Origin of the sequence: Acidovorax sp. IB03, assembly GCF_016406015.1 — a bacterium.
GTDB lineage: Bacteria > Pseudomonadota > Gammaproteobacteria > Burkholderiales > Burkholderiaceae_C > Acidovorax > Acidovorax temperans.
This window is the reverse complement of sequence record NZ_JAEFCH010000011.1, coordinates 56037-112567: the sequence shown is the minus strand read 5'-3', so window position 1 is coordinate 112567 and position 56531 is coordinate 56037. Positions and strand designations below refer to the sequence as shown.

Here is a 56531-nt window from a genome sequence, read left to right as displayed (position 1 = left end):
CAGGTGCGCGTACAGCACGCGAGAGCCTTCGGGGAATTCGCCACGGCGCACCCTATCGATCATGCCGTGCATGGACTTGCCTTCGTACACCGGGTCCGTGAGCATGCCCTCTTGCCGCGCGCACAGGCGAATGGCTTCGAGCGTTCCTTCATTGGGCAGGCCGTACTCGGGGCCGCCGTAGCGCGTGTCCAGCACCACGTCTTCGGCGGTGATCTCCTGTCCCAGTTCCACCAGCTTGGCGGTGTTCTGGGCAATGCGCAGAATCTGCGCATGGGTTTTCTCGGGCTTGGCCGAGGCGTCGATACCAATCACCTTGCGCGCACGGCCGTCGGCCGCAAAGCCCACCACCATGCCCGCCTGCGTGCTGCCCGTGACCGAGCACACGACGATGTAGTCGAACTGGAAGCCCAGCTCTTTTTCCTGCTGGCGCACCTCCTCGGCAAAGCCCACAAAGCCCAGACCGCCGTAGGGGTGCTCAGAACAACCGGCGGGAATCGGGAAGGGCTTGCCGCCCGCCTTCTTCACGTCGTTCATGGCCTGTTCCCAGCTGGGGCGGATGCCAATGTCAAAGCCCGCAGCATCCAGGCGCACATCGGCGCCCATGATGCGGCTCATCTCGATGTTGCCCACGCGGTCGTACACCGCATCGGAGTAGTTCACCCAGTTCTCCTGCACCAGCACGCACTTCATGCCCAGGTGTGCGGCCACGGCGGCCACCTGGCGCGTCTGGTTGGACTGGATGCCGCCAATCGACACCAGCGTGTCGTAGCCGCCCGCGATGGCTTCGGGAATCAGGTACTCCATCTTGCGCGTCTTGTTGCCGCCAAAGGCCAGGCCGCTGTTGCAGTCCTCGCGCTTGGCGTACAGGTGCACCTTGCCGCCCAGGTGGGCCGACAGGCGCGGTAGCGGTGTGATGGGCGAGGGGCCGAACGTCAGCGGGTAGCGGGGAAATTTCTGCAGGTTCATGGCGTTTTCCAGTCGGTGAAGGCGGGTGGAAGAAGGGTGGAATGCAAGCGCGCTTGCAGTGCCTTCATCGTAGGAAAATGCGGGAATCAAATGGTTGTGAAAATCAATGCAATTTCGGATGTTTGGTTTTCATAAATGCAGATTAATCCATCAAAAGTTTGAAAAATGAACTATGTGTGCAACAAAAGTTCGTAGCAAGAATGCGCCGCCCGTCGATATGTCGGCAGAGCTGGACCGCACCGACAAAGCCATCCTGCGGCAGTTGCAGCGCGATGCCTCTCTGTCCAACGTCGCGCTGGCCGAAAAGGTCCATTTGAGCCCGCCCGCCTGCCTGCGGCGCGTGGAGCGACTCAAGCGGCTGGGGCTGATTGAAGGGGTGGTGGCGCTGCTCAACCCCCAGGCCGTGGGGGCGGGCATGCTGGTGATGATTGGCGTGGTGCTGGACCGTTCCACGCCCGAATCGTTCGCCGCCTTTGAGAAGGCCGCCGCCTAAGTCTCCGGCTGCATGGAATGCCATGTGGTGACAGGCGAGTTCGACTACTTCATGCTCATCCGCACCCGCGACAGCGAGAGCTTCAACCGCCTGCACGCAGAGCAGTTGCTCTATCTGCCGGGCGTGCGCCAGGTGCGCTCGTTCATGGTGCTGCGCAACGTGCTCTCCACCACCGAGCTGCCGCTGGCGCTGTAGTGCCTGCCGGACTTACCGGGCTGCGCGCAGCCGGCCCATCACGGCAGCCCACAGCGGGCCGCCGAACACGTTCACCACCAGCCCCGCCATCAAGAGCCCTGCGCCGGCAAAATGCACGGGCAGCAACTGCTCGCCGAACGCCACCCAGCCGGTGGTCAGACCCACCACGGGCACCAGCAGGGTGAAGGGTGCCACGCGGTTCACGGGGTAGCGCGACATGAGGTACGTCCACAGCCCAAAACCCAGCAGGGTTGAAATCCACGCAATGTAGGCCACGGCGGCCATGGATTTCAGCGACAGGTGCTGCACCGCAGCCCACACCGCAGCGGGGCCGTCGAGCAGCAGCGACAGCGCCACGAACGGCAGCGGCGCCACCACACTGGACCACACGATGAAGGCAAACTGGTTCATCGGCCCATGCCGTCCCACTGCGCGGGTCACCAGGTTGCCGCAGCCCCACATCGCAGCAGCGGCTACCGTGAGCGCGAAGCCGGCCAGTGGCATCGAGGCACCATGCGCGCTGCCAATCAGCACCAGCCCCACCCCTGCCAGCGCCAAGCCGGCCACCTGATTGCCCTGCCACTGCTCGCGCAGCACCACCACGGCCAGCAGCAGTGTGAAGAACGATTGCGATTGCAGCACCAGCGATGCCAAGCCCGAAGGCATGCCGATGTGGATGGCTGTGAACAGCAGCGCAAACTGGGCCACGGCCATCGTCATGCCGTACAGAAGGTACAGGCGCAAGGGGACCTTGGGCGGCTTGACGAACAGCAGCGCTGGAAACGCAGCCAAGAGGTAGCGCAGCGCGCCCAGCAGAAGGGGCGGCATATCGGCCACCCCGACCTTGATGACCGCAAAGTTCAGCCCCCACACCAGGATGACCAGAAGGGCCAGGGACAGATCGCGAGGGGTGAGTGGGGCGTTCATGAGCAGCAGGTGGTGTGGACCTGCATTGTGGGCTGCCGCACGGCATGTTGCCAATCCGGTACCCACGCGCAGAAGGCAAGCACCGACAAGGCTCGCGTTTGGCCTGCGTTCAGGCTTCGACTGCGAACGTCAGTCCCGCATTGGCCTGCAGTCGTGCGATCAGCTTGTCGCCCAGTGCAGGCGCCGTGGTCCAGATGCCACCGGGGGTGCTGGCAGCGTCCTGCAGCAGGCACACCGCCGCCTCGGCAATCATCTTGGAGGTGGAGCCGTAGCCGGGGTCGCGGTCGCCCTTCACGCTCACGCGCAGGCTGTGGCCTTCGGTGTCGGTGCCGAGGAACAGCACGTCGTAAAAGCCGTTCTCGCGCTCCTCGCGCGAGGGGCCTTCGCCGGGCTTGGGGCCTTTGTCGGAGCCGAGCGACTTGTCGCCCGCCACCGCGTTGGCGATGGCTTCACCCTTCTCGCCCGGGCCGGTGACCAGCATTTCGTCGTACACAAAGTCGGTGCCGTAGGCGTGCTTGAGCAGCAGGTTGGAGCGGTGCACGTTGCGCGTGTTGATGGCCGCCATCACAAACGGTGCCACCCACACCCCATCGCCCAGGGCTTCGTCCACCATGGGCTTGTGGCCCGAGGGCTGGCGCGGGCCTTCAAACCCGGGCGTGAGCGAGAAGGGGTTTTTCAGCAGATCGAGCACACCGGGCTGGCTGGCGGCTGCAGCCATGGTGGCTTTGAGGCTGGCGGCGGTGCCACCTGAGAAGGTGCCCTTCATCTTGCGCACGCGGCCGCGCACGCGGGGGGCGGCATGGCCAAAGCGCTGGGCAAATTCCTTTTGCAGCATGAATACGCCCAGGTCGAACGGGATGGAGTCAAACCCGCACGAGAACACGATGCGCGCGCCGCTGGCCTTCGCGGTGGCTTCGTGCGCGTCGATCATCTGGCGCATCCAGGCGGGCTCGCCACACAGGTCCACACAGTCCACACCGCTGGCGGCGCAGGCGGCCACCAGTTCGTTGCCATACAGCTGGTACGGGCCCACGGTGGTCAGCACCAGGCGCGTGGCGTTCATCAGCGCTTGCAGGCTGGCGGGGTTGGTGGTGTCGGTCACCACCAGGGGGGTGTCGGCTGGTGCGCCCAGCTCGTCGCGCACAGCGGCCAGCTTGTCGGCATTGCGCCCGCCCATGGCCCAGCGCAGGCCGCTGCCTGCGGGGTAGCGTTGCAGCAGGTATTCAACGACCAGGCGGCCGGTAAAGCCGGTGGCACCGTGGACGACCAGATCAAAAGGCTTGTTCATGCAGTTCAAACTCCAAAAAGCGCAGGGGTTGCCGGTGTGGTGCCAAGGGGGCCGCAGGCCCGGCAGGTGGGTGGCGCATTGTCTGGGCGGGCAGGGCGGTTGTCTGTCGCATACGTGCGGGGCGGTGGGGGCCAGTTTTTGCCGCGCTGTCGCTTGAAAAGTATCGAATAACGGTACTTTTTGGCTGATGCGTGAGAACTGTGCTGTTCTTTTTGCCTCGATGTTGGGCCACGGGCGGCACGATCCAGTCCGTGTTCAACCAAGGCCCCCTGCGGGCACCAACGCAATGTCTGCTTCTCCCATCGTTGTTCTTCGCGACACCCGTGCATGGCAAATGCAGGTCTGGATTTCCTTCGGCATCGCGGTGTTCCTGTGTGCCGTGGGGCTGGCCTGGCTGCCAGGCGCTGACCTGGAAAAAGTGTTCATGGTGATGGGCTACGTGTTCTGCCTTTCGGCCACGTTCATGCTGTCCAAGTTTGTGCGTGACAACCAGAGCGCCCGGCGCGGCGCGAGCGATACCCCGCTGTGGAAGCTGGTGGTGTGGGGCGGCTTTGCGGTGGCCATGGGCCTGACCGGCTGGGGCCTGGTGGGCATGGAGATCAACGTCACCTACAAGGCCTTCTTGGGTGTGAGCTGGCTGTACCTCATCACATCGGCTTTCACGCTGGCCAAGATGCTGCGCGACCGCTACGAGGTCGACCTGATGGAAGCCCGCCTGCAAGGCCGGCGCGAAGCGGCCCATGCCGCAGCCCAGAGCGCCGATTGAACGCCGGAGCCCAGCTTCCCTCCCTTTTGTTCTGATTGCTAAGGAGTCATTCATGCGTATTGCATTGTTGAAAAAAGCCGTGGCAGGCCTGTGTGTGGCTGCCGGTGTGTGGGGTTCGCTGGCCGCAGCGCCAGCCCATGCGCACAGCGAAGCCTCTGCCGTGCTGTCTTTGCTGCCGGTGGCTTCGGTGGTGGGTGTGGCGGGTGCGGGCTCGGCGGTGGCTGGTGCTGCCGTGGCCCTGCCGGTGGCGTTGTCGGCCACGGGTGCTGTTCTTTCGGTGAAGGCGGTGGAAGGCTCGGCCATCGGCACTGTCTACCTGCTGGAGCGCGCATCAGACGGCGCGCAGGTGAGTGTGGAGGTGGCCGGGCGCGGCGTGGGCGCATCCGTGCATGCCGTGGGCACGGTGGTGACCTGCAGTGTCATCGGCACCGGGGTGATTCTGTCGGTGGCGGGCGAGGCCTTGGCCTTTGTGCCCAATGCCCTGGGCCGTGCCTTGCTGCACAACGAACGTCTGTGATGATGAAGTACATCCCTCTGAGCCGCTGCGCGGCTTCTCCCTTCTCTCGCGCTGCGCGCGGGAAGGGAGACGATGCCCTTGCTGCGGGGCGGTGCGGCCGGCCTAGGCCCTTGCTTGGCATCCCTCACTTGGTTCGCGCCCCTTGGATGTGCTGCGGGTGTGCGACGCTGGCGGTCGCCGCAGTGTTGGTATCGGCCCCGGCCCACGCGGGTCGATCGTGCGAGGCGAAAAAGCCCACGCCCCAGGTGGTGGAGCGTGGCATGGCGCTGGCCGCGCAGACCTCGCAGGCGCTGGACGCCGAGCACGCGCGCAGCGGCGCCAAGGTGGTGCTGCTTGGCCGCGCCGGGCAAGACCTGGGCAAGTACGGCCTGCGCTATTCGCACCTGGGCTGGGCTTACAAAACGCCCGAAGGCCCGTGGCGCGTGACGCACAAGCTCAACGACTGCGGCACGGCCCTGGGTCATGTGTACCGGCAGGGCCTGGGCGAGTTTTTTCTGGACGACCTGTGGCGTTTTGAAGCCGTGGTGGCCGTGCCCAGCGCCGCCGTGCAGGCGCAGCTGTGGCCCGTGCTTACTGAGAACGCCCGCGCCAAGGCGCTGCACACGCCGCACTACAGCATGGTCAGCTATGTGTGGGGGCAGAAGTACCAGCAATCCAACCAGTGGGCGATTGAGACGCTGGCTGCGGCGATGGAGCCCACCACCATCCGCACCCGCGAGCAGGCCCAGGCCTGGCTGCGGTTCAAGGGTTACGAGCCCACCACCCTGCGGCTGGGGCCGCTGACCCGGCTGGGTGGGCGCGTGGGGTCTGCCAACATCGCGTTTGACGACCACCCCAGCGACAAGCGCTATTCGGACCGCATCGAGACCGTGACGGTGGATTCGGTGCTGGCCTGGATGCAGCGCACCCAGCTGGCGGCGGCCCCCTTCACGGTGCTGTATCAGAAGCAATGAGTAAAAATGGCTTATAGCGCTTGTCTGGTAAGCGCTGTAAGCTATAAAAAAAATAGCAACTATCAACGGGAGAAGCAACCATGAGCAAAGCCTTGCGTTTGTCAGAGAAGTGGTTTCGGCGTGGTCTGTGGCTGGTGGCGGTGGTGTTCGCCAGCTTTTTGATTGGCCTGGGCGGCACCATCGTGGGCGATCTGCCCAAGGTGGAACGCCCGCTGCAGGTCGATGATTTTCTCGACAAGGCCCAGGCCCGCGCGTTGCGCGACACCATCCGCGCCCAGCGCGACGCCGAGCAGGACGCGCAGACTGCGCTGGAACAGGCGCAACTGCAGCACCGCAAGGCTATGAGCGACAACCAGGCCGAGCGCGAAACCTTCAACAACTGGCTGGCCACCCGCCGCGTGACCGAGCGCGCCGACCACGACCCCGAGGTGCTGGAGCGCACGCGCAAGCTGGACCTGCTCAAGCAGGCCGAACGCCAGGCCCTGCGCGCCGTGGAGGCCCAGCAGCAGGCCGCGCTGGACGCCCGCCAGACGGCAGCTGCCACTCAAAGGCAGCTGAGCGATTTGGAGGCCGACGGCTACACGCGCCTGCAGCAAGAGCGCCGCAAGCTGGAGCTGCGCGTGTTCCTGTACCGCCTGGCGCTCACGCTGCCTTTGCTCGTGGCCGCAGGCTGGTTGTTTGCCAAAAAGCGCCACAGCACCTACTGGCCGTTTGTGTGGGGCTTCATCTTCTTTGCGCTGTTTGCCTTCTTCGTGGAGTTGGTGCCCTACCTGCCCAGCTACGGGGGCTATGTGCGCTATGTGGTGGGCATTGGCATCACGGTGCTGGTGGGGCGCTATGCCATCCTGGCCCTGAACCGCTACCTGGAGCGCCAGAAGCTGGCCGAAGCCATGCCCGATGCCCAGCGCCGCGAAGAACTCAGCTACGACGTGGCCCTGGCCCGCCTGGCCAAGAACGTGTGCCCCGGCTGCGAGCGCCCGGTCGACCTGAAGAACGAAACCATCGACTTCTGCCCCCACTGCGGCATTGGCCTGTTTGACCGGTGCGGCCAGTGCACCACCCGCAAGAGCGCCTTCGCCCACTTTTGCCACGCCTGTGGCACCAGCGCCAAGCTGCGCCTGGCCAGCGAGGCCTGACGAGGTGGTGGCGCACACCGTGCGAACCAGGGCTGGTTTGAGGGTGAAAAGCGATTTAAACCCAAGGGGAATAAGCGCTGCCAGCTATGAAAAATATAGTGATGGGCTGAGTGCTTTGCGCAGTGTGCGGCCGGAGCCTTCGCCATGAACATGGAATTTGCCACGGCAGCGCAGGTGCAGGAAGGCTTCGGCACGGGCTTGACCGCCATGGTGTTCGCCGTGTCGGCCATGGCCATCGCGGCCTACGCAGGGGGCCGCCATTTGGCCACGCCGCTGCGCTTGCGCTGGGTGGCTGTGGGGTACGCGCTGGCCCTGTGCCTGGCCGTGGGCACGGTGTATGTCAGCACCTGGGGCCGGTTCGTGCAATTGCAGGTGAATGGGGCAGGGCTGGAGCTGCGCTACGCTGGCTCGTGGCAACTGCCGGTGCGCGTGCCGCGAGACCAGGTGCAGACCGTGCTGGTGGGCTGGGGCAAGCCCGGCCGGCCTTGCTATCTGCGCGTGGTGCTGCGCGATGGCTCCAGCCACCGCAGTGCCGAACTGCCTGCGCCCGCGAGCCAGTGCCGCGTGCTGCAGGCCCAGGTGCTCGGAGCCCTCTGATACGGGTGTGCTGTTGCGTCGTCGGTTCGCCTGGTCTGCGGCTGCCCGCCCGGTGATCTGGCTGAATGCAAGCCCGCATGAACGCAGCGCGCAGGCAGTGTGCGTTTTTTTGATGAAAATAGCCTCTAGGGCAGGCGGGGTAAGCGCCAGAAGCTATGTTTTGCATAGCAATCCAGGGCCCATGTGCTACACCAGATCGCGCAGCGCCTGTTCCAGCGTGGGGTACTTGAAGGCAAAGCCCTGCTGCTGCAGCCGCGCAGGCACCACGTTTTGCCCGTCCACAAACAACTGGGCCATTTCGCCCATGGCCCAGCGCAGCGGCGTTGCGGGCACCGGCAGCCACACGGGGCGGCGCAGCAGCTTGCCTGCGGTGGCCACAAAGGTGGCCTGTGCAATGGTCTCGGGGGCGGTGGCGTTGTAGATGCCGTGCATCTGCGGGTCGCGCAGCGCTGCGTGAATGAGCGCCAGCACATCGTCGCGGTGGATCCAGCTCATCACCTGCTGACCGCTGCCCATGCGCCCGCCCACACCCAGGCGAATCGGCAGCAGCAGGGGCGGCAGTGCGCCGCCGGGGCCCAGCACCACGCCCAGGCGCAGCACCACCTGGCGCACGCCCAGCGCCTGGGCCTTGGCCGCAGCCGCTTCCCAGCGCACGCACAGTTCGGACATGAAGCCACCGCCTGCAGCACTGGTTTCGGTCAGCACTTCGTGCGGCGGGCGCACGCCATAAAAGCCGATGGCCGATGCCTGCACCCACACCGCCGGGCGGTGCGTGGCGCGTTGCAGCCAGGCCAGCAAGGATTCGGTCACGCCCACGCGGCTGTCCAGCAGCACCTGCCGCCGCCCCGCCGTCCACGGCGGGCCCACCACGGGGGCGCCTGCCAGGTTCACGATGGCGTCAAAGCGGGCGTCGGAAGGCAGGTCGTTGGCACTGCGCACGGCCTGCACGCGGCCCTGGAACAGGGCCTGGGCGCTGGCGGGCTTGCGGCTGAGCACCGTCACGCGGTGGCCGGTGGCCAGCAGCTGCTGGACCAGCGCGGAGCCGATGAAGCCGGTGCCGCCGGTGACCAGCACATGCATGGCGGGGGAGGCGGGAGGAACGGGAGAAACGGGAGAAGGCGAAACAGTCACAGCGGCGTGCTCCAGTGGGTGAACTCCAGCAGCCGCATTATGGTTTCGGGGGCTGGGCATTGCTGCCCAGGGGGGATTGGGGGCCCCAGGTTCCCGGGGCCGGGCTTACACGCCCCGGGCCCGGTCGGCCTTGAACTGGGCGCGGAACTGGCTGAAGGTGCCCGCGTCCAGCGCCTCGCGCACTTCGCGCATCAGGTTCAGGTAGTAGTGCAGGTTGTGGATGGTGGTGAGCATGGGGCCCAGCATTTCGCTGCAACGGTCCAGGTGGTGCAGGTAGGCACGCGAGAAACCGCCGCGCCCGCCCTGGTCCCACGCCACGCCGTCCTTGCCCGCGCAGGCGTGGCAGGTGCAGCTGGTATCGAGCGGCAGGTGGTCGGCCTTGTGGCGGGCGTTGCGGATCTTCAGGTCGCCGTAGCGGGTGAAGATGGTGCCGTTGCGTGCGTTGCGCGTGGGCATCACGCAGTCAAACATGTCCACACCTTCGGCCACGCCCTGCACCAGGTCTTCGGGCGTGCCCACGCCCATCAGGTAGCGCGGCTTGTGGGCAGGCAGGCGGTGGGGCGTGTGGGCCATGATGTCCAGCATCTCGTCCTTGGGCTCGCCCACGCTCACGCCGCCCACGGCGTAGCCGGGGAAGTCCATGGCCACCAGGGCTTCGAGCGATTCCTGGCGCAGGTTCTTGTACATGCCGCCCTGCACGATGCCGAACAACGCATTGGGGTTGCCCAGGCGCTCGAATTCGTCCTTGGATCGTTTGGCCCAGCGCAGGCTCATTTCCATGCTCTTGCGCGCTTCGGCCTCGGTGGTCAAGTGGCCCTTGGTTTCGTAGGGTGTGCACTCGTCGAGCTGCATCACGATGTCGGAGTTGAGCGTGGTCTGGATCTGCATGCTCACCTCGGGCGACATGAAGAGCTTGTCTCCGTTGACGGGGCTGGCAAAGTGCACGCCTTCTTCGGTGATCTTGCGCATGGCGCCCAGGCTCCACACCTGAAAGCCGCCCGAGTCGGTGAGGATGGGCTTGTCCCACTTCTCAAAGCCGTGCAGGCCGCCAAAGCTCTGCATCACGTCCAGGCCGGGGCGCATCCACAGGTGGAAGGTGTTGCCCAGAATGATCTGCGCGCCCATGTCGTGCAGGCTTTGCGGCATCACGCCCTTGACGGTGCCATAGGTGCCCACGGGCATGAAGATGGGGGTCTGCACCACGCCGTGGTTGAGCGTGAGCTTGCCGCGCCGCGCGTGGCTGGAGGGGTCTGTTTTGAGAAGGTCGAACTGAAGCATGGGCGGGATTGTCCCAGACACCGCCCCGGCCTGTTTTTGGAGGACCTTTGCGCAAGGTGCTGGTGCAGCCCGCAGGGGTGACTACACTGGTCTGGTCAGTAACCCGCAAGGAGAACAACATGCTCAAGATTCTGGTGGCCGTGGATGGTTCGGAGTTGTCGCTCGACGGTGTGCGGCACACGCTGCAATGGCTGCAGCAGGGGCTGCAGGCCACGGTGGTGCTGGCCCATGTGCAAGAGCCTGCATCGCTGTACGAGCTGGTGACCAGCCGGGACCCCGGCCTGATCGCTGCAGCCAGCGTGGAAGCCGGTGAGCACCTGCTGGCGCCCGCCCGGGCCTTGCTGGAGGCGGCTGGTGTGGCCTATGAAACCGACATTGGCCTGGGCGACCCCGCCCACACGCTGGTGGACATGGCCGAGCGCAATGGCGCAGACATGGTGGTCATCGGCGCCAAGGGCCATGGGGCGCTCAGCAGTGCGCTGCTGGGCTCTGTGTCGCAAGAGGTGGCGCGTGCCTGTGCGGTGCCGGTCACCATCGTCAAGCATCTGCAGGATGCGTTGGTGGACGGTGACGTGGAGGGCGATGACTGATTGCAAGTCAGCGCACCGCCAAAGAAAAAAGGCCGCGTTGCGGCCTTTTTGCATGGTGGGGGCGTTCGCCCCTTTCAATCCAGCGATATCTTCTGCTCGCGAATCAGTTGGTGCCATCGCTGCACTTCGGTGCGGATCAGCTCGGCATATTGCTGGGGCGTGCTGCCCACAGGCTCAATGCCGAAATCAATCAGCTTTTGGCGGATGGCCGGTTGCTGGATGGCCGTGGCCACCTGCTTTTGCAGGGCAGCGACGGTGTCGGCCGGCGTGTTGGCGGGCGCCACGATACCCACCTGGGCCGAGGCTTCCACGCCCTTGATGCCCAGTTCGGCAAAGGTGGGCACGTCAGGCAACTGGGGCAGGCGGGTGGGGTTGGCCACCGCCAGCGGGCGCACTTTGCCACCCTTGATGAAGCCTGCGCCAGCAGCCAAGTCCACCATCATGGCGGCTACTTGCCCGCCGGCCAGGTCGGTGAGGGCGGGAGCTGCGCCGCGGTAGGGGATGTGCACCATGTGCAGACCGCCTTGCACCTTGAGCAGTTCCATGGCCAGGTGGTGCGGGCTGCCCGCACCGGCCGAGCCGTAGCTGATCTTGCCGGGGGCGGCCTTGGCCTTGGCCACGAAGTCCTTGGCGTCCTTCACATCCGAGTTCGGGCCCACCACCAGGATCATGGGGAAGCGCCCCATCAGCGTGACGGGGGTCAGGTCTTTTTCGGGGTTGTAGGTGAGTTTGGAGTACAGCGCGGTGTTGAACACCATGGTGCCGTTGTCGGCCGATAAGATCGTGTAGCCGTCTGCCGCCGAGCGGGCCACTTCTGACGCCGCAATGGCGGTGTTTCCGCCGGGTTTGTTGTCCACCGTCACGGGCTGGCTGATCTGCTGCGATAGTTGCTGGCCGATGGTGCGCGCCAAAAAGTCCGAGCCACCGCCCGCAGGGTAGGGCACCACCCAGCGAATGGGCTTGGCGGGGTAGCTCTGGGCGTGGGCGGCCACGGTTCCCCCCAGCAGGGCGATGGCAGTGATCAGGCCGGTGGCGCAGCGGCGGTTCAGCATGTTGGCTCCTTGAATGGATTTATTGTTTGCAATGATATTACGCAATGCGTAATCATTCAGTCGTGATAACCCTGTGATCTGGATCATGGAAAACTCCTCCTCCCTCCCGTCAGACGGCGGCAAGCGCCGCCAACGCGTGCAGTCGGCCGAAACCGGCATGACCATCCTGAAAGCGCTGGCGCGGCTGGGGGGCGCGGCCAGCCTCACGGCCATTGCGGCCGAAGCGGGCGAAAACGCCGCCAAGGTGCACCGCTACCTGTCCAGCCTCACATCCGAGGGGCTGGTGGCGCAGCACCCCGCCACGCAGCACTACCACCTGGGGCCCGAGGCGGTGCGCATTGGCCTAGCAGCCCTGCGCCAGTGCGACCCGGTGCGCATGGGCGAAAGCGCCTTGCTGCGCCTGCGGGAATCGCTGCGGGTGACCTGTTTCATCGCTGTCATGGGCAACATGGGCCCCACAGTGATGCGCATGGAAGAGCCCTCGCTGCCCGTCACCGTCAACATCCGCCCCGGCTCGGTGCTACCGCTGCTGTGGTCTGCATCGGGGCAGGCGTTCCTGGCCTTTTCAGACGATGAAGCCTTGCAGGCCACGGCCCGGGCCGAGTACGAGGCCGCCACGCCCGAGCAACGCTCCCTGGTGGGCGGCAGCGACCCGGTGCAGGGGCTGCGCCAGCAGGTGCTTGGCCAGGGCTGCGCCATCGTGCGCGACACGCTGCTGGCAGGCATCAGTGCGGTGGCGGCCCCGGTGTTCGATGCCCGGGGCCATGTGAGCGCGGTGCTCACGGCGCTGGGTGCCAGCAACGGCTTTGACGCCCGCCCTGGCGGAAGCATCTGCCCCCGGGTGGTGGAAGAAGCGGCCGCCATCAGCGCCGCCATGGGGTACGCACCGCCTGCCTGAGCGGTTGAACTCCGCGCTGGCGGGCTGGATGGATGGAAATCGAAGGGAAATTACGCATTGCGTAAATTGATTTCGGTTAATACCATCCGCTCCATGAGTGCTCCGACCCCAGCCACCAACGCCATCCCTTCGGCCCCCGCCATGGGGCGCTGCCCCGTAGACCACCGCAGTTTTGCCCAGGCCGCCACGCCTGGTGGCTGCCCGGTCAGTGCCAACGCGGCGGCGTTCAATCCCTTCGAGCCCGCCTACATGCAGGCGCCTGCCGAGTACCTGCGCTGGGCGCGCGAGCAAGAACCCGTATTTTTCAGCCCGCAGCTGGGCTACTGGGTGGTGACGCGCTACGAAGACGTAAAGGCCGTGTTCCGCGACAACCTGCTGTTTTCGCCCTCCATCGCGCTCGAAAAGATCACCCCGGCCACGCCCGAGGTGATGTCCATCCTGCAGCGCTATGGCTTTGCCATGAACCGCACCATGGTCAACGAGGACGAGCCCGACCACATGGAGCGCCGCCGCCTGCTGATGGACGCCTTCCTGCCCGAGCGCCTCATCACCCTGGAACCCATGGTGCGCGACCTGGCGCGGCAGTACATGGACCGCTTCGTGAACCAGGGCCGGGCCGACCTGGTGGCCGAGATGTTCTACGAGATTCCACTGAACATCGCCCTGAAGTTTCTGGGTGTGCCCGACGAGGGGGCCGAGCAGTTGCGGCAGTTTGCTGTGGCGCACACGCTCAACACCTGGGGCCGGCCCACGCCGCAGGAGCAGCTGGAGATTGCCGAGAACGTGGGCCGCTTCTGGCAGACCGCGCAGCAGATTCTGGACACCATGCGCGCCCAGCCCGATGGCGAGGGCTGGATGTACGAAACCATTCGCCAGCACCTGAAGCACCCCGACGTGGTGCCCGAGTCGTACCTGCGCTCGATGATGATGGCCATCCTGGCGGCGGCGCACGAAACCACCTCCAACGCCACGGCCAATGCGTTCCTCACGCTGCTGTCGCACCGCAAGGCGTGGGAAGACATCTGCGCCAACCCGGCGCTCATCCCCAACGCAGTGGAAGAATGCCTGCGCGTGGCAGGCTCCATCATTGCGTGGCGGCGCCAGGCCACCGCCGATGCCGTGGTGGGCGGCGTGCCCATCCCCAAGGGCAGCAAGCTGCTGCTGGTGCAGGCCTCGGCCAACTTCGACCCGCGCCATTTTGAAAACCCCGACGAGGTCGATGTGTACCGCGAAGCAGCGGTGGAGCACCTGACCTTTGGCTACGGCGCGCACCAGTGCATGGGCAAGAACATTGGCCGCCTGCAGATGCGCGTGTTTCTGGAGGAGTTTGTGCGCCGCCTGCCGCACATGCGCCTGGTGGAGGGGCAGCCGCAGGAATACCTCTCCAACACCTCGTTCCGCGGCCCGGCGCGGCTGTGGGTGGAGTGGGACCCGGCCCGCAACCCCGAGCGTTTGCAAGCCTATTCAGCGCCTGAGCATGCGCCCGAGCCGGTGCCGTTCTACATCGGCCCGCCCGCCAAGGACTCGATCACCCGCACCGTGGTGCTGAAAGACAAGCAGCCCGAGGGCGACAGTGCCTTTCGCCTGGTGTTTGCCGACCCGCAGGGGGCCGCGCTGCCTGCCTGGTCTGCCGGCGCGCATGTGGATGTGGTGGCCGGCGGCTTTCGCCGCAAATATTCGCTGTGCGGCGCGGCAGACGACCGCCAGCACCTGCAGGTTGTGATCCAGCGCGAGGCCGAGGGGCGCGGGGGATCGCGCCACTTCTGCGACCAGTTGCAGCCCGGCGACACCGTGCAACTGGCAGGCCCCAAGAACCTGTTCCGGCTGGATGAAACGGCGGACCACTATGTGCTGATTGCCGCAGGCATCGGCATCACCCCCATGCTGGCCATGGCCGACCGGCTGCAGCGCCTGGGCAAGCCGTATGTGCTGCACTACGCAGGCCGCAGCCGCGCCCAGATGGCCCTGCTGCCGCGCGCGCTTCAGGGCCATGGCCCGGCCCTCATCCTGCATGTGAAGGACGAGGGCGGGCGCCTGCACCTGCCTACCGTGGTGGCGGGCGTGCAGGCCAATCACCGGGTGTACGCCTGCGGCCCCAACCGCCTGATTGACGAGCTGGAAGCCCTGGGCGCCGAGTGGCCCGAACAGGTGCTGCACTACGAGCACTTCAGTGGCGAAGGCTTGGGCCTGCAGCCCGACAAGGAGCACGCTTTTGTCGCCGTGCTGAAAGACTCTGGCCTGGAGGTGACGGTGCCGCCCGACCGCACCTTGCTGCAGGCACTGCAGGCGGCGGGGGTGGACGTGCCCTGCGACTGCGGCGAAGGCCTGTGCGGCACCTGCGAGGTGGCCGTGGTGTCTGGCGAGGTAGACCACCGCGACAAGGTGCTCACCAAGGCCGAGCGCGCCGCCAACACCCGTCTGCTGGCTTGCTGCTCGCGCGCGGCGGGGCAGAAGGTGGTGCTGGCGCTGTGAACGCCTGCACCGGGCACAAAAAAGGGAGCCGTCTGGCTCCCTTTTTTGATGGTGAATGTGGCCTCTTAATCAGGCGGCCTTGCGAAATGGCTCTGCCGGGCGCTGCAGCTTGCCGTGGGGCAGGGTGGCCAAGCGAGAAAACATGCGGCGCACGTAACCGCTGACCCACAGGCATTTGTTGAGCTCGTCTACCGGCAGCGGACCCGACACCACCACGATGTCATTGGCCTCTTGCTGGGCACCGGCGGCGCGCAGGCGGCGGCGGGTGTTGTTGGCCCACGACTGGATGCGGGTGGGGCTGCCGTGCTGGTGCACTTTGCCGGTGTGCACGTCAAAAGCAATGGCAACGGTGTCGGTTTTGAGCTTGAACCTGCGCTCACCCGTGACGGCGCTGGGCGCTTCACGCATGTCGTACAGGTAGTAGCTGCCTGCCTTGAGTTGGTATTGCATGTCCATGGGCTGTTTCCTCTTGTGTCGGCATTTTCGAGGGCATATGCACCAGGCAATCGGGGGTAAAACGGCCAAAAAGCCGCGCTTATCAGGCGCGTGGCACGCAGGTTTGCCGGCTGGGGTGCGCGCGCCATTGTGGCGGTGCCCCGGCGGCATTTTGTGAAACTTGAGGGCGAGGTTGTAACAATATGCGACGCCTTGATGCGCCTCAAGTTTCAGAGGGCCCGGTATTCCTGCGCTGGACCGGGCCCCGGCGTGAAAACCTGTTCAGATGCTCAGAAGTCCACCAGGCTGACGCCCAGGCTGAACACGGTGCGCTTGCGGTTGTAGTCGATCATGCTGTCGCCGTAGCCGCTGAACAGCGCGGTGTGCAGGCGCAGGTTGCTCTTGCCGCCCCACAGGCCGCTGCCCAGCGCCTGCATCCACTCCAGTCGCACAGAGCCGCGGTCGCTGCTGGCCAGCGAGCTGCGGAAGGTGGCGCCCAGGGTGTTGTCCTTGTTCACGTTCCAGCGCACGGCAAGTTCACCCCGGCCCACGTAGTCGCTGATGCCGGGGTTGTCGTCGCTGTCGGCGCTTTCAGACAGGCGCTTCCACAGCCGGCCGGTCACGGTCCAGCGGTTGTCCAGCTCCATGCCGGTCATCAGGTACACCCGGTTCCAGCTGCGCGACAGCGGGTTGCTCTGGCCGTTGGACTGGTGCACCAGGCCCACGCCGCTGTAGCGCCAGCGCCAGCCAAAGGGCAGCTGGGCGGTGGTGGGGTAGACGTACATGATTTCGGGTTCGTGGTCGGTGGACCGGAACGGGCGCGAGATCTGGGGCGTGAACAGCTGCCAGTACGACTGCTGCGAATAGCCAAACCACACCGAATCCTTGAGCGTGGGGTGCCCCTGGGTGAGCAGCCCCTGGGCCAGCTTGGTGCGCACCGACAGCTGGATGCGGCTCTCGGTGGTGCGGTAGGGGGTGCTTTCTGTGGCCGAGTGGCCAGCGGCGGCCGACGTGGGCTGGCGGTTGACCGAGTCTGACGCCACCACCGACACGGTGATGGGGCGGTAGCCACGGAAGCTGAAGGTGCCGCAGTCGCTGCCAGATTCCAGCTCCCAGAAGCGCGAGAGGTCGCTGTACTGCGGGTCGCGGCAACCTTCGGTGCGAGCCACGTCAATGATGCGGGTGGCGGGCAGCGTGGTGTCTACGGGCTTGGCTGGTGAACTGGCGTCTGCCGCTGGCGCGGTGGCGCTGCCGGGGGCTGCGCCTGCCACTGCTGAGGCAGCAGGAGCCTGCCAGGCCTGCTGACCGGCCCAGGCGTCAAAGCAGGCCAGGCGGGCCGTGTTGTCGCCCGACAAGGCGGCGCAGCGGCGCCAGGCGGCGTCCTGACTTCCTGCGGCTGGCGCGGCTGCCCCGCCAGATGTGGCTTGGGCCATGGCCGCTGCGGGGGCCAGCAGCAGTGCCAGGGCAGCGGGCCAGCCCATGCGCTGGGGCCGCGCCGGGCGGACGTCGCTCATTGCCAGCTGGCCTGCTTGCGCAGGACGAAGGGCTGGGGTGTGTCGGGAGAGGTGCTTTGGGTCCATGATCCGCGTATTTCCTTGCCGCAACTGCCATCCACCACCCGGCCTGTCCAGGTGGCGCTGATGTTGGTGCCGTTGATCGATTCTTCCAGAGTCAGGTCGCCGTCATCCACGTCGCCGCTGACCTGTGCCTTGGTGCCCCCGCGCTGCACGGTGCCGCGCACGCTGTGGGCCAGCTCCGGGTGGGGCCCCAGCTGCAGCGTGGCGGTGCTGGCTTGCAGCTCGGCGCGCCAGTGCCCTTGCAGGTGGAGGTGGCTCATCTCCACAGCCGCTGGGCAGGCTGCGCCGGATTTTGGGTCATTTTGGCTGCTGGCGCTTGTAGGATAAGCGCTGATTGCTATCAAAAACAAAGCGGGCAGCAGGGCTGCGGCGTGGCGGGGGAGATGGGTGCGCGAGCGTGCCATAAGGGGATGTGCCGTCGTGGGCTGCGCCTTTCAGCGCGGCGGGGTGCTGTCGGCCAAGGCTTTCTTGGCGGCAAATTCGGCGCGCAGGGCCTTGAGCTTTTCGCGCGGGTCTTCGCGGGCGGTGGTCTTGTCCAGGCCCATTTCGGCGATGAAGCGGCTGGGCTGGGCCGACACCATTTCGCGGCCCTTCTTGCGCTTCTTGGTCCAGCTCACGGCCAGGGTGCGCTGGGCGCGGGTAATGCCCACGTACATCAGGCGGCGCTCTTCCTGCAAGCGCTGCAGCGTGTCGTCGCTCACCTTCTGCTGGCGGCCTTCGTCGTCGTCCAGCTTGAAGGGCAGCATGCCTTCGGTCACGCCCACCAGCACCACGTGGGGCCACTCCAGCCCTTTGCTGGCGTGCAGGGTCGACAGGGTCACCATGTCCTGTTCCTGCTCGCGCTCGCTGATGGTGGAGAGCAGCGCAATGGTCTGCGACACCTCCAGCAAGCTCTTGGTCTCCTTGGCCACCACGGCGCCGGCCGTGTCGTCGATCTGCCCGCCCGCGCGCTGGGCCATCCAGTCGCAGAACTCCATCACGTTGCTCCAGCGGGCGGCGGCCACCTTTTCGCTGTCTTCGTTGTCGTACAGGTGCTGCTCGTAGCCGATTTCCTTGAGCCAGTCGTTCAGGAAGGCGCGAGCGTCTTCTGCACCGACCGTGCGGCGGGCGCTGTACTCCAGGTAGTTGATGTAGCGGCCAAACTCGTGCAGACCGTCCATGGCACGCTTGGGCACGGCGGCCGGCAGCATGCCGTTGAACAGCGCACCGAACATGCTCTGCTTGTGCTGCGTGGCAAACGCGCCCAGCGCCGCGAGCGTGGTGTGGCCAATGCCGCGCTTGGGCGTGGTGATGGCGCGCAAAAACGCCGGGTCGTCGTCGTTGTTGATCCACAGGCGAAACCAGGCGCACAGGTCCTTGATTTCCGCCCGGTCAAAAAAGCTGGTGCCGCCCGAGACCTTGTAGGGGATGTTGGCCTTGCGCAGCGCTTTTTCAAACGGCTTGGCCTGGTGGTTGGCGCGGTACAGGATGGCGAAGCTCTTCCAGTCCGGCGGCGGGTTGCTGGCGGCGCGCAGGCTCTGGATGCGGGCCACGGCGCGCTCGGCTTCGTGCTCCTCGTTGTCGGCATCGACCACCCGCACCGGCTCGCCTTCGCCCAGTTCGCTGAACAGCGTTTTGGGGAACAGCTTGGGGTTGGGCCCGATCACGTTGTTGGCCGCACGCAGGATGGCGCTGGTGGAGCGGTAGTTCTGCTCCAGCTTGATGACCTTGAGGTGGGGGTAGTCCACCGGCAACTTCTTGAGGTTGTCCAGCGTGGCGCCGCGCCAGCCGTAGATGGACTGGTCATCGTCGCCCACGGCCGTGAAGTGCCCCTTTTCGCCCACCAGCAGCTTGAGCAGCTCGTACTGCGTCGCGTTGGTGTCCTGGTATTCGTCCACCAGCACATGGCCCAGGGCGGCTTGCCACTTGGCTCGCACCTCAGGGAAGTCGCGCAGCAGGCGCAGCGGCATGCCGATCAGGTCGTCAAAGTCCACGCTCTGGTAGGCCGCCAGGCGCTCTTCATAGCGCGCCATCAGCGTGGCGATGATGCGTTCGTTGTCGTCCGCCGCCTGGGCCAGCGCCTGTTCGGAGGTCAGGCCCATGTTCTTCCACTTGCTGATCACCCACTGCCATTGGCGCGCAGTGGCCATGTCGGTGGTGCCGCCTGAGGCTTCCTTCAGGATGCCCGTGACGTCGTCGGCGTCGAGGATGCTGAACTGCGGCTTGAGGCCCAGCACATGGCCGTCTTCGCGCACCATGCGCACGCCCAGCGCGTGGAAGGTGCAGATCAGCACATCCTTGGCGCGTTTGCCAATCAGGTGCCCGGCGCGCTCGCGCATTTCCGACGCCGCCTTGTTCGTGAAGGTGATGGCCGCAATGCGCCTGGGGTCCATGCCCTTTTCGATCATGTGGGCGATCTTCATGGTGATCACCCGCGTCTTGCCCGATCCCGCACCGGCCAGGACGAGGCAGGCCCCGTCGGTGTAGTGAACGGCCTGGAGCTGGGCGAGATTGAGACCGGCAGACATGGAGGAGGAGGAACGTGCAGAAAGATGCGAAGGGAGACCCGGACAGGCGCGGGGCGGTGGACGCCACGGGCGTGGGGTGCATGCCGAGGGGGCGTGCAGCGCAAGGGCGCTATGATACCGGCGTACCCCCGCCAGGGTCGGGGCGAGGGCATCGGCCATCGCCTGAACACGCCCGGCGCCTGGCGGTCTGCTGACAGGGGCGCTCCGCTGCCCATGGGGCAGGCCCTGTGCTCCGGGAAACCCCGCTAGGGACTTTGTTTTCACCATTTGATACTGATGAGCAGATCCCCCCACGCTGGGGGAGTGTTGTGAACCGAGCACCGCCATGAACCCTGTGACCCCGCCTTCCATCGCTCTGACCGCCGCCACGCCCCCAGCGGGCCGCCTTAGGTTGGCCCTGCCTGCATGGACCGCCTGTGCCGCACTGGCGGCTGCCGGTGTGCTGGCGGGCGCGGCGCTGCTGCCACGGACGGCGCAGGCGCAGGTGGGGGCCAACGCTCCCGCGCGCATCGGCGTGGTGGGGCCTTTCACCGGGCCGTCGGCCGACTTTGGCGTACCCATGCTCAACGGCATCAAGCTGGCGGTGGACGAGATCAATGCCGGGGGCGGCTACCTCGGCCGCCCGCTGGAGCTGGTCATCAAGGACGACAGGGCCGACCCCGAACAGGGCCGCAAGGTGTCGCAGGAGCTGCTGGCAGAGAAGGTCGTTGCCACCATTGGCTTTTGCAACAGCGGCGTGGCGCTCAAGGCCATCGACCTGTTCCAGGACGCCAAAAGCCCGCTCATCGTGCCCTGCGCCACGGCCACTGCCATCACGGCCAAATACCCCGCGCCCGACAGCTACATCTTCCGCGTGCAAGGGCGCGACGCGATCCAGGCGCCGTTCATCGTGGACGACATCGTCAAACGCGGCTGGGACAAGGTCGCCATTTTTGCCGACAAGACCGGCTACGGCGAGGGCGGCTATAACGATATGGTGGCCGCCTTGGCGACCAAGAACCTCAAGCCAGTGTACGTAGGGCGCTTTGATCTGGGCGTCAAAGACCTCACGGCCGAGCTCACGGCCGCCCGCGCTGCGGGGGCCAACGTGATCCTCAGCTACACCGTGGGCCAGGAAAATGCGGTGATCGCCAACGGCAAGAAAGCGCTGAACTGGAAGGTGCCGCAGATGGGGCCATGGACGCTGTCCTTTCCGTACTTTCTGGAAGGCGCCAAGGACGCTGCCGAGGGCGCGCTCGTGGTGCAGACCTTCATTGCTGAACCCAGCAACGAGCGCCGGGCATCATTCCTGTCGGGCTACACCCGCAAGTACAAGGTCAAGTTGGCGGTGCCCATGGCGGCGGCCAACGCCTACGACGCCACCTATCTGCTGATGTATTCGTTCCTCGGCATCCGCGACGGCAACCTGAACGGCAAGGCCATCAAGGAGTCGCTGGAGGGCAAGATGAAGACCTACTACGGCGTGGTCACCACCTACGACAAGCCCTTCAGCGCGCAGGACAAGGACGCGATCACGCGCAACATGCTGGTCATGGGCGTGGTCAAGAACGGTGCCATCACCTTTGCCTACCCCGAAGACGCCAAACGCAACCTCATCGTGCAGCGCAAGCAATAACGAAAAGCGGGTGCCTGCGCTCGCCACCCGCGAGCCCACCCACCTGACTTTGCGCTGACCACCTCGGGCGCCGTCGGCCCGGGCCGACGGCGCAACAAGGACAATCGGGCCGTGCTGTCCGTCCTGCTCATCACCTTCCCCTTCTTCGCGCTGGTGCTCTGCGGCTACCTGGCCGCACGGCGCGGCGTGCTGCCCCAGCCGGCCATCCCGGGGCTCAATGCCTTCGTGCTTTACTTTGCGCTGCCCTGCATGCTGTACCGCTTTGGCGCCAGCACGCCCATTGGCAAGCTGCTGGACCCGGCCGTGGCTGGCGTGTATGTGCTGTGCGCCCTGGTCATGGTGGCGGGCACGGTAGCGCTCACGCGCAATGCCCGCATCGGCTGGAACGACGCTGCCTTCGGCGCCCTGGTCGCGGCTTTTCCCAACACCGGCTTCATGGGCGTGCCGCTGCTGGTGGCCTTGTTGGGGGCGCAAAGCGCCGGGCCCGCCATCTTCATCGTGCTGATCGACATGGTCTTCACCAGCTCGGTGTGCATTGCGCTGTCGCGGCTGGATGGTGCCGGTGCGCAGGGCGCAGGCGCGGCCGTGCGCAACGCGCTCAAGGGCATTGCCACCAACCCCATGCCGTGGTCGATTGCGCTGGGCGCGGTGGCCTCGGCTTTGCAGTTTCAGCTGCCGGGTCCGGTGGACAAGACCGTGGCCATGCTGGCCGATGCCGCATCGCCCGTGGCGCTGTTCACCATTGGTGCCGTGCTGGCCCGCTCGCAGATGAACCAGCACGAACAGGTGCTCGCGCGCGATTACGTACCCGTGGCACTGGCCAAGCTGCTGGTGCACCCGCTGCTGGTGTGGTGTGTGGGCACAGCCGCCATCGCCCTGGGCGTGCCGCTGGCGCCGTTTGCCCTCACGGTGCTGGTGCTGCTGGCCGCGCTGCCCAGTGCCAGCAATGTGTCGCTGCTGGCCGAAAAATTTGGCGCGCACAACGGGCGCATCGCCCGCATCATTTTGGTGTCCACCGCCCTGGCGTTTGTGAGCTTCTCGGCTGCGGTGGCACTCCTGACCTGAGCTCCGGCACTGCGCAGTTGAACCGGGTGTTTTCGAGCAACGGTAGTTGCGCCGTGTGCTTCACTTTTGATAGCTGCCAGCGCTTTATTCATAAGCGCTGGAGCCTCAAATATTCTAAATTCAGTGGGTCCGCAGGGTGCTTGCGCCCTTGTTCGTCAGCGCAAGCTCCGGCAGGCCATTGGGGGCATCAGAACGCCGGAATGATGGCGCCCTTGTACTTGTCCTGAATGAACTTCTTCACTTCCGGTGTGCGCAAGGCTTTCACCAGCTTCAGGATGCTGGGGTCGTTGGCCCGATCCTTGCGCGCTGCGATGAAGTTGGCGTAGTGCGAGCTGCCGGACTCCAGGAACAGCGAGTCTTTGGTGGGGTTGAGCTTGGCTTCGATGGCGTAGTTGGTGTTGATGAGGGCCAGGTCCACATCGTCCAGCGCCCGCGGCAGCAAGGCGGCTTCCAGTTCGCGGAACTTGAGATTTTTGGGGTTCTTCACGATGTCTACCGGCGTCGCCGTGATGTTCTTCGGGTCTTTGAGTTCGATCAGCCCCTGCTTTTGCAGCAGCAACAGCGCACGGCCCGTGTTGGCGGGGTCGTTGGGAATGGCGATGGTGGCGCCGTCTTTGAGTTCGCTGGCTGCCTTGATCTTGCGCGAATAGGCGCCGAAGGGCTCCACATGCACCGTGCCGTCTGCAACGCCCACGATGCTGCTCTTGCGATCCCGGTTGTAGCTGTCGAGGTAGGGCTGGTGCTGGAAGAAGTTGGCATCCAGCTGTTTGTCTTCCACTGCGGCGTTGGGCTGGATGTAGTCGCTGAATTCGCGCACCTGCAAATCCACACCCTGTGCCTTGAGCTGGGGTTTCACAAAGTTCAGGATCTCGGCGTGTGGCACGGCAGACGCGGCGACCTTGAGCACCACATCGGCGGCCTGTGCGCCCAGGGCCAGGGTGGCCAGGGCAATCGCGGAGATTGTTTTCTTCAACATGAAAAATGACTTTCTAAGGCAGTAACAAAGGTTCAACACCACCGTGGATGCCTTGTGCACCCCGGCGCTGGTTGTGAATGGTGAAGTCTAGGTAGCGCAAAAAATCAGTCCAACACTTTGTTCTCATATCGATATTGGGAACATGTCTATCGGCGTTGCCTTGCCCTGCGAAACCTGCAGGCAGAGGGGTTCGCACGGTTGATGCGCAGGGTGCAGAGGTGTTGTTTGCTCCGTGCCGCACAGGCTGGCTCGGGCTTTGAAAGCGCTGAGCGCTGGACGCCATTCGTGGGTTATTCGCCAACGGCCTGGCAGCGTTGTGAAGCCAGTGCAATGATGGCCGCGCCGCCAGCCCGTGTGCTTTGCCAGCCACGCGGCCCATGGGGGAGGTGATGCGGCACACAACTTGCTGCGTCAGTGCAGGCCGCCCGCGAATGAAGAACCTGTTCGAGGGGGCGGGCTGCCGAAGTTCATCCACAACAGGAGATACCAATGAAGAGAAAAACCTGGTTCTGGGCATTGACGCCCGTGGCCGTGGCCTTGTCGCTGTACGGTTGCGGCAATGGCTTAGATTCCGATCTGGCGGTGGACAACAACGCGCAAAGCTGTTCGGTCGTCTCGGGCACCGGCTCTGCGGTGGTGGTGGGTTCCGGCTTGCCGGGCGACCCTGCTGCGCCTGAAGCCGCATCGGGCTACCGCCTGGGCTACAAGGCCAAGCAGTCCAGCAACTACATGGTGGTGGCCAACACCCCGCTGGCCACCAAGGCCGGGTGCGATGTGCTCAAGGCCGGTGGCACGGCGGTGGATGCTGCCGTGGCCGTGCAGGCCGTGCTGGGCCTGGTCGAGCCGCAGTCCAGCACCATCGCTGGCAGCGCCTTCATGATGTATTACGACGCCGCCAACAAGAAGGTGGTGGCCTATGACGGCCGCGAAACCGCACCCGCCGCCGCCACCGGCTACTACCTGGCGCGGCAGGACCAAAGCAATGCCTCGTCTCCCGCCCCCGTGCCCAGCGCACGGCGCAGCGGCCGCTCCATCGGAGTGCCGGGCGTGATGCGCATGCTGGACATGGCCCACAAGGAGCATGGCAAGCTGGCCTGGGCGCCATTGTTTGACGAAGGCATTCGCCTGGCGTCATCGGGCTACAAGATCCCTGGCCGCATGGGCGACGCGATCCGCACCAACGCCGCCAACCTGCAGCTTGATGCCAACGCCGTGGCCGCCTACTTCAATGCAGACGGCACACCCAAGACCACGGGCACCGTGACCACCAACCTGCCTTACGCCCAGTCGCTGCGCACCCTGGCCACTGGCGGTGCCAACGCCATGTACTCCGGCCCCCTGGCCGAAGCCATCGTGGCCAAGGCCGCCCAATCGGTGGGCGACGATGCAGCCAAGACGCCCATCACCCCCAGCCTCATGACGGCGGCTGACCTCAAGAACTACCAGGCCAAAAAGCGCGAGCCGGTGTGCACCACCTACCGCAGCAGCTACTACATCTGCACCATGTCGCCACCGTCTTCGGGCGGCATCGCCATCGCGCAATCGCTGGGCATTCTGGAGAACTTCGACCTCTCCCAATACGGCCCCACCAACCCCAGCAACGAGGGCGGCGTGCCCAGCGTGATGGGCGTGCATTTGGTGTCCGAAGCCCAGCGTCTGGCCTATGCCGACCGCGACAAGTACGTGGCCGACACCGACTTCATCCCGCTGCCCGGTAACGGCGTGTCGTCGATGATCGACAAGGCCTACCTCAAGCAACGCGCATCGCTCATCAACCCCAATGGCAATTCCATGGGCACGGCCACTGCGGGTAATTTGGGCAACGTGCCGCTGGGCGTGGACAAGACCGTGGAGAAGGGCACCACCCACTTCTCCATCGTTGATGCCTATGGCAACGTGGTGTCGATGACCTCCACCGTCGAATCCAGCATGGGCTCGTACCACATGGTCGGCGGTTTCCTGCTCACCAACCAGCTCACCGACTTCTCGGTGCAACCCGCCGACGCTGCCGGCGTGCCCGTGGCCAACCGCGTCGCTCCCGGCAAGCGGCCCCGCAGCACCATGGCGCCCACCCTGGTCTTCAAGGGCACCGGCCCTGGCGATTTTGTGATGGCCACCGGCTCGCCCGGCGGCGGCACCATCATCCAGTACGTGCTCAAGACCGTGGTGGGCGCGCTGGACTGGGGGCTGGATGCACAGCAGGCCACCTCGCTGGTGAACTTCGGCGCCACCAACAGCCCCACCACCAACGTGGACGGTGCCAATACCTCGCTGGATCTGACCGGCCTGATCGACGGCCTCAAGGCCAAGGGCCACACCATCAACAACGCGGCGCAGTCCAGCGGTGTCTCCACCATCATGCGGGTCAACCGCAATGGCCAGACCAAGCTCGAAGGCGGCGTGGACCCACGCCGTGAGGGGATTGTGCTGGGTGACGGCGCCCTCTGATGGCAGCACAGGGCCATCGTTGGGGCACTGGCGCTGACTGAAGGCAGCCCTTGTGCTAAACGGCGCACTGCGTGAGTAGTGCGCCTTTTTTTTGGCATATGCCGTGCCTGGCCGTGGCAAACGCTTGCGCAGTCGTGGGGCTGTCGCCGGAGGCTTGTGGTGCTCACTCAGGTGCTGGCATAGTGCGGCGCGCGCCGGTGTGGTTCGCACACGGCTCTGGCTGCATTTGCTATTGAAGTTATAGCTGCTTGCGCTTGTTGGGTGGGCGCAAGAGTGCTTTTTGAGGGTGTCTTGCGAAAGACTGCTAGCCGCAACCAAGACGCACCCGCATCGGCCCTCAAATCGTCAGCGGATCCACATCCACCAGCCAGCGTATCAAGCCCTTGTGCTCGCGGTTGTGGCGGGTGGTTTGCAGGATGGGCTGCCACGCGGCCAGAAAGCGTTGCAGGGCCGCGCGGCTGGGGCTTTCCATGAGCATTTGTGCGCGTTCCACATTGGCCACGCGCTGGATGGTGAGCGGCACGGGCGGGAACAGCGTCACGGCCTCCAGCCCCGGCAGTGCAGCCGCGTGGGCGGCGGCGGTGGCAGCCTGCAAAAAGCCCTGTGCGGCCTCTTGCGTGCGGGCATCGGCGCGCACCAGGGCTTGGTAAGCGAACGGAGGCATGGCTGCCTCTTCGCGTTCCTTCAGTTGCTGCGCGGCGAAGGCTTCGTAGTCGTGCCTGCGCAGCGCTTCGTACACCGCGTGCTGGGGATGAAAGGTTTGCACCCACATTTCGCACGGCGTGCCCTGGGCCGCCATGTAGGCGGCGTCGCGCCCGGCGCGGCCAGCGGCCTGCATCAGCAGCGCGAACAGCCGTTCGGGCGCGCGGAAGTCACTGCTGAACAGCGCCCCATCGGGTTGCACCGCGGCCACGAGGGTGATGCGGCGGAAGTCGTGGCCCTTGGCGATCATTTGCGTGCCCACCAGCACGTCCACTTCGCCCGCGTGCACCTGGGCCAGTTGCGCTTCCAGCGCGCCTTTGGCCTTGGTGGTGTCGGCATCAATGCGCGCCACGCGGGCGGCATTGCCATCGGGGCGCTGCACGTTGCGCAGCAGGGCGGCCAGTTGTTCTTCGAGTTGTTCGGTGCCCCGGCCCATGGCGTGGATGTCAGGGCTGCCGCAGGTGGGGCAGTGGTGGGGCACGCGCACGGTGAAGCCGCAGTGGTGGCAGCGCAGGGTGCGGTCCGTCTTGTGGAAGACCTGGTGCGCGCTGCAGTGCGGGCAGTCGCTTTTCCAGCCGCAGTCCACGCAATGCAGCACGGGCGCGTAGCCCCGGCGGTTGAGCAGCACCATGCTTTGCTCGCCGCGCGCCACGCGTTCGGTGATGGCTTGCAGCAGCGGCGCGCTGAACACGGCGCGCCGCTGCTGCTGGTTCATGTCCACCCGGCGCACGCGGGCCAGGGCGCCCGCGCCAATGCGGCTGGGCATGTGCAGCCGCAGGTAGCGGCCGCCTTCGGGGTCTTCGGGTGTGGGCGGGCGGCTGGCGTGCCAGCTTTCCAGCGACGGCGTGGCCGAGCCCAGCAGCACCTTGGCGCCTTGCTCACGCCCGCGCCAGATGGCCAGGTCGCGCGCCGAGTAGCGGGCCCCTTCCTGCTGCTTGTAGCTGGGGTCGTGCTCCTCATCGACCACGATGAGCTTGAGCCCTGGCAGGCTGGCAAACACCGCCATGCGTGTGCCCAGCACGATGCGCGCCGTGCCGCTGTGCGCGGCCAGCCAGCTTTTGAGGCGCTGCGGGTTGGTCATGCCGCTGTGCAGCGACACCACCGCGCCTGCGCCAAAGCGCGGCGCGAAGCGGCTGACAAAGCGTTCTTCCAACTGGGGCGTGAGGTTGATCTCAGGCACCATCACCAGCGCTTGCGCGGTGGGGTCGGCTTCCAGCATCTCTTGCACGCAGCGCAGGTACACCTCGGTCTTGCCGCTACCGGTGCTGCCAAACAGCAGAAAGGGGCCAGGGTTTGAGGCAATTTGGGCTCTGGCGCTTTCCTGCTCAGCGGTAAGTGCTATGTTTTCAATAGCGCTTCCAGAATCATCTGCGGCCAGGGCCGGGCGGCGTAGGCGCCGTGCGAGCTGCTCGGGTTTCAGATCTCGCAGCTGGGGCGGCAAGGCAGCCAGTGCCACCTCGCCCAGGGCCCGCTGGTAATAGCGCGCCGTGAAGGCCACCAGGCGGCGCCACGGCAAATCCAGCGGCGCCACGCCTTCCAGCACCCCGCCGATGGCACGCAGGGTGGCGCCGTCGGGCAGCTCGCCGGTGGCGGCATCGCTGTCCCACACCACGCCCAGCACCTCGCGGTTTCCCAGGGGAACGCGCACCAGCGTGCCGGGCGGCAGGGGCCGGTCGCAGGCATAGCTCAGCAAATCACCCACGCCGCTGTGTGACGGTGTGTGCAGGGCTACCGGGGCGATGAAAGGGGAAGAAGCACTCAAGGCTCGGGCGTGAAAGGCAACGGGGGCTGTGATTGTCACCGCGCCGACGTGGTGCAATCCCAAAATTCTGTGGATAACTTTGTTGAAAGCCTGTAGCGACCAGCACCAAACCCGCGCCACTGCTGGCTTTGGACAGAATGCCCGGGAAATAGGCAGAGGGAAAAAATCCTTCTAAATCAAGCAGATGATGCGATTTTTGGCATTTTTTCTGTGGTATGCCGTACGCCATCTCCGCGTTGTCGGTGCAGCAGCGGCGCTGTGCATAAGTGGAACAGCCTGCGGCGTCAAGCCCCCGGCGTGGATGGCCTTCAGATTTGTGGCGGAGGTAAAACTTGCGCCATTGGTTGCAGAAGTGGCGCTAAGTTGTTGATTTTTCTGATGCTTTGCCTGTCATTCAGAAAATCTGTGGATAACTTTGTTGATATCGTCGGTATACCCGCTCCAAACCCTTGAAATGCTTGGGCTGGAGTACTTTGCCCGCCAAATCGGCACAGGGCAGGTGGCTATATGAATCAACCACTTAGCGCAGCGGCGGTGGCGATGCAAAAGAATTTCAATCGGCCTGAGGGCCAGATTTGAAATTTTGATGCCTGCACCGCCGCTGTGCACAACCGGCGTGGTTCAGCCGGCCTGGCGCTGCGAACGCGAGTAGCTGTGCACGGCCTCCACCAGCGCCGCCACATGCTCTGGCGGGGTGAACTGGCTGATGCCGTGGCCCAGGTTGAAGATGTGGGTGGGGCCGGTGGTGGTGCGGTCGGTATGTGGCTGGCCAAAGCTGTCCAGCACCTTGTGCACCTGCTGCACGATCTGCGCAGGGGGCGCAAACAGCACGTTGGGGTCGATGTTGCCTTGCAGGGCCTTGCCGGGGCCACCTGCCGTGCCACCCACAATGGCTCGGGCCTTGCCCAGATTGGCCGTCCAGTCCAGGCCCAGCACTTCGCAGTCGATGTCCTTCATGTCTTCGAGCCAGATGCCGCCGCCCTTGGTGAAGACGATGCGGGGCACGTCCGTGCCGTCCACCCCGGTGCGCTTGAGCTGCGCCAGCACCCGCCGGGTATAGGCCAGGCTGAATTCCTGGAAGGCGCCATCGGCCAGCACGCCGCCCCAGCTGTCGAAAATCATCACGGCCTGGGCGCCCGCATCGATCTGGGCGTTTAGGTAGGCGGCCACGCTGTCGGCGTTCACGGCCAGGATGCGGTGCATCAGGTCGGGGCGGCTGTACATCAGCGTCTTGACGAGGCGGTAGTCGTCGCTGCCCTTGCCTTCGACCATGTAGCAGGCCAGCGTCCAGGGGCTGCCCGAGAAGCCGATGAGCGGCACGCGGCCGTTGAGCGCCTTGCGGATGCTGGTCACGGCGTCAAACACGTAGCGCAGCTTGTCCATGTCGGGCACGGCCAACTCGGCCACGGCGGCTTCGTCGCGCACCACTTTCGCAAAGCGCGGGCCTTCGCCCTCGGCGAACGACAGGCCCAGGCCCATGGCGTCGGGCACGGTGAGGATGTCGCTGAACAGGATGGCCGCGTCCAGCGGGAAGCGCTCCAGCGGCTGCAGCGTCACCTCGGTGGCGTACTCCACGTTCGTGGCCAGGCCCATGAAGCTGCCGGCCTTGGCGCGCGTGGCCTTGTATTCGGGCAGGTAGCGGCCCGCCTGGCGCATGAGCCACAGGGGGGTGTAGTCGGTAGCCTGGCGGCGGCAGGCGCGCAGGAAGGTGTCGTTGGTGAGTGGGGCGTAGCTCATGGCCCCGATTGTCGCAGGCTGCGCGCCTTGCGCCGCATGGCCGCGTTTGCGCCAGCGCAGAAGATGGAGGGGCCGAGGGGCCTGGCCCTACCGCTCGGCAATGTAGTGCGACATGGTTGTGGTTTGCCCAGGCGCCAGGAAGGCGCGCACCTCGGTCTCCAGCGTCTGGTCGGCCACCGTGGCGCGGGCGCGCTGGTGCAGGTAGTCGGCCCACGATTCGACGATGAAGCGCTCCACATACCGCGAGGGTTGCCCCAAGTCTTTGTAGACCCGCCAGAAAGTGGCGCCATCGCGCCGACGCGGCGCCTTCAGGCGGCTGATGGATTCCAGAAACGCGGCATCGGTGCCCGGTGTGATGCGGTAGCCAATTTCTACGGCCACGGGGCCGGCCTCGGGCAGGGGTTCGGCTTCAATGAACAGTTCATCCCAGGGGGTGGCGGGGGTCACTTCGTGCAACGCGCCCATGCGCAGCGGCATGGTGCGCGCCAGCAGCAGGCCCACGCCCATGGCGGCAGCGGCAGCGCACAGGGTGGGCGCCAGCCCGGCCACGTCAGACGCCGCGCCCCAGAAGGCCGAGCCCAGCGCAAAAGCCCCCAGGGCTGCCACCATGTGCAGCGCCACCGCACGCGAACGCACCCAGGGCGGGGCGCTGGCTTGTGTGGCGGTATTGAAGGTGGACATCGCAGACATCCACGCCGCGCCGCCCAGCAGCATGGCCAGGTACACCAGGGGAGCGATTTTGGTCAGTGCCGCCACCACCATGGCCCCCGCAAAGACGAGGCCGCTGACCAGCACGATGGTGTCCAGGCTGAACCGTGCCCGAACCTTGCCCAGCACCAGCCCGGCGGTCACGGCCCCGGTGCCCAGGCAGCCCATGAGCAGGCCGAACCCCTGTGCGCCCGTGCCCAGCTGGCGCTGGGCAATCACCGGCAGCAGCGCCCACAGGGCCGAGCCCGCGGCGCCAAAGGCCATCACCCGCACCAGTTGCGCCAGGATCAGGTCGGAATGCCAGGCAAACCGCAAGCCGCTGAGCATGCCGCCCCACAAGCGCTCGGCCGGCAGGCGGGACGGTGGATGGGCCTTGGGGGGCCAGCGGCGAATGGACTCCCACATCACCAGGGTGGACAAGACGGAGATGGCAAACACCCACCCCGCCCCCCAATGCGCAAACACCAGCCCGGCCAGCGTGGGCCCCACGGCGCGGGCCGCGTTGTAGGCAATGCTCACGGCCGTGATGGCCTGCGGCCACTCATCGCGGGGCACCGGGTCGATTACCGAGGAATTCCACGCGGGCGTCAGCATGGCCGTGCAGCATCCGCCCACAAACACCAGCAGCAGCACCGTGGCGGGGCCTCCCCAACCCAGCAGCACCAGCAGCGTCAGCAGGGCAAAAGCGGCGGTTTGGGCGATCAGCGCCCCGGAGATGAGGCGTCGGCGGTCGTTGGTGTCGGCCAACACGCCGGCGGGCAGGGCCAGCAAAAACATGGGAAGAAAAACGGCCGTCTGCACCAGCGCCGCCAGGAAGGAAGAACCGGTCAGCTCCACCATCAGCCAGGCCGCTGCCATGGCCTGCATGCCATTGCCCACAAAGAACACCCCCCCGCACAGCCAAAGTCCCCGGAAAGCAGGTTGGCGCAGGGGGCTCCACAAGGAGGTAGAAGAAGACATGGCAGCAAGGTGGGGCAGGAAACCGCTGGGGCAGCAGTGGCAGCAGATAGGGCGGTGGAGGGCGTGCCCACCGAGCGTGACAGCATATCGCCGTGCGACCAAGCTTGCACGAACCCTGCGTGCTTAGAGCGGCTAACAAAACTCTTCTGGCGTCGTTGCCGCGTCTTGTCGTACTACGCGTACTGCCTGCGACGCGGCGCCTAGCCAGAACCGCTTCGCTGAGTTTTGTTAGCCGCTCTTAGCGTGACGGCACGAGGCTTCACACCCTGCAGTGGAAAAAGCGATTCAGAGTTTCTGTGGATAACTTTGTTGAAAGCCTGTCGGTACCCGCGCTAAACCCGCATGCCACAAGGCTTTGCACACATTGCCCACCAATTAAGCAATCCAAAAAAACGTTATGAATCAATCATCTGAGGCGGAAATGGTGCTTTTTTTGTGCTATCCATGGGGGCTATTTGCTTGATACCCTGCATACAAAAATGTGTGCATAAGTCAAGGGTCGAGCGACGGATGGGGTGCTGGATTTGCGCCGTCTTTTTCAAAAAAATATGCACAAAGCGACGCAAGTGGTTGATTCATCGGAGGTTTTGGGGGAAGTTCAGAATTTCTGTGGATAACTTTGTTGATATCACCCCTGCGTACGCTCCAAACCCGCGTAGATACGCGCTTTCATTGGTTTGCCTAGCAAAAAGGCATATCCAAACATCGTAAGTAAATCAATGACTTACAGGGCTTTTGCGAAATGCACAGGCCCACGCTCCCGCTTCTTCAGGAGCCGGGCAATCACCCTTGCTGAATGTGCGTAACCTGCGGGTTGAGATGGCGTTCGCGTAGCCCCACGCGGGGCCTTTGAATGGATTCTCTCGGCAGGTTCTTACACCTGCGGCTTTTCAAGCAGCCGCAGCAGCAGCGGGTGCATGACCTTGCGGGCGCTGTAGATCAGGTGAAAGTGCTCCTCGATCTCGGGGGTGGTGCCCACATGCTCCAGCCCGTGCGTCACCCGCAGGTGCTCGCCCAGAAACACGGGCGCCGGCATCACGCCCATGCCTGTGGCCGCAAAGGTGCTCAGCAAGGCGCTGTCCTCGAACTCGCCTGCAATGCGGGGACGAATGCGCTCCCGTTCAAACCAGTGGTCAATCCGCGCACGCATGGCCGCATGGTCGGTGGGCAGCAGAACAGGCACCACGGCCAGGCTTTTGGGGAAGGCCTGCCGCGCCGCGTCTGCCCACAAGGGGGGCGCATACCAGGCCACGGCGCTGGTGCTGAGCAACTGGCTGGTGGTTTTGAGGGCGGGGTTGGGCGGCGCCGGGCGGTCTGCCAGCACGGCATGGAGCTTGTGCATGGCCAGCTCACCTAGCAGCGGCTGGAACTCGCCCTCGTGGCACAGCAGGCGCAGGTGGGGCTCGTCCAGCACAGTGGTCAGCAGCCGGTGCACGGCCAGTTTCGCAATGCCGTCAGAGATGCCCAGGTTCAGCCGCAGGGTGGGCCCGGCGGCGGCTTCGCGCACCCGGTGCGGCAATTGCTCGCCCAGAGCGAAGATCTGATCGGCCTCGTGCATGGCCGCCACGCCGGCATCGGTCAGCACCAGGTTGCGGCCCTCGCTGCGCAGCAGGCTCACGCCCAGGGCTTTTTCCAGTTCGCGCACCTGGGCGCTGATGGTTTGCACCGCCATGTCCAGCCGCTCTGCCGCCCGGGCAATGCCGCCCTCTTTGGCCACCACCCAGAAGTAATACAGGTGGCGGTAATTGAAGCTTTGGCTCATGGCACACTCCGTGGGTTCGTGCAAAGCAGGAGGTCTGGTGTCATTTGGTTCGTAAAAACCGAACCAATAGTACCAAGATGACAGGTTTTTAGGAATGCCGAGTGTCCCTACAGTCCGGTGCTCCATCGCGCTGGCTGCGCGATGTGCCGAAACACCTTTGGAGAAGAAACATGGAAACAATAGGAACGTGGTGGATGTGGGCGGGATTCGCCGTGTTTGTGGTAGTGGCCATTGCCATCGACCTGCTGGTCATGGAGCGCCAGGGGGCGCACAAGGTGACCATGGGCGAGGCGCTGCGCTGGAGCATTCTGTGGTTCTCGCTCGCGTTTGTCTTTGTTGCCATCCTCTGGTGGTATCTCGATGGCACGCAGGGGCGCACCGTCGCCAACACGGTGTCGATGCAGTTCATCACCGGTTATCTGGTGGAGAAGAGCCTCTCGGTGGACAACATCTTCGTCTTCCTGATGCTGTTCAGCTACTTTGCCGTGCCACCCCAGTACCAAAAGCGCGCCCTCATCATCGGCATCATCGGTGCCATCGTGCTGCGCACGCTGCTCATTCTGGTCGGTGCATGGCTGCTGGCCACGTTCCACTGGCTGCTGTATGTGTTCGGTGCCTTCCTGGTCATCACAGGCGTGAAGATGTGGTTTGCAGCGGGCCAGGAGCCTGACATCACCACCAATCCGGTGCTCAAGCTGTTGAAGAAGCGCATTCGCATCACCAACCACTTTGACGGTGAGAAGCTCAGCACCATGGTCGATGGCGTCAAGCACTACACCCCGCTGTTTGCGGTGCTGGTGCTGATTGGCACCACCGACGTGATCTTTGCGGTGGACAGCATTCCTGCCATCTTCGCGATCACCAGCGACCCGTTCATCGTGCTCACGGCCAACATCTTCGCGATCCTGGGTCTGCGTGCGCTGTACTTCCTGCTGGCAGACCTGGCCAACCGCTTCCACCTGCTGGCGTATGGCCTGGCCCTGGTGCTGGTGTTCATCGGCGCCAAGATGCTGATGATCGACTTCTACAAGATCCCGATCGGCTACGCGCTGCTGGTGACTGCTTCGCTGATCGCAGGCTCCATCATCCTGTCGCTGCGCAGCTCGGGCGAAAGCGCCCACGGCAAGCCTGCTGCCTTGCCCCACAAAGACTGAGAGGCGCACACCGTGGTCCTGCTCGAATCAGTCATGTTGTGCATGTTGGTGGCCCTGCTGATCGCTACCGTGACGGCCCGCAGTGCGGGCAGCGAATTGCGTGACGTGGGGCTGCTGGCGGCACTGACCACCGTGTGGGGCGCTGGCACCGCCTCAGCGGTGCTGATGGGTTGAGGGGCCGGGCGCATGATGCAGACCTTGTGTACCTTGCGTCGCTGGCTTCGGGGGCTGGAGCCCCAGGTGCGTACCCGGCTGGAATGCAGCGCGCTGGCCCGCTTTCAGCCCTGGCTGGAACGGCGCGCGCTGTTTCGCTTCCAGCGCCAGCCCCTGGCGCGGGGCGTGGCGGCGGGCATGTTCTGTGGGCTCATCCCGGGGCCATTGCAGATTCCAGGCACCTTGCTGGTGTGTGCCTGGCTGCGCGGCAACATCGTGGCCGGGGGCGTGGCCACGTTCTATACCAACCCCCTCACTACCGTGCCGCTGTATGCGCTGGCTTTTTATCTGGGGGCCTTGGTCATGCCGGGTGAGCAGACCTTGCCTGCTTGGAGTTCGGTAGCCCCTGCGGGGGAGTTTTCAGTCCAGGCGCTGGCCACCTGGGTGCAGGCCCTGGGCACGCCGCTGCTGGTGGGCTTGCCCGCCTTGGCCGCCCTGATGGCCGTGCTGGGCTACGTTGCTGTGCAGCTGATGTGGTTAACTCCCGCCTTGCAGCGCAAGCGCCGCTGGGCGCGCGGGCGGTGAAGTGACCGGGGGCTTGTGATCCAGCCCCCGTTTCATTGAGGGGTGCCTGCTGGCAACAGCCCAGCACTGCGCAGGCGCTGGTGCTCCACCAGGGTGCAGCGGTCTTGCACCACCTCCAGCCCCGCCGCCTGGGCCTTGGCCAGGGCTTCGTCATGGCACACACCGATCTGCAGCCACAAGGCCTTTGCGCCGATGGCCATCGCTTCGTCGGCAATGGGTGGCACGGCAGCGCTGTCGCGAAACACATCTACCAGGTCAATGCGGTGGTGCTTTGCGGCCTCGGTCAATGAGGGCCAGCTGCGCTCGCCCAGAACCTCGGTGGCCGAAGGGTTGATGGGCACGATGCGGTACCCCTGCGCCTGCAGGTACTGCGCCACATGGTGGCTGTCGCGCTCGGGCTTGGGAGAGAGGCCGACGATGGCAATCGTCTTGGCGCTTTGCAGGATGGACAGGTAGGGTTGAAGGTCGTCTGTCTGCATGGTGGTTGCCGCGGTCAGGCGGGTGTGTGGAGGAAAGATGCCGCAGTCGCCCTAAGCGTCTTTGAGAACCTGTTCAAGAGCCTACAACTGCGCGATGGTGCTGCGCACTTCGTCCACGCTCAGCACTTCAGTCAGCACCACCGGGGGCTTGCCTGGGCGGTAGAACACATACACCGGCACCCCATTGCGGCCCAGCTGGGCCAGGGCGGCGGTGATGGCGGGGTCGCGGCGGGTCCAGTCGGCACGCAGCAGGGCGACGTTCTTGGCGTGCAGGTCGGCCAGCACCTCGCTGTTGGCGAGGGTGGTTTTCTTGTTGTACTGGCAGGTCACGCACCACGCGGCGGTGAAGTCCACAAACACCGGGCGTCCGCTGGCCACCAAGGCCTCTGCAGCGCCTGGGGCCCAAGGTTGCCAGCCTTGTGCGGCGGTGGCTGTGGCGTTGGCTGGAACCGTCGCCACCTCTGCCATGCGCGTGACATGGGGGCCAAAGGCCCACAGCAGCAGGGCCATGGCCACCGTGGCCACGCTGCCCAGCCAGCGCCGTGCGCGGCCTTGCAAGGCCAGCGACCAGGCCAGCAGGCCCAGGCCCACCAGCAAGATCAGCAGGGAGGCCGCGCCATCGATGCCGCTTTGCTGCCCCAGCACCCACACCAGCCACACCACGGTGGCGAACATGGGGAAGGCCAGGAAGCGGCGGAAGGTGTCCATCCACGCACCGGGGCGGGGCAGGGTGCGCGCCACGGCGGGCCACAGGCTGGCGGCCAGGTAGGGCAACGCCAAGCCCAGGCCCAGGGCGGCAAACACCGCCAGCGCCTGCGCGGCAGGCAGCGTGGCCGTGAGGCCCATGGAGGCGCCCATGAATGGCGCCGTGCAAGGCGATGCCACGGCCACGGCGAGCACGCCGGTCAAGAAGCTGTCGGCCACCGGGTGGCGCGCCTGCAGGCTGGCCACTGACGACGGCAGCATGTTTCCAAACTCAAACACCCCGGCCAGATTCAGCCCGATGAGGGTGAACAGCCCGGCCAGCGCAGCCACCACGGCGGGCGACTGCAACTGAAAGCCCCAGCCCACGGCCTCGCCCGCAGCCCGCAGGCCCAGCATGAGCGCACCCAGCGCGAGGAAAGAAAGCACCACCCCTGCGGTGTAGGCCAGGCCGCTGATGCGGTGGGCGCGCCGGTCTTGTGCGTGGCGGGTAAAGCCCACCACCTTGATGGCCAGCACCGGGAACACGCAGGGCATGAGGTTGAGGATGAGCCCGCCCAGCAAGGCGCCCAGCAGTGCGGCGGTGAGCGTGAGGCTGGATGCGCCTGAGGGTGCCGCAGGGGGCAGCCCACTGCCCGCCAGGGCCGCATTGGCCTTGAGCGCTGCTTCCAGTGCGGGCGACACGCTGGCCTTGGCGGCCACTGCCGGCCAGGGGCCCTGCACGGTCAGATCGGCCCGATAGCCGGGGCGGAGGGTGCTGCCTTGCACGCGCTCGGCCAGCACCACGGGCAGGGTGCTGGGGCTGTTGCTGCGTTGCTCGGCCAGCGGGATGCGGGCGGTCCATACGTCGCCCTCCCACCGCTGCGTACCTTCGGCTGCGTTGTGCAGCACTTCCGGCATTTCGGGGAACAGGTCCAGCGTTTTGCCGCGCAGCGCGGCGGGCAGGCCAGCCACGCGCACCTGCAACGCATCGCCATCGACCTGGGCTTGTTGCTGCGCGCTCGGCTTTGCCAGCGGCTGGGGTTGCGCCTTCTGGGCCGCATCAAAGGCGGCGCTGTGCAGCGCGGTGGTGCTCTGGATGGGCAATTGCAGGGTGAAGTTGCCTTCTTCGGGGATGCATTCCTTGCGGCACACCAGCCATGAGGCCTTGAGCTGCACGGTAACGTCCTTGGCCAATGGGCCGGGGGCGAAGGTCTGGGTCACGGTGACTGGCACGGGCAGCAGCACGGTGCCTTCGTAGCCATAGTTGGCCAGGGTGCCGATGGCGATTTTGTGCGGAACGGGCCAAGCGATGTCGCCCGCATCCAGCCCTGCGGGCAGTTGCCAGGTCAGCTCGGTGGGCAGGCCGGAGTCGCCGGGGTTCTTCCAGTAGGTGTGCCAGTCGGGCTGGTGGGTGATTTGCAAGCCCAGCCACAGCGGCTGGCCCGGGCGCACGCCCTGCGGCGCGTGGGCGACCAGCTCGGCCTGCACATGGGGGGTGGTGACGGTGCTGTTGCCTTGGCTGGTGGATTTGGAGCTAAATTGGGCGCTGGCGCCCGTCCATAAAGCGCTGGAAGCTATAAAAAAGAGAGTGACTGCAAGGCGGTGGAACAGGCGTGAAGGCATGGTGCAGTGTGGGAGCGGGTAGAACGGGTTTGGTTCCGGCCCCGCCATGGTTTCGATTCTCAATGCGCCATTGTGCTCGGAGCCCCCAAGCCCGTGGAAACTGGCGCGGCGCCAGTACCAGTGCCCCCGCGCAAGGGCCTACGCCGGCCGCGCCGTCCCGCCGCGCCGGGGGCGTCCCCCTCCCGCGCAGCGAGAGAGGGGGAAGGCGCCGCAGGCGACTCAGGGGGAGCTTCTCACTGCGTCGCCAGGCTCAACTCTGCCTGGGGTGCACCCTTGGGCACCTGGCTGCCAGTTTTGGGGGCGGCCAGGAAGAGGCGCTCGGCGGGCAGCTTTTGCGCGGCCAGATAGCTCTGGATGGCATGGCCGCGCTGGGCGGCCAGCTCGGCAGCCATGGCTTCGGTGGCGGGCTGGTTGGCCATCAGCAGGGCTTCCATCTCGGGCACCGTCAGGTCTTTGGCAATGCCCACCAGGTTGCGCGGTTTGGGGATGCTGGCGCGGCCATAGGCGGCCTTGAGCATGGCGGGGTACTCGTCGGCCGTGACGGGCTCGGTGCTGTCCGGCTGGGCGCGGCGCTTTTCCGCGCGCACCAGTTGCTGCAGGCGTTCGCGTTGCAGGCCTTCACGTTCCGCTTCCAGGTTGGCGGTGCCGGTCACGGTCAGTTTGAGGGCGGGGCGGTCCATCAGGGCCTTGGCCACCTTGCCCAGGTTTTGCTGCGCCTCGGGGCTGAGGGTGGCGCTGCCAGGGGCAAAGGCCACGCTGCTCATTTCCACACCCCCACCAAAGGCGCTGGCCAGCAGGCTGAAGGGGGAGGTGAGCGCCTTGCCGATGAGGTTGAGGATGATCTTGCCAATCACCGGGCCGATGCGGAACTGCGGGTCGTTCAGCGAGCCGCTGATGGGCAGGTCCAGGTCGATCACGCCGCGCCGGTCGGCCAGCAGCGCAGCCGCCAGGCGCACGGGCAGGCTGTTGGGCGCACCTGCCACGGGCTCGCCAAAGGTCAGCTGGTTCAGCACGATGCGGTTGCTGGCCGTCAGCTGCCCGTTGGGCAGCACCTTGTAGGTCACGTCCACGCTGAGCTTGCCGCGTTCAATGCCGTGGCCTGCGTACTTCACCGAATAGGGCGAAAGCGGCGGCAGGTCCAGGTCGCGCACCTTGCCTGCAATGTCCAGCGCCAGCGGCTGGGTCAGGGGGTTGAGTTGGCCCGTGACCTCCAGCGAGGCGGAGCCCTCGGCGCGGCCCAGTAGCTCCAGTGCGGCCAGCTGGGGCTCACTACCCGGCGCTTCGGACGAGAACGCCCCCAGCTTGCCTGTCAGCTCGGTCAGGTCGGCCGAGTAATTCGGTTTGATGAAAAAGTCGGAAAACAGCACCTTGCCGTTGACCAGGCTCATGGGGCCAAACTGCACCACGGGTGCCAGCGGGTCGCGCGCCGCGGTGTGCACGGGCTGCGTGGCTGAAGCAGCCGAGGCGCTTGGCACGGGAGCTGACGCCGCAGCCGTAGCTGCCGTTACCGGTGGGGTTTGCGGCTCGCCTTTGACGATGTCGCGCAGGTTGATGCGACCGGCTTCGTTGATGGTGATGCGCGCAAAAAAGTCCTGCAGGCTGGTCTCGCCCACCTGCACCTTGGGGGCGGTGCCAGGGGCGGTGGCCACGCTCAGGCCGCGCAGGTTCAGGCTCTTCCAGGCCAGCAGTTCCTCGCCCACCTGCGCTTCGGTCATGGGGGTGGATGCCGCGGTGCTGTTGGCCTTGAGGTCTTCAATGGCCGCGTCGCCCGCCAGCTTCAGGCTGGCGCCCTTGTCAGACTGCGCAAACGCCACCTGCCCCCGAAAGCCCACATCGGCGCGCAGCAGTTCAATGGCCAACTGCTGGGCCAGGTAGCCGTCCAGCCTATGCAAGGGCACGCGGGTAGCGTCCAGCTTGCCCTGGGTGGCGAGCGGCTGCAGGGCCAGCGTGCCCTGGTAGTCAATCTTGCCCGCCGCACTCTTGGCGTTGCCCTTGCCTGCCGCCGCGCGGGCGCTCAGCGAGAACGCGCCGGGCTTGCCACTGTCGGTGGCCAGATTCTTGGCGCTCACGTCCAGGGCCGATACCTCCAGCGCCACAGGGCGGGGCTGGGCGTTGTCGGCAAAGGCCACAGCGCCGCCTTGCAGGGCCAACTCACCCACGCGCACCACCCAGGGGGCGGCGGTCTGGCTCGTTGCTGTTGTCTCGCTCGGTGTGGACGGGGTTTTGGTCCAGCGCTCAAACATCCAGCGCCCGTCACTGCCGCGCTCCACGGCCAGTTTGGGGGTGTTCAGGCTCAGCGACTCCAACGTGACGGTGCGCTCGTCCAGCGGCACCTGCAGGCCCTTGACTTCCAGCTTGCTCAGGCTTGCCAGGTGGGTGTTGCCCTGGCGCAGGGCCAGTTGGTTCAGCGCCAGCGGGCCTGCGGTCACCGTCAGGCCTGTGGCGTTTTTGTCTGCGGGTGGGGCTTGCCATTGCACGCCCAGCGTGCCGGTGAGCTGGCCGGCCACCGTGGGCTCCAGGTACTGCGCCATATAGGGCGCCGCCAGTTGCAGCGCCAGCGCCTCGGTGGTGATTTGCACCTGGGCGTTTTGGGTAGTGGCTTCGCCTTCAAACGCCAGCTTGCCTTCAGGAGCCGCAGGTGTGTCTGCCTTCGCGGCCACCACTTTGGCTGCACCCGCCTTGGCTTTGCCTGTCTGCCGGGTGGGGGGCACGGCGGCGTTGGTTGCATTGGTATCGGGCAACACCAGGGCGCCCTTGAAGGCCACAGGCTTTTGCAGCGGCAGGGCCAGGCCAGTGAGTTCCAGGCCCAGGCTGCGTGCCTGCAAGGCTGCGGCGGGCTGGGTGGTCTGGTCAGCCCAGTGCACCGTGCCATCGCGCACGCTGGCGCGCGCCACGCTCACCGCCCAGGGCACGGCGGCTTTGGTGGATGACTTGGCGGGTTGCGAGGCGGCTTCCTTCGGGGGTGATGCAGGCGCTGGGCCACCGGCCAGTTGTGCCAGGTTCAGCCGCCCTGCGGCGTCGCGCTGGGCGTGCAGTACGGGCTTGAGCAGTTCTACCTGGGCCAGGTCCACCACTTGCTCCAGCGGGCGCACATCGGCCATGTCCACCGTCAGGCGATCAAAGGCCAACAGGTCCTGGCCTTCGCGGTCGGTCATCTTCACATCGCGGGTCTGCACTTGGCCCGAAAGCTTCACAGCCAAGCGCGGTGTCTGCTCAAAAGCCAGCTTCACGTCCACGTCCAGCGTGGCCGCCTTGAGCTGAATGGGCAGGCTGGCCGGCAGGTAGCCCAGGTAGGGCGCCAGGTCCAGGTCATCCCAGCGGATGTGGGCGTCGGCGTGCCGGGTTTGCGCAAACGGCGTGCTTTGGGCTGACGAGTCAAAACGGCTGCCCTCCAGCGTGAAGGCCAGCCGGGGCTCCACGCGCACTTCTTTCTTGTCGGACAGCGTGCTGATGAAGGGCACTGACAGCAGCAGGTCCTGCACCGAATGCGTCTTGCCCACGGTGTTGTCGGTGAAGTCCACGCGCCCGCCTTGCAGCAGCAGGTTGTACAGCGCCAGTCGCGCGGGCTCGGTTGACGGGGCTTTTTTTGTGTCGTCCTTGGGGGCCGTCAGCTTGGCAATCACATCGTCCACGTCATAACGGCCCTGGCCCAGGTGGGTGATGCGCAGCACGGGGTTTTCCACGGTGAAGGCATCCACCACCGGCGCCAGGCGCAGCAGCGACTGCAGTTCGGCGTCCACATACACGCGCCCGATGGTCAGTTGTGCTTGGCCCTCAGCGCCTTTGGCCTCGGCCACGGTAATGTCGCGCAACGTCAGTTCCAGCGACCAGGGCTTGAAGTCGAGTGAGCCCACAGTGACCGTGCGGCCCAGTTGCTCGCTGGCCAGGCGCTCCAGCGGCCCCTTGACCAGGGCAGGCACGGAAAGCCACGACAGGGCCCATACCCCCAGCAGTGCGGCCAGCGCCCGTGTGGCGGGCTTGAACCAACGGCTTTGCCGCAGGCGGGTGAGTTGGGGGTGGCCGAGCAGGGCGCGCAGGGGGGCTGGCATGGCAGGTCAGAACAAAAAAGTTGGCTGGGGCGTGGCACACCACCGTGGGTGCCGGCCCGTTGCTGGGTTCAACGCAGCAGGGTACTCAAAGGTAACAGGGGCTGGCCTGGCCTCAGGCTTTCAAGGTATCCAGATGTGGATCGTGCTCAGCGGGCAAAGCCCAGCACCACCCTGCGGGTGGTGGCGGACATGGTGCAGCTTTTGGTGTGCCCCCACCGGCGCTGCGCGCCAATGAGTGCACCCCAAAGAAAAGCGCTGTTCGCTGCGCTCATGGGACAAAGCCCAACACCACCCTGCGGGTGGTGGCGCTTTTCTTTTCAATCTTGGTTACCACGATGGCGCCAATCTCAGCCGTGTTGGCCACATGCGTGCCACCGCAGGGCTGCAGGTCGATCAATGGCGCATCGCCTTCGCCGCCGATCCGAATGGTGCGGATGCGCCCCGTGCCCCGGGGCGGCTGCACGCTCATGCTCTTGACCAGGCTGGGGTTGGCATCCAGCTCCTCATCGCTGATCGACGCCACCGTGAGCGGATGGGCCGCCGCCACCAGTGTGGCAATGGCGGCGGTGAGTTGCTCTTTGTCCAGCGGGTCGGTCATCGCAAAGTCCAGCCGGGCGTAGTCGGGCGTGATGGAGCAGCCATTGACCAGCTGGGGCACCACATGGCACAGCAGGTGGCTGGTGGTGTGCAGCCGCATCATGCGGTGGCGGCGTTCCCAATCGATGCGGGCGGTGACGGTGGTGCCAGGTGTCAGCGTGGCCAGCAGGGCTTCTTGCCCCGGTGCTGGCACATGCACGATGCCATTGGTGGGCTGGCCCTCGGCGTTCTTGCCCTTGCGCGTGTCGGCAATGGCGATTTCGGTGCCATTGGCCAGCACCAGCACCCCGCTGTCGCCCGCCTGGCCGCCGCCCAGCGGGTAGAACACCGTCCGGTCCAGCACGATGCCCGCTTCGGTCACGGCGGTGATGTGGGCGCTGCATTCGCGCAGGTAGGCGTCTTGGCGGAAGAGGTCTTGGGTCATGAATGAATACCGTGCGAATAAGATCGTTGCTCAACACAAATGTGTTTGGGAGATGGTTAATGCAGATTACACGCCTGAAGCTTAAGAACTGGCGCAATTTCCGTGAAGCTGACGTGCCTCTGGCTGCGCGTACGCACGTCCTTGGTGCCAATGCGTCCGGCAAGTCCAATCTGCTGGAAGTGTTTCGATTCCTGCGCACCGTGGCCCAAACCGATGGCGGTGGGGTACAGAAAGCGGTCAAGGACAGAGATGGCCTGGCCAAGTTGCGAAGCTTGCACGCACGCCGTGATCCTGAAGTGCGTATCGAGGTAGAGCTGGTGGATGGCAGCGGTGTGCAGTCAACGCAGTGGCGTTACGTATTAGGTTTGAAATCCGAGGGCAAGGGACAACAGCGTGTGTTGATTTCAGAGGAGCGGGTAGAGAAGGACGGCCAGATCTTGCTCAGCCGCCCGGATGCAGGCGACCAATCAGATCCCGAGCGTTTGACCCAAACCCATTTGGAGCAAATTGGCAGCAACCTGTCTTTCCGGCCGTTGGCAGAGTTCTTTGCAGCCTCCACCTATTTGCATCTTGTCCCCCAGTTGTTAAAGCACGGTGACGAGATAGGCGCGCGCATTGCAGAGAGCGACCCGTTTGGGCAAGGGCTGATGCAGCGTATTGCGCAAACACCCAAGAAGACCCGCGATGCGCGCCTGAGGCGGATTCAGAAGGCCTTGGCCAGTGCAGTGCCGCTGTTTTCGGAGCTACGCTTTGAGCAAGACCCCCTGTCTGGCCTTTGGCACTTAGAGGCAAACTTCACCCATTGGCGCGTCCACGGTTCATGGCAGCGCGAGAACCAGCTATCTGACGGGACTCTGCGGTTGATCGGCCTTTTGTGGGCTCTGCAGGAGTCTGGAGGGCTTCTGCTTCTGGAGGAGCCTGAGCAGTCTCTGAACGACGCCATCATTGCGCACATTCCCTTGTTGATTGATCGCGTTTTGCGTGATCGCAAACGACGGGGCTCTGCAAGACAAGTATTGATCAGCACCCACAGTGACATTCTTCTGCAGAACGTGGATGGTGACAGCCAATCCCTGCTCATCGTCCCCGGAGAGAATGGCTCGACGATTCGCCCCCCTGACTCTGGTGAACAGGAACAAATGCAGCATGGGCTGACCCCTGCAGAAGTCTTGCTGCCGAAGACGCGGCCACAAGGAGTCGACCAGCTGGGGTTGTGGACGTGAAGCGTATTTTGGTGGTGGGTGAGGATGCTCTTTGCTGCGCCCTAGGTGAAAAATTGGTGGCCGCAGCCCTTCCGGGTTGGTCTTTGGCGGGGCCTGCCATTGATACCAAAGGCGTGACAAAGCTGATTCCTGCTTTGCCGCGGTATTCGGAACAAGCGCAATTTGTTCAGCCAGTGCTGTGTATTGCAGATACTGACGGGCAGTGCGTGAAGCAGTGGCTCCAAAAGAATGTCCCGGCACGTAGTCACAAAAACATGCTTGTACGGCTGGCCGTCAACGAAGCAGAGAGCTGGCTCATGGCAGATCAGGAAGGCTTTGCGCTAGGGCTACAGGTCGATAAACGCAGGTTGCCTCGATCGCCTGATGATGTCTTGGATGCTAAGGCTGCCGTATTGGTGGCGTTATCTAAATCCAGGCAGCGGTACATAAGGGAGGAGGCTGTCTCGCGTAGCAATCCTTTTCGGCAAGGCTCGGGATACAACATTCACCTATGCGCATTTGTGAAAAGCCACTGGAGTGTGGAGCGTGCGCGATCTTCCTCCCCAAGTTTGGAGCGCGCAGTCAAACATTTGCAGCGTATGGCAAACGATCATGACTGAATTGCACCACTTTCCGTCCCGCTTCTGGGCCGACCTTTCCACCCGCGACTTTGCCGCGCTGCAAAGCACCGGCCAGGCCGCACAGGTGGTGGCAGTGCTGCCGGTGGCGGCGGTGGAGCAGCACGGCCCGCACCTGCCGCTGTCGGTGGACGCCACGCTGCTGCAGGGCGTGATCGACGCGGCCTTGCCCCACCTGAGGGCCGATGTGCCTGCGCTGTTCTTGCCGCCGCAAAACATCGGCCTGAGCACCGAGCATGAAAACTTCCCCGGCACGCTCACGCTCTCGCCTGCCACCGTGATCGCCTTGTGGACCGAGCTTGGCGCCTGCGTGGCGCGGGCGGGGGTGAAGAAGCTGCTGATCTTCAACAGCCACGGCGGCAACGTGGCGGTGATGGACATTGTGGCCCGCGAGCTGCGCCAGCGCCACGGTCTGCTGGTGTACAGCGCCAGCTGGTTCAGCCTGCCCCAGCCGCCCGAGGTGCAGGGCCTGTTCAGCGCGCAAGAGCACCGCTTTGGCATCCATGCGGGCGACATTGAAACGTCGATGATGCTGCACCTGGCGCCCGGCACCGTGCACATGGAGCACGCACAGAATTTCCGATCCACCTCACAAGACCGGGCCGAGCGCTTTGCCATTTTGGGCAACGGCAAAAGCGCCAAGATGGGTTGGGCGATGGAGGACTACCACCCAAGCGGCGCTGTGGGCCAGGCCGATGCTGCCACGGCCGACAAAGGCCGGGCCGTGGTACAGGCGGCGGGCGCGGCCTTGGCGGCGCTGCTGGCCGAGGTGGCGGCGTTGCCGCTGGACACGGTGCGAGATGCTGGGGTATGAATCAAATAGGCTGCTAGCGATTTTCTGTAAAGCGCTGGAAGCTATTTATTTGATAGCAATTGGTGGCGAAGGTTGCTGCGAATGAAAGCACGCTGATTCAGCCCAGCTCCACCCATTCCACGCCCCAGTGGTGCAGCGCTTCCCGGAGGATCAACAGCGCGGCCGCCCATTCCGCGCGCTGGGGCAGGGCAGTATCGGTGGCGCCAGGGCGGTGAATCTGGTCGGACAGGCGATTGAACAGGTTCTCCACGGCCTGCCGTGACAGCCGGGCGGGTGGCGTGCACAGCGCCACGCCTGCAACCTCTGCCACCTCGCGCAGCAATGGGCTGCGCGTGTGCAGGGTGAACGGCGGGGCTGTGCGTGCAGGGGGCTGTGCCAGCCAGCGGCTGGCCGGCATGACCGCGTCTTCCACGGTGGCGATGGCGTTTTCCAGCGACAGCGGCGTGGGCATGCGCAGGCCAAACGCCCGGGCCACGGTCTGCCAACCCAGGGCCACGCGGTACGGCTCCGCGCTGCTGGCGCTTGCCGTGGTATCGGAAGCCAAGGGCAGCCAGTGCAGTTCCAGTTGCTCCGGCTCCAGGCGTAATTCAATCAAGGGTGAGGGGGCGACAGGGCTCATGCCCCGGTTGTACACCGTGCAAGGCCGCTCCTGTGATGGACTCGTCCGGGGGTCAGCGCTCCGGCATGTTTTTCAGCCCTCAGGCGTGGGTGATGAGGGGCGCGTGCTCCACCTCGTTCAGGTGGGGCAGGGTGTTGAAGGTTTGCAGCATCAGCCGCTTGGGCGAGATGGAGAACTCCGTCACCGCGCTGTTGCGGATGCGCATGTTCAGCGCAATCGTCACCTCCGGCGCCGTGCCCAGCACCTCACCCACGGCCGTCGAGATGGGGCCGCCGCTGCTCACCAGCAGCACGTTCTGACCAGCGTGGTGGTGGCGCACATGGTCCAGCACGGCGCGCACGCCGCCTGAAAACTCTTCCCAGCTGGGCATACCCTGGGGGCTGATGACGCCCGCCATCCACTGTGCCAGCGCATCGCACAGGATGCGAAAGTGCGCGCGGTAGCGCTCGGGCGTGTCGGCAGGGCCCAGGGGCTGGGGGTGGATGGCCGAGATCAGCGCGTGGCTGTCGTATTCATTCAGGCCAGGCCAGCGGGTCACTTCGGGCATCGTCTGCAGGCCTTGGGCAATGCCCTGCAAGGTTTCGGTGTGGCGGCGCAGCGTGCCGGTCATCACCGCGTCAAACGCCATGCCCCGCCCGCGCCAGTACTCGCCCAGGCGCACCGCCTGCTCATGTCCGCGAGGGCTGAGCACGTCGTAATCATCAGCGCCAAACGAGGCCTGGCCGTGGCGCACGAGGTAGAGGGTTCCCATGGGGGGATTTTGAAAACAAACCCTTCCACTGCTTGTCACTGGAGCGACTGAAAACACGGATGCCTGGCTGCGCTTCGGTCAATATGGCTTCCAAAGAGCAGTCGGCCAAGGCCAAAGAATTCCAACTGCCTCCCGAAGGCCAAACTGGCGCTTACCTGTATCGCAACAGCGTGCTCGGTAAGGCTCTGAGCAAGGATTTGCGGGTTGACGGCAATTGCGTGGGCGTCAGCGCACCCGATGTGTTTTTCTACACGCCGGTCGACGGCGGCAAGACGCGCACCGTGGAGACCGAATCCGAGTTCTCTCCCAACAAGCTCGAACTCTTTTTTGAGGCAGGCAAAAATTACTTCATGCGCCAGTTCATCAAAGTAGGTTTGATGGTGGGTGGCGCCGACCTGGAGCAGGTGACTGAAGCGCAAGGCAAGGCGGACAATGCCGCCCGCCAGTCAAGTGACTGCCATGCTGCTGCGATGACTGCGCAAGCCAAATCAAAAGGGGGCTATGCCTCTTTTTTTGTTGCCAGCTCTTCGTGACTTGCTCAATGGCCCGTTCGCAGGGTCTGCGCGAAAACCGACGCATCCACGTTGCCCCCCGTCAACGCCAGGCCCACGGTTTTGTCTTGGAGCAACTCTCGCTCTTGCAGTGCGGCCGCCAGTGCTGCAGCGCCTGCGCCTTCGGCCACGTTGTGGGTGTCGGTGAACAGTGCCTGCATGGCGGCGGCCACTTCGGCGTCGCTCACCTGCACGATGTGGTCGATGTGCGGGGCCAGCACGGCCAGGGCTTCGGGGTCCGCCACGCGGCAGGCCATGCCGTCGGCCAGCTGGGTGGTGACAGGGGCCTCGACCACGCTGCCTGCGGCCAGCGAGTCGGCATAGGTGGTGGCGTGGCTGCTGACCACGCCCACCACGCGCACGGGGTGCCGCAGTGCCAGCTTGGCGGCGATGGCCGAGCATGCGCCCGAGCCCTGGCCGATGGGCACGTACACCACGTCAAGCTGGGGCACGGCGCGCAAAAATTCCCACCAGTAGGTGCTCACGCCGCGCAGCAGGTCAGGGTGGAAGCTGGGCACCATGTGCGCGCCGCGCTGCTGTGCCAGGTGCATGGCGTGCTCGCGCGCTTCCTGAAAATCGTCGCCGTGCTCGATGAGCGTGACGCCCAGCGCGCGCATGGCGGCGTTCTTCTCAATGGAGTTGCCACGCGGCACGACGATGGTGCATGCCACGCCGTGGCGGCGCGCGGCCCAGCCCATGCTCTGGCCGTGGTTGCCGCGGGTGGCGCTGATCACTTCCTGGGGCAAGCGACCACGCTGGGCGAGCTGGTCAAAGTAGGTCAGGCCGCCGCGGATCTTGAACGCACCCACGGGCGTGTGGTTCTCGTGCTTGAGCCAGCAGTCGGTGCCCAGGCGCTGGCTCAGCAGGCCCCAGCGGTACTGGGGCGTGGCGGCAAAGTCGCGGTACACCACCTGGGCGGCGGCTTCGATGTCGGCCAGGGTGGGCAGCAAGGGGGATGGGTCGATGCGGGCGTTCATGCGGCAGCTTTCTGGGGGGTGAATGACGACAGGGTGACGGGGCCCCGCGGTGTGGTGAGTTGCGCCGCGAGCTGGGGCGTATCGCCCGCAGTGATGGCGACATGGGGTGCCACACCGATGGCTTCACACGCTGCCCGCAGGGTGGCCGCCTGCGGGTGCTGCAGCGTGAGCTGCTGCAGTTGCACGCCACTGGCAGGCAGGCTGTCGCAGGGGTGTGTGGCGCCCCACTGGATGAGCGTGGGCAGGCAGCCGTCCATCAGCCGCAGGCCGTCTTCGCGCACGGTGATCTGCCACTGCAGCAGGCCATTCGGCGTGGGGCGGCTGGCGGTGATGGTTGCGCCACGCTCAATGCTCAGTGCTGTCAGCGCGGCATGGCTGGCGGCCACATCAGGCACGCTGGCCACCCAGTGGATGAGCTGCGGCCCGTGCTGCGCTACCTGCTGCTGCAGCGTTGCATCATCCATATCAAACCAGCGTCTAGCGCCCGCTGGTAAAGCGCTGGTAGCTCCTGAATTTATAGCAATAATTTCAAGATAGGCGCGAGGGTGGCGGGGGCTGCTGATGTTGAAGATGCGGTTGTGCGTGCCCATCAGCGGGTGCTCGCCACCGGCCGTGGGGGTGATGCTCAGCGTGCGCTGGCACCAGTCCATGCCGCCGGCCAGATCGGCTGCAAACACCACGAGGTGGTCCACGCAGGGGCCTTGTGCGGTGGTGGTCTCTTTCACAGCAGCACCTCGCCCGCCATGCAGGTCACGCTGTGGCCGCCCACCCAGATGGTGTCGCCCTCTTGCTGCACATGCACACGCCCCGCGCGGCCCAGGCAGGTGCCCTGGCTGGCCACGTACTGCGCGGGGGCCAGGCCCGCGCCGATGAGCCACTGGGCCAGTGCGGCGTTCAGGCTGCCGGTCACGGGGTCTTCGGCCAGACCGTTGTTGCCAGGGAAGAAGGCGCGCACTTCAAACGCGATGCCGTCCGCATCGCTGCTGCCCACCACGCCCACCTTGCCACGCGGTGCGGAGGCTCCGCTTCCTGCTGCAGGCCCCACCACGCCCACGTCCAGCCCGGCGAGGATGGCAGCGTCTGGCTTGAGCGCCAGCACCTGCGCGCTGCTGGCCAGCAGCACGGCACGCCAGCCGGGGCCGTTATCGCACCAGGCGTGCTGCACGATGTCTTCCCGCGCCACGCCCAGGCCGCGTGCAATCAGGGCCACGTCGGCCTCGTCCAGCGGGCCGCTGCGGCGCAGCGGTGGCGCGGCAAATGCCAGCAGATCGCCCTGCTGGCGGATGTTGACCAAGCCCACGCCGCATTCCTGCACGATGCGGCCCGCCACTTGCGGCTGGCCACCCGCCTTCAGCCAGGCGTGGCAGGTGCCCAGCGTGGGGTGTCCGGCAAAAGGCAGTTCGCCAGCGGGGTAGAAGATGCGCACGCGGTAGTCGGCACCAGCGGCGCGGCCCTCGGGCGTGGGGGGCAGCACAAAGGTGGCCTCAGACAGGTTGGTCCAGCGGGTGAACTGCTGCATCTCCTCGGTGGAGAGGCCTGTGCCGTCCAGCACCACGGCCAGAGGGTTGCCACGGTAGGCGGTGGCAGTGAACACATCAACTTGTTGGAACGGGCGGTGGTGCATGGGGAAAACTCCTGGAAAAAACGGAAAGCGGCGCACGCCAGGGGCTGGCCTGCTGTTGAGCGGGGGCCATGCCAATCGTTGTGGGCGGGGCCAAGGCCCCGTGGGTCTCACCCGCTGGGGGGAGCGTTCAGTGTGTTGATTGGGACAGACGTCACAGCAGCGCAGTCCCTTCAATGCAGGTCACGGTGTGGCCGCCCACCCAGACCTGTCCCTGCCCATCCTGGTGGATGTACACCCTGCCAGCACGGCCCAGGCATTCGCCTTGCGCTACCAGGTAGCGGGTGGGGGCCAGGCCCTCGGCAATCAGCCATTGCGCCAGGCTGGCATTGAGGCTGCCGGTCACCGGGTCTTCCGGGTTGCCCATGGGGGCGGCGAAGGCGCGCACCACGGCGCCGGGGCGCTCTGGGTTGTCTCCCGCGTCGGGGGCGATGTGGATCACGCCCACGTCCTGGCCCAGGTCTTTGAGGCGGGCATGGTCGGGCGTGAGGCCGAGCACGGTGTCAGCGCTGTCCAGCAGCAGTCCCAACCACACCGGGCCGTTGTCCAGCAATTGCGCCGCTTGAATTTGGTGGGGGCGCAGCCCCAGTGCGCTGGCCACCAGCGGCACCAAGGCCGGGCTGGGCTTGCTGCATTGCAATGGCGGTGCGGCAAAGGCCAGGGTGTCGCCCCGGTGTTCGATTTGCACCAGGCCCTGCGCAGACTCTTGTACCACCAGGCCGGGCACGCGCGGCGTGTGGCCTTGCTGCAGCCAGGCGCGGCAGGTGCCCAGCGTGGGGTGGCCGGCAAAGGGCAGCTCGCCCCTGGGCGAAAAAATGCGCAGCCGGTAGTCGGCCCCGGCCGCATGGCCCGCTGCCGTGGGGGGCATCAGGAAGGTGGTTTCCGACAAGTTGGTCCAGGCGGCAAAGCGGCGCATGTCGGCGTCGCTCAGGCCCTGCGCGTCTAGCACCACGGCCACCGGGTTGTCGAAGCCGGGGTGGTGGCTGAAGACGTCGATCTGACGAAAAAGACGTTGCTGCATGGGGGTCGCTCCGTTCACCGTGGGCGTGGTGGCTACGACAGCTTACGCCAGAGGCTGGTCCAGCACCCCTCTGGCACCGGGGCGGGTGCTGACGGTGCGGTACCAGCGCTCCAGCGCCGGGCGCGCGGGGCGTTCCTGCGGCAGTCCCCACCAGCGGTGCATTTCGCAGCCGATGGGAATGTCTGCCATGGTGAAGTGCTCACCCGCCATGAAGGGCGAGCGGGCCAGGTGCTGCTCCAGCAGGTCCAGCAGGGGCTCGGTGGCGGCCACCGAGGCCGCAATCAGCGCGCTGTTGCGCTGCGCGGCCGGTGTGCGTATCCACTGGATGAAGGCATCGCGCCCTGCGGGGTTCAGCGTGGTCTGCTGCCAGTCCATCCACTGCTCGGCCACAAAGCGGGCGGGCAGCTCCTCAGGGTAAAGCTTGCCTGCCGAATGCCTTGCGCACAGGTAGCGCACGATGGCGTTGGATTCCCACAGCACCAGGCCGGTGTCGTCGTCTTCCATCAGAGGCACCAGGCCGTTGGGGTTGCGCTGCAAATATGCTGCTTCGCGCACCAGGCCAAACTGCCCGCCCGCATCGGTGCGCTGCAGGGGCAGCCCCAGCTCTTGCGCGGCCCACACCACCTTGCGCACGTTGATGGACGACAGGCGACCCCAAAGCCTCAGCATGCTGGATCAGCCCTTGTGCTCACGGATGGCAGCCGCCAGCGCGGCGATGCCGGTGGCGATCTGCTCGACCGTCGAAGTCACGAACGACAGGCGCAGCGTGCGCTGGTCGGCGTTGTCGGCATAGAAGGCGGCGCCGGGCACAAAGGCCACATTGCGCTCCACCGCCTTGGGCAGCAGCTCGATGGCGCTCATGCCTTCCGGCAGGCGCACCCACAGGAACATGCCGCCATCGGGGCGGTTCCAGTGCACGCCCAGGCCTTGCATTTCCTTGTCGAGCGCGGCCAGCATGGCTTCGCACTGCTGTTTGTACAGCGCGCGGATGGTGGGCACATGGCGGTCGAGAAAACCGCCCTTCATCACTTCGGCCACCAGGCGCTGGTTGTAGCCGGGGGTGTGCAGGTCGGCGGCCTGCTTGGCTTGCAGCAGCTTGGGGTACACGGCCTTGGGCGCCACGATGTAGCCCAGGCGCAGGCCAGGGGCCAGCACCTTGGAGAACGAGCCCATGTAGATGCAGCCCTCGGGGTTGCGGGCCGTGAGCGGTGCGGGTGGCGGGTTGTCGAACCACAGGTCGCCGTAGGGGTTGTCTTCCACCAGCGGCAGGTTCAGCTCGGCGGCAGCTTTCACCAGCTCGGCGCGGCGTGCGTCGCTCATGGTGCGGCCGGTGGGGTTCTGGAAGTTGGGCAGCACGTACAGGAAGCGTGCCTTGTCGGCGCCTGTGCCCACCTTGGCCTTCAGGTCGTCGATCAGCACGCCTTCGTCATCGCTGGCCACCGCCACCACGGTGGGCTCCATGGGCGTAAAGGCCTGCAGGGCACCCAGGTAGGTGGGCGTTTCGACCAGCACGCGGCTGCTTTCGTCGATCAGCACCTTGGCGATCAGGTCCAGCGCCTGCTGTGAGCCGGTGGTGATCAGGATCTGATCGGGGTCCACATTCCAGGGCAGGAAGTCGGCAATCGCCTGGCGCAGGGGCGCAAAGCCTTCGCTGGCTGCGTACTGCAGGGCGGCGGGGCCATCGTTGGCCAGCACGGCGGCCGAGGCTTCGGCAAAAGCTGATACCGGGAAAGTCTTGGGCGACGGCAGGCCGCCAGCCAGGCTGATGATGCCGGGCTTTTCCGTGACCTTCAGGATTTCGCGGATGACCGAGGGGTTCATGCGCTCGGCGCGGCGCGCCAGGGTCCAGTTCGTCATGTCATTGATCTCCAGGTAGGTGTTGTATGCAATGGTATCGGGGCCATGTCAGGAAAACCGCTTGCCCGCCACCACGGTGGCGACAACGGCGACGGCAAAGCCCAGGGTGACCAGGTCGAGCGACTCGCCCAGCAGCACGGCGGCGGCCAGGATGGAAAGAAAGGGCTGCAGCAGCTGCGTCTGGCTCACGCGCAGGGCGCCGCCCAGGGCCAGCCCCCGGTACCAGGCGAAGAAGCCGGCCCACATCGAGAACACGCCCACATACAGAAAGCCACCCCAGGCCGAGGGCGCCACGGGATGGCTGGGCCACAGCCACAGCGTGGCGGGCAGGGAGACGGGCAGCGCCATCAGGCACACCCAGCAGATCACGCGCTCGGCCCCCAGCGCGGGTGTGATGCGTGCGCCGTGGATGTAGCCCACGGACGCCGCCACCACCGCGCCGACCAGCAGCGCATCCGCCGCCTCCAGGCTGAACAGGCCGTGGCCCTGCTGCCAGCCGCGCAGCAGCGAGAACGCCACCACCAGCAGGCTGCCCAGCACCGCGAAGAGCCAGAACCCCAGGCGCGCACGCTGGTGCAGCACCAGCGCGGCCACGGCCGCCGTCACCAGCGGCAGCAGCGCCGTTACCACGGCCGCGTGGCTGGCCGTGACGCTGCGCAGCGCAAACGCCAGCAGCAGCGGGTAGCCCAGCGCATTGCCCAGCACGGCCCAGCCCAGGTGCCGCCACTGCTGCGGCTGAGGGCGCGGCGAGCGCGTGGCCAGCAGAAACACCGCCGACAGCAGCCCCGCCAGCGCGGCGCGGCCCACGGTGACGAACCAGGGCGAGAGCTGGGGTTGCTCTGACGTGCCGGTGGCCAGGCGCGTGGCGGGCAGGGTGACGGCGAAGATCGCCACGCCCAGCACGCCGAGCCACAGGCCTAGGGTGCGGTCGCGGTGCGAGGAGGGCGTGTTCATAGAGTCAGCATCCAGACAGCGGTGGCCACCAGCACCAGCGCCAGGGCGCGGTTGAACCACAGCAGGCGAGCACCCTGCGACAGCCACTGGCGCAGCAGGGAGCCCAGCAGCGCATAGACAAAGTTGCTGCTGAAGGCAAACGCCACCATCACGCAGCAGATGATGGCCAGGCGCTCACCCGGGTTGGTGGCCGGCTGCCCGGCTGCGTTGACCACCCAGCCCGCGCTGAGCGTGAGGGCCAGCATCCAGGCCTTGATGTTCACGAACTGCAGGCCCACGCCTTGCCAGAAGGTCACCTGCAGGCGGCTGCCGTCCACCTCGGCAAGCTGCCCGGCGCGGCTGAGCTTCCAGGCCAGCCACAGCATGTAGGCCACGCCCATCAGCGTGACCGTCCAGCGCAGCGCGGGAACGCCGGTGATGAGGGCCCCCAGGCCCAGGCCGCTGCCCAGCATCAGCAGGGTCCAGCCCGTGGGCACGGCCAGGCAAAAGCGCAGGGCGCGCTTGAGGCCCAGGTTGGCGGCCAGGGCGGTAGACAAGGTGGTGTTGGGCCCCGGCGAAAAGCTCATGGCGGTGCAAAACAGCAAAAGGGCGGTGAGTTCGGCGGTGCTCATGCAATAGGCGGTGCGGGCGGGTGTTGCGCGGGAGTATGGCTGTCCAATGTAATCGGATGTACCGATACACTACCCATACAGTTCAGCAGCGCAGTATGCAAACTGTATTGTTGGCTGTGCCAGTACACGGCACAGCGCCTTGCCCGGAGACCCGCCATGTTGATGAAGTCGTCCACCCAGTCGCTGACCGAGCAGTTGTCGGAGCGCTTTGCCGAGCGCATCCGCAATCGGCTGCTGGCCCCGGGCGCGCGCCTGCCGTCGGTGCGCCAGTGCGCTCAGCAAAACGGCGTGAGCCCGTCCACCGTGGTGGCGGCCTATGACCAGCTGCTGGCGCTGGGGCTGGTGGAGGCCCGCAAGAACCGGGGCTTCTTCGTGCGCGACAGCGGCGGCGCGGACACCGCCGCCGGGGCCGATGCCCGCACCGCGGACCCGACCCTGGAAAACGCAGCCCCCAACTGGAGCACCGCCCACTGGTTTGCGGCGCGCGCCGCCGGGCGCGCGGGGCGGGGCGTGTCGCCCGTCAACGCCACGGCGCTCATCCGCGGCATGTTCCACAAGATCAGCGACAAGCCGCAGCCCGGCATGGGCGTGTTTCCGTCCGAGTGGCTGGAGTCCACCTTCATGCCCGCTGCGGTGCGCAAGGTCACCAACTCGCGCAGCCTGCAAGATTTTTCGCTGCAGTACGGCGAGCCGCTGGGCGATGCGCACCTGCGCCGCCTGCTGGCCAAAAAACTCTCCACCCTCAACGTGCACACGGTGCCAGAGCACATCATCACCACCGTGGGGGCCACGCACGCGCTCGATATCGTGAGCCGCACGCTGCTGCGCCCTGGTGACCCGGTGATGGTGGAGGAGCCTGGCTGGGCGGTGGAGTTTGCGCGGCTGGCGGCCCTCGGTATGCGCATCCTGCCCGTGCCGCGTCGCGCTGACGGGCCAGACCTGGAGGTGATGGCCCGGTATTGCGAAGTGCACCAGCCCAAGCTGTACGTGAGCGTGAGCGTGTTCCACAACCCCACGGGCTACTGCCTCAGCCCGGGCAGCGCCCACCGCGTGCTGCAGTTGGCCAACCAGCACAACTTCCACGTGGTGGAGGACGACACCTACAGCCACATCGCGCCAGAGCACGCCACGCGCCTCACGGCGCTTGATGGTCTGCAGCGCACCATCTATGTGAGCGGGTTCGCGAAGATTCTTGCCCCCAACTGGCGCATTGGTTACCTGGCGGCCCCGCCGAATCTGGTGGAGCCCCTGCTCGACACCAAGCTGCTGGCCACCCTCACCACCCCTGCCTTGCTGGAAAAAGCCCTGGCCCTGTGCATTGAGCAAGGGCAGCTGCGCCGCCATGCCGAGCGCATCCGCACCCGGCTGGATGCCGCCCGGTCACGCAGCGTCAAGCTGGCGCTGCAAGCCGGCTGCACTTTTGCGGCAGAGCCGGTGGGCCTGTTCGGCTGGGTCGATACGGGCGTGGACACTGATGCCCTGGCCCAGCGCATGCTGGACGAGGGCTACTTGCTGGCCCCCGGCGCGCTGTTCCATGCCGAGCGCAAACCCAGCACGCTTATGCGCATCAACTTTGCCACCACGCAGGAAGCGGCCTTCTGGCAAATCTTCCAGCAGGTGGTGGCAGCGATGAAGTGAGCGGCTGAGCGCAGAG

General features: G+C 65.7%; 48 protein-coding genes and 1 pseudogene (1 of these 49 only partly in view). 20 read left to right on the top strand and 29 right to left on the bottom strand.

Annotated elements, in window-relative coordinates; translation table 11 throughout:
• On the bottom strand, positions 1–966 hold the 5' portion of the coding sequence (locus IHV84_RS08925; protein WP_198846601.1) for a 1-aminocyclopropane-1-carboxylate deaminase. 51 nt of this gene lie to the left of the window's left edge; only the first 966 of its 1017 coding nucleotides appear in the window; it begins with the start codon at positions 964–966; the stop codon falls past the left edge of the window.
• A gap of 172 nt (positions 967–1138) precedes the next feature.
• Here IHV84_RS08925 and IHV84_RS08920 point away from each other — a divergent pair.
• Positions 1139–1654, top strand: a pseudogene (locus IHV84_RS08920) (Lrp/AsnC family transcriptional regulator).
• Positions 1655–1666: 12 nt separating this feature from the next.
• Here the strand turns inward: IHV84_RS08920 and IHV84_RS08915 are convergent.
• Positions 1667–2581: an EamA family transporter gene (locus IHV84_RS08915; RefSeq protein WP_198846600.1), complete on the bottom strand. Its 915-nt coding sequence runs from the start codon at positions 2579–2581 to the stop codon at positions 1667–1669.
• Between the two features lie 109 nt (positions 2582–2690).
• The gene (locus IHV84_RS08910) at positions 2691–3869 is read right to left on the bottom strand and encodes a trans-acting enoyl reductase family protein (RefSeq protein WP_198846599.1); all 1179 of its coding nucleotides are present in this window, start codon (positions 3867–3869) and stop codon (positions 2691–2693) included.
• A 286-nt stretch (positions 3870–4155) separates the two neighbouring features.
• Here IHV84_RS08910 and IHV84_RS08905 point away from each other — a divergent pair, with 286 nt between their 5' ends.
• From IHV84_RS08905 to IHV84_RS08885, 5 genes are all read left to right on the top strand, one after another.
• Entirely contained in the window at positions 4156–4635 is a 480-nt protein-coding gene (locus tag IHV84_RS08905) for a YiaA/YiaB family inner membrane protein (protein WP_198846598.1), read from the top strand.
• Positions 4636–4687: 52 nt separating this feature from the next.
• Positions 4688–5152 carry a hypothetical protein gene (locus IHV84_RS08900; protein WP_198846597.1) on the top strand — a complete coding sequence of 155 codons (465 nt, stop codon included), beginning with the start codon at positions 4688–4690 and terminating at the stop codon, positions 5150–5152.
• Between the two features lie 146 nt (positions 5153–5298).
• A complete protein-coding gene (locus IHV84_RS08895; RefSeq protein ID WP_233099919.1) occupies positions 5299–6105 on the top strand; it encodes a DUF2145 domain-containing protein in 807 nt (268 codons plus the stop codon).
• An 80-nt stretch (positions 6106–6185) separates the two neighbouring features.
• On the top strand, positions 6186–7241 hold the full coding sequence (locus IHV84_RS08890; RefSeq protein WP_142083278.1) for a zinc ribbon domain-containing protein: 1056 nt from the start codon (positions 6186–6188) through the stop codon (positions 7239–7241).
• A gap of 144 nt (positions 7242–7385) precedes the next feature.
• Positions 7386–7838, top strand: a complete 453-nt coding sequence (locus IHV84_RS08885) for a hypothetical protein (protein ID WP_198846595.1) — start codon at positions 7386–7388, stop codon at positions 7836–7838.
• A 186-nt stretch (positions 7839–8024) separates the two neighbouring features.
• Here IHV84_RS08885 and IHV84_RS08880 read toward each other — a convergent pair whose 3' ends face one another.
• The gene (locus IHV84_RS08880; protein WP_370541232.1) at positions 8025–8969 is read right to left on the bottom strand and encodes a TIGR01777 family oxidoreductase; all 945 of its coding nucleotides are present in this window, start codon (positions 8967–8969) and stop codon (positions 8025–8027) included.
• Between the two features lie 105 nt (positions 8970–9074).
• Positions 9075–10247, bottom strand: coding sequence for a tRNA guanosine(34) transglycosylase Tgt (gene tgt, locus IHV84_RS08875; RefSeq protein ID WP_198846593.1), 1173 nt, complete (start codon positions 10245–10247; stop codon positions 9075–9077).
• 119 nt (positions 10248–10366) lie between these two features.
• Between tgt and IHV84_RS08870 the strand changes: the two genes are divergently transcribed.
• Positions 10367–10837: a universal stress protein gene (locus IHV84_RS08870; RefSeq protein ID WP_198846592.1), complete on the top strand. Its 471-nt coding sequence runs from the start codon at positions 10367–10369 to the stop codon at positions 10835–10837.
• Between the two features lie 74 nt (positions 10838–10911).
• Here the strand turns inward: IHV84_RS08870 and IHV84_RS08865 are convergent, their stop codons facing one another.
• Positions 10912–11889 carry a tripartite tricarboxylate transporter substrate binding protein gene (locus tag IHV84_RS08865; RefSeq protein WP_198846591.1) on the bottom strand — a complete coding sequence of 326 codons (978 nt, stop codon included), beginning with the start codon at positions 11887–11889 and terminating at the stop codon, positions 10912–10914.
• An 85-nt stretch (positions 11890–11974) separates the two neighbouring features.
• Here IHV84_RS08865 and IHV84_RS08860 point away from each other — a divergent pair, with 85 nt between their 5' ends.
• Together IHV84_RS08860 and IHV84_RS08855 are read left to right on the top strand one after the other, a co-directional pair.
• Positions 11975–12787 (top strand): IclR family transcriptional regulator, encoded by an 813-nt coding sequence (locus IHV84_RS08860; protein WP_233099912.1) that lies wholly within the window; start codon positions 11975–11977, stop codon positions 12785–12787.
• A gap of 93 nt (positions 12788–12880) precedes the next feature.
• Positions 12881–15259 (top strand): cytochrome P450/oxidoreductase, encoded by a 2379-nt coding sequence (locus tag IHV84_RS08855; protein ID WP_198846590.1) that lies wholly within the window; start codon positions 12881–12883, stop codon positions 15257–15259.
• A 69-nt stretch (positions 15260–15328) separates the two neighbouring features.
• Here IHV84_RS08855 and IHV84_RS08850 read toward each other — a convergent pair whose 3' ends face one another.
• The 4 genes from IHV84_RS08850 to IHV84_RS08835 all read right to left on the bottom strand — a co-directional run bounded on the left by IHV84_RS08850 (position 15329) and on the right by IHV84_RS08835 (position 19778).
• Positions 15329–15715, bottom strand: coding sequence for a hypothetical protein (locus IHV84_RS08850; RefSeq protein WP_044397796.1), 387 nt, complete (start codon positions 15713–15715; stop codon positions 15329–15331).
• A gap of 269 nt (positions 15716–15984) precedes the next feature.
• The gene (locus tag IHV84_RS08845) at positions 15985–17208 is read right to left on the bottom strand and encodes a phospholipase A (RefSeq protein WP_198846589.1); all 1224 of its coding nucleotides are present in this window, start codon (positions 17206–17208) and stop codon (positions 15985–15987) included.
• A complete protein-coding gene (locus IHV84_RS08840; RefSeq protein WP_233099911.1) occupies positions 17205–17531 on the bottom strand; it encodes a hypothetical protein in 327 nt (108 codons plus the stop codon). Before IHV84_RS08840 ends, IHV84_RS08845 begins: the two co-directional genes overlap by 4 nt.
• Before the next feature lie 174 nt (positions 17532–17705).
• Complete coding sequence (locus tag IHV84_RS08835; protein ID WP_198846587.1) at positions 17706–19778, bottom strand: ATP-dependent helicase; 2073 nt, start codon at positions 19776–19778, stop codon at positions 17706–17708.
• Between the two features lie 325 nt (positions 19779–20103).
• Here IHV84_RS08835 and IHV84_RS08830 point away from each other — a divergent pair, with 325 nt between their 5' ends.
• Together IHV84_RS08830 and IHV84_RS08825 are read left to right on the top strand one after the other, a co-directional pair.
• Positions 20104–21393 (top strand): ABC transporter substrate-binding protein, encoded by a 1290-nt coding sequence (locus tag IHV84_RS08830; RefSeq protein ID WP_198846586.1) that lies wholly within the window; start codon positions 20104–20106, stop codon positions 21391–21393.
• 111 nt (positions 21394–21504) lie between these two features.
• Positions 21505–22458, top strand: a complete 954-nt coding sequence (locus IHV84_RS08825; protein ID WP_198846585.1) for an AEC family transporter — start codon at positions 21505–21507, stop codon at positions 22456–22458.
• 187 nt (positions 22459–22645) lie between these two features.
• On the opposite strand, the gene IHV84_RS08820 is transcribed toward IHV84_RS08825, so the two are convergent.
• Complete coding sequence (locus IHV84_RS08820; protein WP_044397788.1) at positions 22646–23434, bottom strand: MetQ/NlpA family ABC transporter substrate-binding protein; 789 nt, start codon at positions 23432–23434, stop codon at positions 22646–22648.
• A 489-nt stretch (positions 23435–23923) separates the two neighbouring features.
• Here IHV84_RS08820 and IHV84_RS08815 point away from each other — a divergent pair, with 489 nt between their 5' ends.
• Entirely contained in the window at positions 23924–25882 is a 1959-nt protein-coding gene (locus IHV84_RS08815; protein WP_198846584.1) for a gamma-glutamyltransferase family protein, read from the top strand.
• A 337-nt stretch (positions 25883–26219) separates the two neighbouring features.
• On the opposite strand, the gene priA is transcribed toward IHV84_RS08815, so the two are convergent.
• The 4 genes from priA to IHV84_RS08795 form a co-directional block, all read right to left on the bottom strand.
• Positions 26220–28346 carry a primosomal protein N' gene (gene priA / locus IHV84_RS08810; RefSeq protein WP_198846583.1) on the bottom strand — a complete coding sequence of 709 codons (2127 nt, stop codon included), beginning with the start codon at positions 28344–28346 and terminating at the stop codon, positions 26220–26222.
• A gap of 621 nt (positions 28347–28967) precedes the next feature.
• Positions 28968–30083 (bottom strand): uroporphyrinogen decarboxylase, encoded by a 1116-nt coding sequence (hemE, locus tag IHV84_RS08805; protein ID WP_198846582.1) that lies wholly within the window; start codon positions 30081–30083, stop codon positions 28968–28970.
• Positions 30084–30170: 87 nt separating this feature from the next.
• Positions 30171–31751 (bottom strand): MFS transporter, encoded by a 1581-nt coding sequence (locus IHV84_RS08800; protein ID WP_198846581.1) that lies wholly within the window; start codon positions 31749–31751, stop codon positions 30171–30173.
• An 874-nt stretch (positions 31752–32625) separates the two neighbouring features.
• Positions 32626–33513 (bottom strand): LysR family transcriptional regulator, encoded by an 888-nt coding sequence (locus tag IHV84_RS08795; protein WP_198846580.1) that lies wholly within the window; start codon positions 33511–33513, stop codon positions 32626–32628.
• Positions 33514–33683: 170 nt separating this feature from the next.
• On the opposite strand from IHV84_RS08795, the gene IHV84_RS08790 reads away from it, so the two are divergent.
• The 3 genes from IHV84_RS08790 to IHV84_RS08780 are packed head-to-tail and all read left to right on the top strand — an operon-like array spanning position 33684 to position 35405.
• A complete protein-coding gene (locus IHV84_RS08790; RefSeq protein ID WP_044397771.1) occupies positions 33684–34667 on the top strand; it encodes a TerC family protein in 984 nt (327 codons plus the stop codon).
• Between the two features lie 12 nt (positions 34668–34679).
• Positions 34680–34841, top strand: coding sequence for a hypothetical protein (locus tag IHV84_RS08785; RefSeq protein WP_198846579.1), 162 nt, complete (start codon positions 34680–34682; stop codon positions 34839–34841).
• Between the two features lie 12 nt (positions 34842–34853).
• Positions 34854–35405, top strand: coding sequence for a DUF2062 domain-containing protein (locus tag IHV84_RS08780; RefSeq protein ID WP_066699024.1), 552 nt, complete (start codon positions 34854–34856; stop codon positions 35403–35405).
• Between the two features lie 32 nt (positions 35406–35437).
• On the opposite strand, the gene IHV84_RS08775 is transcribed toward IHV84_RS08780, so the two are convergent.
• The 4 genes from IHV84_RS08775 to IHV84_RS08760 all read right to left on the bottom strand — a co-directional run bounded on the left by IHV84_RS08775 (position 35438) and on the right by IHV84_RS08760 (position 43261).
• Positions 35438–35884 (bottom strand): CoA-binding protein, encoded by a 447-nt coding sequence (locus IHV84_RS08775; RefSeq protein ID WP_198846578.1) that lies wholly within the window; start codon positions 35882–35884, stop codon positions 35438–35440.
• 81 nt (positions 35885–35965) lie between these two features.
• The gene (locus IHV84_RS08770; protein ID WP_198846577.1) at positions 35966–38191 is read right to left on the bottom strand and encodes a protein-disulfide reductase DsbD; all 2226 of its coding nucleotides are present in this window, start codon (positions 38189–38191) and stop codon (positions 35966–35968) included.
• A 233-nt stretch (positions 38192–38424) separates the two neighbouring features.
• Positions 38425–42240 carry a DUF748 domain-containing protein gene (locus IHV84_RS08765; RefSeq protein WP_198846576.1) on the bottom strand — a complete coding sequence of 1272 codons (3816 nt, stop codon included), beginning with the start codon at positions 42238–42240 and terminating at the stop codon, positions 38425–38427.
• 268 nt (positions 42241–42508) lie between these two features.
• Positions 42509–43261, bottom strand: coding sequence for an alanyl-tRNA editing protein (locus IHV84_RS08760; RefSeq protein WP_198846575.1), 753 nt, complete (start codon positions 43259–43261; stop codon positions 42509–42511).
• A gap of 59 nt (positions 43262–43320) precedes the next feature.
• On the opposite strand from IHV84_RS08760, the gene IHV84_RS08755 reads away from it, so the two are divergent.
• The 3 genes from IHV84_RS08755 to IHV84_RS08745 are packed head-to-tail and all read left to right on the top strand — an operon-like array spanning position 43321 to position 45915.
• Positions 43321–44484, top strand: a complete 1164-nt coding sequence (locus tag IHV84_RS08755) for an AAA family ATPase (RefSeq protein ID WP_198846574.1) — start codon at positions 43321–43323, stop codon at positions 44482–44484.
• Complete coding sequence (locus tag IHV84_RS08750; RefSeq protein WP_198846573.1) at positions 44481–45083, top strand: hypothetical protein; 603 nt, start codon at positions 44481–44483, stop codon at positions 45081–45083. The genes IHV84_RS08755 and IHV84_RS08750 overlap by 4 nt, the downstream gene beginning before the upstream one ends.
• Positions 45076–45915 carry a creatininase family protein gene (locus IHV84_RS08745; protein WP_198846572.1) on the top strand — a complete coding sequence of 280 codons (840 nt, stop codon included), beginning with the start codon at positions 45076–45078 and terminating at the stop codon, positions 45913–45915. The genes IHV84_RS08750 and IHV84_RS08745 overlap by 8 nt, the downstream gene beginning before the upstream one ends.
• A gap of 97 nt (positions 45916–46012) precedes the next feature.
• Here the strand turns inward: IHV84_RS08745 and IHV84_RS08740 are convergent, their stop codons facing one another.
• Both IHV84_RS08740 and IHV84_RS08735 read right to left on the bottom strand, forming a co-directional pair.
• Complete coding sequence (locus tag IHV84_RS08740) at positions 46013–46534, bottom strand: hypothetical protein (RefSeq protein WP_233099910.1); 522 nt, start codon at positions 46532–46534, stop codon at positions 46013–46015.
• Positions 46535–46613: 79 nt separating this feature from the next.
• Positions 46614–47285, bottom strand: a complete 672-nt coding sequence (locus tag IHV84_RS08735; protein WP_142083314.1) for a histidine phosphatase family protein — start codon at positions 47283–47285, stop codon at positions 46614–46616.
• Between the two features lie 83 nt (positions 47286–47368).
• Between IHV84_RS08735 and IHV84_RS08730 the strand changes: the two genes are divergently transcribed.
• On the top strand, positions 47369–47818 hold the full coding sequence (locus IHV84_RS08730) for a DUF2846 domain-containing protein (protein WP_198846571.1): 450 nt from the start codon (positions 47369–47371) through the stop codon (positions 47816–47818).
• 5 nt (positions 47819–47823) lie between these two features.
• On the opposite strand, the gene IHV84_RS08725 is transcribed toward IHV84_RS08730, so the two are convergent.
• From IHV84_RS08725 to IHV84_RS08690, 8 genes are all read right to left on the bottom strand, one after another.
• On the bottom strand, positions 47824–48813 hold the full coding sequence (locus IHV84_RS08725; protein ID WP_198846570.1) for a threonine dehydratase: 990 nt from the start codon (positions 48811–48813) through the stop codon (positions 47824–47826).
• Positions 48810–49538 carry a VOC family protein gene (locus IHV84_RS08720; RefSeq protein ID WP_370541231.1) on the bottom strand — a complete coding sequence of 243 codons (729 nt, stop codon included), beginning with the start codon at positions 49536–49538 and terminating at the stop codon, positions 48810–48812. Before IHV84_RS08720 ends, IHV84_RS08725 begins: the two co-directional genes overlap by 4 nt.
• Entirely contained in the window at positions 49535–50437 is a 903-nt protein-coding gene (locus IHV84_RS08715) for a PhzF family phenazine biosynthesis protein (protein ID WP_198846569.1), read from the bottom strand. Before IHV84_RS08715 ends, IHV84_RS08720 begins: the two co-directional genes overlap by 4 nt.
• 151 nt (positions 50438–50588) lie before the next feature.
• Positions 50589–51455, bottom strand: a complete 867-nt coding sequence (locus IHV84_RS08710; RefSeq protein WP_198846568.1) for a PhzF family phenazine biosynthesis protein — start codon at positions 51453–51455, stop codon at positions 50589–50591.
• Positions 51456–51497: 42 nt separating this feature from the next.
• On the bottom strand, positions 51498–52124 hold the full coding sequence (locus tag IHV84_RS08705; RefSeq protein ID WP_198846567.1) for a glutathione S-transferase family protein: 627 nt from the start codon (positions 52122–52124) through the stop codon (positions 51498–51500).
• Positions 52125–52130: 6 nt separating this feature from the next.
• The gene (locus IHV84_RS08700) at positions 52131–53312 is read right to left on the bottom strand and encodes a PLP-dependent aminotransferase family protein (RefSeq protein ID WP_198846566.1); all 1182 of its coding nucleotides are present in this window, start codon (positions 53310–53312) and stop codon (positions 52131–52133) included.
• Positions 53313–53360: 48 nt separating this feature from the next.
• Positions 53361–54266: a DMT family transporter gene (locus tag IHV84_RS08695; protein WP_066693192.1), complete on the bottom strand. Its 906-nt coding sequence runs from the start codon at positions 54264–54266 to the stop codon at positions 53361–53363.
• Positions 54263–54877, bottom strand: a complete 615-nt coding sequence (locus IHV84_RS08690; protein WP_066693189.1) for a LysE family translocator — start codon at positions 54875–54877, stop codon at positions 54263–54265. The genes IHV84_RS08695 and IHV84_RS08690 overlap by 4 nt, the downstream gene beginning before the upstream one ends.
• Before the next feature lie 156 nt (positions 54878–55033).
• Between IHV84_RS08690 and IHV84_RS08685 the strand changes: the two genes are divergently transcribed.
• A complete protein-coding gene (locus IHV84_RS08685; RefSeq protein ID WP_066693186.1) occupies positions 55034–56515 on the top strand; it encodes a PLP-dependent aminotransferase family protein in 1482 nt (493 codons plus the stop codon).
• Positions 56516–56531 lie beyond the last annotated feature (16 nt).

Coding starts and splice junctions, on each gene's coding strand:
- IHV84_RS08905 (WP_198846598.1), top strand. CDS start 4,156: ATGTCTGCTTCTCCCATCGTTGTTCTTCGCGACACCCGTGCATGGCAA.
- IHV84_RS08895 (WP_233099919.1), top strand. CDS start 5,299: ATGTGCTGCGGGTGTGCGACGCTGGCGGTCGCCGCAGTGTTGGTATCG.
- IHV84_RS08915 (WP_198846600.1), bottom strand. CDS start 2,581: ATGAACGCCCCACTCACCCCTCGCGATCTGTCCCTGGCCCTTCTGGTC.
- IHV84_RS08755 (WP_198846574.1), top strand. CDS start 43,321: ATGCAGATTACACGCCTGAAGCTTAAGAACTGGCGCAATTTCCGTGAA.
- hemE (WP_198846582.1), bottom strand. CDS start 30,083: ATGAGCTACGCCCCACTCACCAACGACACCTTCCTGCGCGCCTGCCGC.
- IHV84_RS08795 (WP_198846580.1), bottom strand. CDS start 33,513: ATGAGCCAAAGCTTCAATTACCGCCACCTGTATTACTTCTGGGTGGTG.
- IHV84_RS08855 (WP_198846590.1), top strand. CDS start 12,881: ATGAGTGCTCCGACCCCAGCCACCAACGCCATCCCTTCGGCCCCCGCC.
- IHV84_RS08710 (WP_198846568.1), bottom strand. CDS start 51,455: ATGCAGCAACGTCTTTTTCGTCAGATCGACGTCTTCAGCCACCACCCC.
- IHV84_RS08830 (WP_198846586.1), top strand. CDS start 20,104: ATGAACCCTGTGACCCCGCCTTCCATCGCTCTGACCGCCGCCACGCCC.
- IHV84_RS08890 (WP_142083278.1), top strand. CDS start 6,186: ATGAGCAAAGCCTTGCGTTTGTCAGAGAAGTGGTTTCGGCGTGGTCTG.
- IHV84_RS08695 (WP_066693192.1), bottom strand. CDS start 54,266: ATGAACACGCCCTCCTCGCACCGCGACCGCACCCTAGGCCTGTGGCTC.
- IHV84_RS08870 (WP_198846592.1), top strand. CDS start 10,367: ATGCTCAAGATTCTGGTGGCCGTGGATGGTTCGGAGTTGTCGCTCGAC.
- IHV84_RS08745 (WP_198846572.1), top strand. CDS start 45,076: ATGACTGAATTGCACCACTTTCCGTCCCGCTTCTGGGCCGACCTTTCC.
- IHV84_RS08775 (WP_198846578.1), bottom strand. CDS start 35,884: ATGCAGACAGACGACCTTCAACCCTACCTGTCCATCCTGCAAAGCGCC.
- IHV84_RS08865 (WP_198846591.1), bottom strand. CDS start 11,889: ATGCTGAACCGCCGCTGCGCCACCGGCCTGATCACTGCCATCGCCCTG.
- IHV84_RS08790 (WP_044397771.1), top strand. CDS start 33,684: ATGGAAACAATAGGAACGTGGTGGATGTGGGCGGGATTCGCCGTGTTT.
- IHV84_RS08725 (WP_198846570.1), bottom strand. CDS start 48,813: ATGAACGCCCGCATCGACCCATCCCCCTTGCTGCCCACCCTGGCCGAC.
- IHV84_RS08800 (WP_198846581.1), bottom strand. CDS start 31,751: ATGTCTTCTTCTACCTCCTTGTGGAGCCCCCTGCGCCAACCTGCTTTC.
- IHV84_RS08780 (WP_066699024.1), top strand. CDS start 34,854: ATGATGCAGACCTTGTGTACCTTGCGTCGCTGGCTTCGGGGGCTGGAG.
- IHV84_RS08845 (WP_198846589.1), bottom strand. CDS start 17,208: ATGAGCGACGTCCGCCCGGCGCGGCCCCAGCGCATGGGCTGGCCCGCT.
- IHV84_RS08735 (WP_142083314.1), bottom strand. CDS start 47,285: ATGGGAACCCTCTACCTCGTGCGCCACGGCCAGGCCTCGTTTGGCGCT.
- tgt (WP_198846593.1), bottom strand. CDS start 10,247: ATGCTTCAGTTCGACCTTCTCAAAACAGACCCCTCCAGCCACGCGCGG.
- IHV84_RS08815 (WP_198846584.1), top strand. CDS start 23,924: ATGAAGAGAAAAACCTGGTTCTGGGCATTGACGCCCGTGGCCGTGGCC.
- IHV84_RS08705 (WP_198846567.1), bottom strand. CDS start 52,124: ATGCTGAGGCTTTGGGGTCGCCTGTCGTCCATCAACGTGCGCAAGGTG.
- IHV84_RS08820 (WP_044397788.1), bottom strand. CDS start 23,434: ATGTTGAAGAAAACAATCTCCGCGATTGCCCTGGCCACCCTGGCCCTG.
- IHV84_RS08700 (WP_198846566.1), bottom strand. CDS start 53,312: ATGACGAACTGGACCCTGGCGCGCCGCGCCGAGCGCATGAACCCCTCG.
- IHV84_RS08860 (WP_233099912.1), top strand. CDS start 11,975: ATGGAAAACTCCTCCTCCCTCCCGTCAGACGGCGGCAAGCGCCGCCAA.
- IHV84_RS08715 (WP_198846569.1), bottom strand. CDS start 50,437: ATGCACCACCGCCCGTTCCAACAAGTTGATGTGTTCACTGCCACCGCC.
- IHV84_RS08770 (WP_198846577.1), bottom strand. CDS start 38,191: ATGCCTTCACGCCTGTTCCACCGCCTTGCAGTCACTCTCTTTTTTATA.
- IHV84_RS08910 (WP_198846599.1), bottom strand. CDS start 3,869: ATGAACAAGCCTTTTGATCTGGTCGTCCACGGTGCCACCGGCTTTACC.
- IHV84_RS08760 (WP_198846575.1), bottom strand. CDS start 43,261: ATGACCCAAGACCTCTTCCGCCAAGACGCCTACCTGCGCGAATGCAGC.
- IHV84_RS08730 (WP_198846571.1), top strand. CDS start 47,369: ATGGCTTCCAAAGAGCAGTCGGCCAAGGCCAAAGAATTCCAACTGCCT.
- IHV84_RS08840 (WP_233099911.1), bottom strand. CDS start 17,531: ATGAGCCACCTCCACCTGCAAGGGCACTGGCGCGCCGAGCTGCAAGCC.
- IHV84_RS08835 (WP_198846587.1), bottom strand. CDS start 19,778: ATGTCTGCCGGTCTCAATCTCGCCCAGCTCCAGGCCGTTCACTACACC.
- IHV84_RS08765 (WP_198846576.1), bottom strand. CDS start 42,240: ATGCCAGCCCCCCTGCGCGCCCTGCTCGGCCACCCCCAACTCACCCGC.
- IHV84_RS08690 (WP_066693189.1), bottom strand. CDS start 54,877: ATGAGCACCGCCGAACTCACCGCCCTTTTGCTGTTTTGCACCGCCATG.
- IHV84_RS08740 (WP_233099910.1), bottom strand. CDS start 46,534: ATGAGCCCTGTCGCCCCCTCACCCTTGATTGAATTACGCCTGGAGCCG.
- IHV84_RS08685 (WP_066693186.1), top strand. CDS start 55,034: ATGTTGATGAAGTCGTCCACCCAGTCGCTGACCGAGCAGTTGTCGGAG.
- IHV84_RS08850 (WP_044397796.1), bottom strand. CDS start 15,715: ATGGACATGCAATACCAACTCAAGGCAGGCAGCTACTACCTGTACGAC.
- IHV84_RS08885 (WP_198846595.1), top strand. CDS start 7,386: ATGAACATGGAATTTGCCACGGCAGCGCAGGTGCAGGAAGGCTTCGGC.
- IHV84_RS08900 (WP_198846597.1), top strand. CDS start 4,688: ATGCGTATTGCATTGTTGAAAAAAGCCGTGGCAGGCCTGTGTGTGGCT.